We start from the raw sequence: 50,551 nt of genomic DNA on the forward strand, positions 1-50,551 counted from the left end.
TACTAGGCTGGCAGCTTCCTGCTTAAATTCAGGCGAAAAAGTACGTCGTTTCTTGGTCATCAGACACCTCGTTTATGGTGGCAATATTACCACCTACGTTGGTGTCCGGTTTTATTGAACCACTACATCTCCAATTGCTGTCCTGAACCATAACAAGCCAGCTGCATACCTTATACCTGCAGATACTTATGAAGCTATTATGGAAATGATTGAGGATTACGAACTGGGTAAGCTGGTCGAAGAGCGCCGTGATGAGCGCACTGAAGCGGTCACGGTGTCGCTGGATGACTTATAAGCTTAAATTTGTACCCTCAGCACTGAAGGAATGGAAGAAGCTGAGCGCTCCAATAAAAAGTCAGTTTAAGAAGAAGCTTGAGGAGCGCCTTATTAATCCAAGAGTGCCTTCGGCAAAGCTTGGGGGCTACAGCTCTGTGTACAAAATCAAACTACGATCAGCTGGATACCGTTTGGTTTACGAAGTGGTAGATGAAGAGGTAGTCATCTATGTCCTTGTTGTTGGTAAACGAGAGAAAGGGAAGGTCTACCGGACGTTGAAAGAGCGGAAATGAGGCCAGCATCACGCCATAACCAAGCGCAGCAATTCGCTCCGGCCGTCGGCCTCCGTCGGACACTTACTTCGTTCGCGCCGTTGTGCGTGGCGTTGAGCCTGTAGAGAAAAAACACTGACGGCTCAGTTTTGGTAGGATCAAGGAAACAGACGAGGAGTGGTCAGCATGCCGCGCTTCAAGGCTTATAACTACATCAGAACGCTATGGTGGTGATCAACTACCAAGATCGGCTCCAGCCAGGCATCTTTGAACACGCCGTACACTACCTGATTGAGCACACGCTCGCCTTGTCCGTTTCCCATCCCAAGCACCGTAGCGATGCGACCGGTCGGCTGGCCTATGGTCCGGCTACCTTGTTGAAAATTATCCTGTTTGCTTACTCAGAGGCCTGATTCGGCATCACCTACTGGAGCACTACGTGGGTGATGAAGCCGAAACGGAAGCCGATCTAGATCGGGATATCCAACGGGCCAAGACGATTCAAGGCTATAACGGCATAGCCACGGTGGATAAAAAAACACCAGATCGTAATTGATGCCCAGGCTTTTGGCGAAGCCCAGGAACGCCACGCAGCAGGATAAGTTGCTTGTAAGAGCAAAATACCGTTACCGTCTTCAACTAGCTTTAGCTGGGCGCTCAAGTGGCTGAATGCCGATAATTAGGAGTACTCATCCAGATGACTGGCGGAGTAAATAAATTAGGACGACAGGCGGTGGTGATGACTCGAAATCGGGTTTTTCTACAGCCTTGTTAGGAACCAAAAGGAGATCTCCAATTTGACTGTCCGTAAAGCTAGGAAAGCCGATCTGAAAGCCATCTGCCAGCTTTCTAATGAGATTAATGAAGACCACCACTTACATATGCCACATGATTTCGTCAAGCCAGACGGAAGCAATCGTGATGAGCCATATTGGCTAGGTTTCATGAGCATGGATGATTCCACGGTATTTGTGACAGAGGACAATGGTGTATTAACAGGCGCAGTGGCGGTATCGGTATCAACATCGGCACCATACCCGTTTCTCACTTCTAGATCCCGTGGACACGTAGCCACAATAGTAGTGGCCGAAAGCTATCGTGGTAGGGGCCTAGGCCGAGAGCTTATGTCTGCTGCCGAGGCTTATGCAAAAGAGAAAGGTGCTGAGGATATCAAGCTAGAGGTAATGGCGTTCAATTCTGACGCTTTAGATTTTTATAGAGAACTGGGCTATGGGAACTTTTCGTTCCGACTTTTTAAGTCGTTGTCCTAATAAGGCCAGTCACTGCGACGTCTACTACTACATTGCGGCCTCGCCTCCATTCCGTAGCCGCGTATGCTGAACGGCGCTGGGTTTAGAAGAACGAGGAGTGCGGCAATGAACACATTAAATTTCCGCCAGGCAAAGTCCGATGATCTTGTGGCTCTGGTCGAGATGCTTGCTGACGATGATCTCGGTCAAGCTCGCGAGTCACCGGGCACGCCTCTTGAAAACGGCTACGCGTCAGCATTTGCGGCTATAGAAAACGACCCAAACAATGAGCTCATAGTCTGCGAATCGGAAGGCGAGCTGCTGGGTATGCTTCAAATAACCTTCATACCCTACTTAACCTATATTGGAAGCTGGAGAGCTTTGATTGAAGGCGTTCGCGTCTCCTCATCCCAAAGAGGCGCTGGCATTGGTGGGAAACTTTTTGAATGGGCTATCGAAAGAGCTAAAGAAAAAGGGTGTGTAATCGTCCAACTCACGAGCGATAAAAAACGTCCGGACGCAATCCGCTTCTATGAAAAGCTCGGCTTCAAAGCGTCGCATGAAGGAATGAAACTTTGGCTCAATTAAGAAAGCTCAACATGTCGCTGCAGTTGACTGCCCAAAGCGTTAGCGCGCTTCGGGTACCCTCTATGGCCTTCGGCCGATCCGGAGGCAACTGAGCTTAGGCGTTATGTGCTCAACTAGCTGACAGAAGGAACGAACAAGTAAATGAGAAGCGAACTCAGATCCAAGATAGTCGAAGTCTGCAACAAAAAAATAGCTTCAAAAGGTGATTCAGTAGGCGTCTCTTTTTATGCATTCTTCGCCAACAAAAATGATAACCCCAAACTGCTAATGGAGGCCGCGACTTGGTGGATTCAGACACACGAACTCGATCATTTTGAAAAGGCGCATAAGGTTAAAGGGATGGTAGAAAGTGGGCTCTGATTATAGGTATTAAACATATAACCAAGCACAGCGACAGCTTTTACGTTCCGGCTTCGGCTACACTATAAAGCTGCGCATGTTGGCGGCGTTACGTGTTTCGAAGCGCCAGCTTGCTACCCTTTACATACAGCCTGGTTTTCAAAATGTGCTCTCAGTAGCGGACGGTAGTAACCATCAATTTAGAAGGAAGAAAATCCATGTCATTAACGAAGCTACTCGTCCCAACCTATACGCAAATGCTCAGAGCGCTCTCAGGTTGGTTGAAAAAGGCACAGGAACAAATGCCGAAAGGAGATGCGGAAGCGCTGTTATCCGCGCGTCTCGCACCAGATATGTTTCCCCTATCGACTCAGGTTCGGTTTGCCTGCGTGCAGGCTCAAGAGGCAATATTCCGACTTAAAGGAGAGACTTTCCCAAAATCTATCGATGAGCTGCTTGAAGAAGGGCGAAATGCAGGCGAGCGACCCGGTTCGCTCGCGGATGCTCAAACTCGGATTGATGAAACTATCGTGTTACTAGACGGCCTAGCTTCCAGCGCGCTGGATGCAAACGCGGATAAACCCGTTGTGCACGAACTTCCGAACGGTATGATTCTTGATCTGACCGCTGAGCAATATGCCCGTGATTGGGCACTAGCCCAATTTTACTTCCACCTCATGACCGCTTATTCAATATTGCGCAGCGAGAAGATCGAACTTGGAAAAGCTGACTACGTAGCCCACATGCTCCCATATATTCGCCCTGAAACGATACCTAAAGGTTAACAACTTGGTTATGACCCATAGCACCCTTATTCCAGTGCGATTTTCAGTTTATTGTGGGAATTCCAAGCAGTTCGCTAAGAATATCAGCAACGTGCCGAATAACAGGATCCTTCTCATGGCGCAGATGCCATGCCAAGTGCAGGGTAAAGCCGGGTACCTGCACTGGGGGTGGAAGAGATACTAGGGTTGTGAAGTCAGCTACGACCCGGGAAGGCAGCATGGCGATCATATCGGATCCCTGCAGCAGCGCTGGCACCATCTGGAAGTTCGGTACCACCGCACCGACGCGGCGTGATCGACCTAGCTTGGCAAATTCAGTATCCAGCGATGTCCGTGTCTCTCCGCGCCCGGAGACGATGATGTGCGGATATTCCAGCCAGGTATTCAGATTGAAATCGGCGGCGGCAGGATGCCCGGCGCGCATGGCGACGACATAGTGTTCGACGAACACTTCTTCACGATGCAACTTTTCCTCGGCAGATGAGAAAACAGAGATGGCAAGGTCGGTCGCCCCGTCGATGAGTGCCTGACGGGCGGCCTCGGCGCCATGCCAGGGCTGGATCACTATATCGACGCCAGGAGCTGAGCGCTGCAGTTCCTGCTGCAAGGGCGCGGTCACGAACACCGCCGGATAGTCTGCCATGGCGATCCGCACCGTTTTACGGATTTCAGCGAGTGGCACCCTGGGCGGATCCACTATATCCACCACATCCGCAAGCAGTGATTTCAGCGGTGCACGCAGCGCCTCGGCCTTTGGCGTTAGTCGCATCGTGCCGCGGCCGCGCTCCAGCAACTCATCACGGAACAGATAACGGCAGCGTTGCAAGGCGGCGGAGGCGGCAGGCTGTGACATACCCAGCTTATCGGCAGCATGACTGACATGCCCCTCATCCAGAAGCGCATCAAGGACAACTAGTAGGTTTAGGTCGAGAGAGCGAAGATTCATGAAACAAATAATAGAACATATTATTAATCGATTGGAGTAATTTTGGTCGTGGGTGCATCGTTTCCGTGCAGTTACCTAAAGGAGGCGAAACCCCCATGACTAAGACGCTCATTCTTCTGTTCCACCCCGATCCTGCGCACTCGAAGGCCAACGTCGTGCTGGCTGCGGCAGCGGCCAAGCTACCCGACGTGGAGGTCGTCAATATGCAAGCCATCTACCCCGATGGCATCGATCTATCCAAAGACGGCGAGCGCGAGGCCCTGCGGCTGCTTGAATGCGACCGTATCGTGCTGCAGTTTCCCATCCAGTGGTATTCCACTCCGTCGCTGCTTAAAGCCTGGCAGGATGCCGTGCTGACGCGGATGTTCTACATCACTTACGAGACGGAAGGGCGTATTTTCGAAGGCACACCGCTAATGGTGGCCGCAACGGCTGGCAACGTACCAGACGCCTACCGGTCTGGCGGGCGCAACATGTTCACAATGAATGCACTTCTCGCCCCGTTGCAGGCCACCGCGCATCGCTGTGGTCTGCCGTGGACCGAGCCTTTTGTTCTCTATCGGGCCGACAAGCTGTCAGCGGAAGCACTTGATGCCGCTGCTGTCGAGTACGCAGCCGCACTCAAGCGCTGGATCGCAGGCAGTACAGCGCTCTGTGTGCAGGAGCCTGAGCTCAGGAGAGCAGCCCAATGAATTACACCAGACGCGATATCCTGCGTATGGCAAGCGGCCTTGCCGCAAGCACATTCGCAACCTCCATCCTGAGCTTCGAAGCGTTCGCCAAGAGTAGTGGTGCACGCAGCCCCGGCCCCGTCCCGAACTTTCTAGACGGGCATTTCCGGCCAGTTAACAAGGAGACGACGGCTTTTGACCTGCCGGTGCGCGGTGCCATCCCGCCCACTTTATCAGGGCACTATTTCCGCAATGGCCATAACCCGAAGGATGGCATCAATCCAGGCGCCTGGTTCTATGGTTCAGGCATGATCCACGGGTTACGTATTTCGGGAGGACGCGCTGAGTGGTACCGCAATCGGTGGGTCAAAACCCCGGCGCTGGAAGGGGCGCCGCTGTTTATCGATCATGAGACGATCGACCTTCATGCGAGTGCGGCCGGTACCAGCGTGATCGCCCATGCGGGTCGCATTTTGGCTCTCCAAGAGGTCAACTTACCCTTTGAGATCACTCCCGAACTGGAAACGATCGGTGCCTACGATTTTGGCGGTGCTTTAAAGACAATGATGACGGCCCATCCCAAGATCTGCTCCCGCACAGGCGAGATGCTTTTCTTCGGCAATTCGCCTCTCCCACCGTATTTGACCTACCACGTGGCGGATGCCTCGGGGCGGCTGGTGCATAGTGAGGTGATCGAAGGGCCAAACGGTTCTGTCATTCATGACTTCGCCATCACTGAAAACTATGTGGTTTGGTTCGATCCCAACGTAGCGCTTGATCTGTATTCCGAGCTTGCCTTTCCCTATACGTGGCAAAGGGAGTATCGCGGCAGGATCGGCGTCATGCCCCGTAACCGCAGCAAGGGTGGTGTGCAGTGGATCGACGTTGATCCCTACTACATGCTGCACTTCTCCAATGCCTGGGAAGACGCAGATGGTCACCTTGTGGTCGAGGGGCCGTTCTTTGACGAAGCCGCTTGGGAGAAAGCCTCAGCCTTTATCAATGGCACCTCACCGCAGGGAGCAGCCCCTGTCAGTGGGGCCAAGCGAAGCCGATGGATAATCGATCCGCAACAAGGGACAGCGCGTGTCAGGCTGCTCGATGACCTTACGACCGAGTTCCCTATGATCCACCCCGACTTCACCGGGCGGCAAAACCGCTTTGCCTATGCAGTGGTTTTCCCCGACGCGACGCGCGCCGGTTACGGGATCGTCAAATATGACATGGAGTCCGATCGGCGCTGGATGCTTGATCTTCCTATAGGCGTCTATGCGGGCGAGCCCTGCTTCGTTCCCGACCCACAGGGCCGCGGCGAAGATGACGGGTGGTTATTAACCTATGTCACTGACCTGCGTAGTAACGTGGCGGAGCTGCGGATCCTAGACGCAACACAGGTCGGTGCCCGCCCAGTCGCTGCAATCGAACTGCCTGCCTGGGTGCCTGCCGGTGTGCACGGAACGTGGATTGGCGATAATGAGGTCTAACAGAACGGGGGCGCTGGGCGGCCTACGCCGCATCGCCTCAAAAGCATCCTTCTGGCCGGGGGGGCAATGTTGCCGCAACCTATTTGAGTATGCTCGGCGCTTACAGCCGTCCTCACCCCGGTAAGCGCTCGGCGGTGCCGTTATGAAGCGCTATGGTGAGAATTCTACTGGTCGAGGACGAACTTCAGCTGGCTGAAAGGCCAGGTCGGCCTAGTCATCTGCTAAGACATTCAAGTGATGCCTGTAAAATGGGTAAGACTTTAGTTGTAAGATATATCTTACAAACTCTGTGGTTGATCTCTTACATTATTAAGCTAGGGTTACTGCTACATTGAGGTGGTGACGCCAGGAACGCCGGTATCAAGCATGTCGGAAGCGTCACCCAAGGAAGATGCGAGAGCATTGAAGGGAATCGGGATTGCCAAGGATGGCATACCCTCCTAATTAATTAGGAGGTTAATTCTGCTACGGCTCGGGTACAAGCCTGTCCATCGTTTTAAGCAGTTATTCCCTACTTTAAGCTTAAATTAAAATGTATTTTATTAATTTTTATCTTAAAGGCATGTGTTACTTGTAAAGATTTTCTAGCTTATTTATAGAGAAGAGATAGGGCGGTTTTTCGAAATCATTAAATATTATGCTAAGAGCGCACCAAAAAATAGATTAGCAAAAAATTATCTCTTAACAGGTGCTCTTCTTTACTGTACGGTTGTTTTATTCTAATCTATGCCATCTGTTTCATCTCTCGATAAGTTTGTTAAGCGTATCTAGTATTGTTCAGTTAGTCCTGGCACGTGAAGTTACAATGTCGCATTGGCTTCATTCTTGCTAAATTTGGAGCCACACATGACCAATTTACTTTATACGCCTAATCAACTCTTGATCCGTAAGCTGGAAACTATCTTTGACCTCACAGACGAGGAAAAAAAGGCGCTTATGGCTTTGCGAATTCAAACCAGCGAGATTAAGAAGAAGCGAGACATCGTGTCCATTGGTGATAGCCCATTCCAATGCTGCTTGATTCTTGAAGGTTTTGCTTGCGTCTACAAGTTGACGATTGATGGTAAACGTCAGATATTGGCTTTACAGCTTCCTGGTGATATACCTGATCTGCAAAGCCTACACTTGAACATGTTAGATATTAATATTGCCTCAATCACCCCTTGTAAACTAGGTTTCATTCAGCACGAGGATCTACATACCTTATGTGAACGCTATCCTCGACTTATCGCCGCCTTTTGGCGAGAAACGTTAGTGCAAGCATCGATCTTTCGCGAGTGGCTTTTGAATAACGGTCAGCGCGATTCCTATACGCGTATCGCCCACCTTATCTGTGAGATCATGGTGCGCCTAAATGTGGTTGGACTGGTGCACAACAGCAGCTTTGATATGCCGGCTACCCAGGATGAATTGGCAGATGCGACCGGAATGACGCCGGTTCATATGAACAGGGTGCTCCAGGCACTGCGTGCCAACGGTTTGATCAGTAATCATAAAAACAAGGTAACTGTTCCTAATTGGGACAAGTTAAAAGAAACGGGTCAATTCGAATCCCTCTATCTTCATCTTTTGAATAAACCAATTTCGTGATTTTGCCTGGGGCAGAATACTCTACGTCTTGGTGACTGCTAGCTCCTCCCACTTCGTTGTATACCGCGGTGTTCGGTACTCGCAACGCAATTCCCATGCGTTGGCCTTACGCACCATACCCAGCCGTACCGTATATTTTTCCCATGTTCCCGGTTCAACTTATCCAGCGTGGCCATCAGCTTTTCATTTTTGACACGCTTTCCATCATCCACCGGCTCAGCCAGCAGCCCTGTTTCAAGGTAGTCATCCGCCGGGCTGGTAAAGCCGGCGCGTACCTCGCCAGCAGCGAGCGGCAATTTAAGGGGAGGGGAGGTGGTATCCACGCGTCCTAGAACCGAGAGATGCATACTTATGCCATGCTCTCCTCGGGATTCCATGTGATACGTATATGCTTAGCGTCGTCGTTCATGGGTGTTAGCGTAACGTTCTCGACGGTGCCCAGGTCAGCAATCATTTGTGCCCAATCCTCATGGCTCTCATCGTCTCGGCGCTGGATCTCGACACAGTGTTTTGACTGCGCACCCGGGCTGCCGATCTCTTTCTGCACCCGCTTGACTAGTTGCTCATAGGATTTTGACATGAGCGCCTCCTTAAATAACTGGTTGTGTGTACAGTATTTGGGGGCGAGTATAGACAAGGGGTTTTGTGAAAGCGAGAGGGAAATTGGTAGCAGGAAGGATAAAAAATGTTGACCAAAAAGCTGACCACGCTATGCCTAAACAGGCCCTTTTCAGCCCACAGACACAAAAAAAGCACCCGTAGGTGCTTGATTTGTATAGTAAGGTGGTGGAGGCGGCGTCCCGTTTAAAGTATGTTTAACCTTATGTTTTTATTGTAAATAAATTTATACAGTTTTAAAAGTGCCCCCAATTATGCCCCCTATTTTATGTCGCTACTCACCTTAACCCGTGCTTTGAACTCGGGTAGAGATATGGGGGTAATTAAATTTGCAGCGGGCTATCCAACAAGTGCCGTTTATTAAACCCTGTTTGGCAATAAAGCGGCGGTGGTGCTTTGGGCTTTGAGGTGGACGGCTGCCCACAAGCCGCCGCGGCTTTAGTGCCCGGTCTGTTACCGCTTCGCTTCATGGGGCTTCGCCCCATCCCCCAGGTAGTGAAGTGCACCAGCAGCCTAATTGCCTGCATTAAATCGTGACAAAATCACAGCAACGCCAGCAGCGCACCGGGCATGGCCAAAGTGCGCCGCTTGGTTGCGTTGGGTTGTTGTATCGCGTGCCTATGGCCGGGGCGGTTTAGTGGCCACCTTAGCGGATGGCGGGCACCTTTTTGGCTTCGCTCCATCCTGACCAAAGGCCATCAAAAACAGCGCATTGGCTCATAAGTGGCTTATATCGGCTCAAAAGTAGCGAGGTGTTCACGGTATACCGGGCATGGTGCCAGCGGCGGCTTGATGGCGTGATAACAAAACAACAACCAATCCCGTAAATTTGCCGTGCATAGGCGAATTCCGGGACTGTTTGCCCCCGTAATGCCGGGGTGGGTGGGGGAGTACCTTTTTATTTTTTCGGCATGTAAGAGCGCCAGCGCTGGCCACAAAAAAGCCGCGAAGCTGGTTACCCTTCGCGGCTTAAGTAAGCGGCCTACTGGTTAGAATTCAAGCCGCTCAGGTGCATCCATCATGTAGAAAGTTGAAAGCCTTAGTTCAATGTGAGCGCTGTTGTAGCCAGTGCCCTCAGGGGCGTAGAAGCTCGCTTCATCGCGGGCGGCATTAATCGCGGCCACACGATCTTGCAGCCCTGCCACCTCGATAGCTTCCAGCAGTTCGCGCTCTGCTTTCGCTATGGCGGCTTTACCGACCTCATAGCCTACGCCACGTTGCAGGCTTTCCAGCTCGGTAAGCTCGGCTTGCAGGTCGTCACGGATTCTTTCTAGCCCCCGGCGTCCACTGGCTTGCTTCTCTGCCTGTTCGGCTGCTTTTTCGGCAGCCTTCCGGGCCTTCGCTAGTGTGGTGGTGGCTTGCCCCTTGGCGGTTTCGTCAACTTCGCCCATCAGCGCGCTAGCTTCTAGCCGATCCACCTCTTCAGCAGCGCGGCGGGCTTGATCTTCCAGGTCGGCAATTATGCTTTTGCTGTCTTTCATCGCCGTGATAGTGACGTTGATTTTGTCAATGTGCTGCTGGTGTGCATCCATTGCCTGAGTCACCGCCTCCAACGCCTGCGGTGTAGCCTCTGGCCGATCCTTAACGATAGCAGTTAATGCTTTTTCAGCCTGTGATTGTTCGTCGCTTAGCTCAACATGAGTGGCATGGGCTTCATCGTAGCGACCCCGTGCTTTTTGGAGATCACTAAGCGCTTTCTGTAATTCTAATCGGCTAGGATCATGCTTGTGTGTGGCGCTGCGTTCTAGCTTAGCAGTAAGGGCTCCCGTTACCTTTTGCACCTGTTCAGGCGTTGCAGGTTGGCTAATCTGCAAGCCATGCGGGCTCTCTCTATGGGTTAAAGACGTAAGGTGTAGTTCAGCCATTTCCATTTGATGCCGTGCTTCTGACGCTTTGACAGTGGCGGCACTTACCACTTTTTGAGCTTGTTGGTGCTGTTCAAGCCATGCTTTCCAGGTGTTTAGATTGTCGTTCATTGGGTTGCCTCGCTTTTGGGTTGTTTCATTTCAGATAACAGCAGTAGCCAGCCAGCGGCGTTAACGTCGCCAGCGCTGGCCATTTCATTGAGCATTCGCGCCAGCTCTGCGCGCCGCTGTTGAGTTGGGTAAATCTGGGAACCGCGTTTCTTCATTTTCGTACCACTTTTATTTGCCGTTAATCTGGCCTTATTGGGCCTTTTCTTTAGCGTTGGGCTATTACATGGCGTCACCTCCCGGCGGCGCTAAGCGCTGGCCGTGGCTGGTGAGTGGTGCCGCTTTGAGGTGTGCATTTCGCTGGGGGGCACCTGTACATGCTTTGCCTGAGTAAGCTGGGGACGGTGTACAGGTCGCACAGGTGATAGGCCGCATCGCTACGCGGATACTGCCCACCTGCGGTGGTACACGCTGGGTGGCCCAAAATTTCCCGGAATCCGGGACTGTCTGCCCCCGTGGCTCTGGGTGTTGAGCGCCAGAAGAACCTAGGTTTTTTCCGGGCGCTGCCGTGTGGCCTGATAACCTGCAACGGGATATTAGTAAGCGGGAGCGCCAGCAGGCGACCACTAAGCCACCATACATGCGATGCCTGGTTAACCCGGTTGGTAGCGCCCTCATTGCTCAAGCTGCCGTTTTAGCCAACGGTTAGCCGCTTGACGGCCTGCGTTGTTCTTTACGTGGGCGCGCTGTTCCTGCATGGCTGCCTGTTCCCAGGCGGCGCTATACCCTTCGGCTAGTCGCATGGCTTCGCTGTGTTGTTGTGTGGCCAGCCGTAGGCGAATAAAGCGACGATCCTCAGCCAGCAGGCCGCACCGTTTCTCTATCAGCGCCAGCCACGGTTCAATGCGGGTGGTCACGGTTGCACGACGCGTGCGTTGCTTGGCTCGGGCACCGGGCTGGCCTTGCGACCGGGCAGCGCCAGCGGTGGCTTGCAGTTGGGCAATGCGGGCAAGTAAGGCGTCACCGTTCATGCAAATACCCCAGGTGGAATATCGGCGGGCGACAGCTCCCCACGCGCCAGCCAGCCAATAATCAGTTCACGGCCTTCCTCGATAGTGGCCCGCAAGCGCTCACGCTCTTCATGCTCAAGGCGGCGCTTAGCTGACATAACGCGGTATTGGCGGGCGTCTATCTTGGCTTGCTGTTGAATGTTTCTAATACGCCTCTGCCTTTCATTTCGCAGGTGCCTATCATGTTCGCCAAACGACCCGGTTACCTGTTGTTCCCACTCATCTAACGGCGTAACTGCCTCGCCGTCCGTACAGTTAATGACACGAGTCCAAGGCGCTGCGGCTTCGCCTTCGCGCTGAAAATCCACACCCGCCAAGCTCAGCGGCGTGGCCGTGTCAGTGACGCGCTTAAAGTCCACGGCGGCAGCTTCACCCTTGCGTTCAAACGTCCAGCGGTAGTACCGGGTTAGGTATTCCGTTTCGCCTAGCTGACTGCTAACCACTAAGCCCCAGGTGCCCGCCATCGGTTCGCCATAGCGCCCTAGCGTGTCGCTTGACCACTCCCCGGTAATCCGGTCGCAGTTCGCTATCTCGGTCGTTTGACGTACTACTCGCCAGGGTCGAATGGGGGCAACGTCGCGGGGCTGCATAGGGCCACCCATCAAGTGAAGGTACTTATCCCAAGCGCCAGCATTGGCCGCTTGGCGTAACCCTTCTAGGATCGCGGCGGCTTCCGGTTCTGGCCGTGTGGCTGCTTCCCAATCGGCTAAGCGCTGTTCATCTTTGAGGCGGCGCAGTTCACGCCACACGGTGACGGAAGGCAGGCCCACAAACTGAAACTGACGAATACCCCAGCAGGCCGCCCATGCTTCAATGCGCGGTGCGCTGGTTTCTAATGGCTGGCCGTAGTGGTCGAGGTTATCGCCCGGTACGCCTTGGCGGCTGTGTTGCTTGCCGTTGATGTTTTTAGCCACGTACTTGGCCACATACCCGGCAGCACTTCCTTTGCTTCGATCAATGGCCACAGGCTTGAATCTAACGGTAGTGTTGCGCTTAACCTCTCCCGGTGAATCTTCTAGCGAGTAGCGGCGCAATATGCTGGTTACCTTGGGTTCATCTTCCGGGCGCATCCATATCAACAAATGCCAGTGAGGTGTCCCATCGTGGTGGGGCTCAGCAACACGGATACCGTAAATACCTAGACCGTCCCGCTTGAATTTAGCGCGGGCTTTCGCCCATAGGTTTTGCAAGTAGGCCTGTGCTTCACGCGGGTTAGCGCCAGCATATTTATGGTTGATGCTGGCGTTCTGCCGTACCGGGTGAAAACGGCTAGGGGTGGTGATGGTGTAAAACATACCCCGGTGCCCTGCCCGGTCGGCTTCGCGCTCAGTGTCGGCAATACGCAGCATTAGCTCTGCCCGCCGAAACTCAGGGTTTGCTAAACCTAGCTCTGCCAATTCTGCAAGGGTGTACTGGTCGCCGTCCTGGTTGGTGGCCGTGATAGCTTCAAGTAAGCGGGCGTTGCGTGTGGTTTGGTCAATGCGGCGGCGGTAACCTTCATTACTAACGTAAATGCCTGCTCGTTTCTGTGTGCGGCCTAAGATGCGTTGCCGCTGCTCACGGCGGCGGCTGGTAAGACGGCGAAGCTGCCGACGCCACCACAGCGGACAAGCAAGGCGCGATAGCGTGCCGCTAACCGTGAAGCCGCTAGGTGGATCCATGTGGTGTTCATTCACACGGCGGCGGGCGCGTTGTAGCGCGTAAACTGGATCGCCTAGGCTGGCGGCTTCCAGTTCAATGGTGCGGGCTTGGGCGGTAGCGTGGTCGATTAATGCCTGGTCATCGTTTATGCAGTGCCACGGCCCGCATTTCAGTAGCGAATCAGCAAGGGCTTGTCGATCAATAAAGGCGGCGTGGCTGGTCATACAGCCCCCTTGCCGCTTACCGGGCGTGGCTTCTCAGCGCCAGCAATGGCCACTAGCAGTTGCGCACGATCCACACGGCATAGGCGCGCCCCATACCGTGTGCTATTCTCAGGTTTAGCGTTTGCTTTGGTAGGCGGCGCGGAGAAGGCCCAGCCATTGCGCTGGGCTTTTTCATGGGTGCTAGTCAGCATCGCGGCCCCCTTCCTGCTCATCGTCGTTACCTTCGATACTTTGCTCAATCAGGTCTTGGGCTATATCAGCGGCCCGTTTACCCATGCAGCGGAACGCTACCGACCAAGCCTCTGCCTGCTGTTCCGTAGTGCCTTGCCCCATGTAATTAATATCCCCCATGATTTCGGCTAGGCGCTCTTGGCCTTGGGCAATGTCGCGGATCTCAGCCAGTTGTTTTTGAAACTCTGCGCTTAGGTGTTTCATGACACGGTTCTCCACTCATTGATGCTGAGAATTTCCAGGGACATATCTACAAGGGGGATCGCGGTGGGAACAGCAAACCACTGCTTAGGGTCGCCACCTCGCTTGCGGGCTGCGGCTTCCAGTTTCCGGCGGTCAATGCGTGACAGGCCCACTTGATTGCAAACTTCGCGCCATGTCAGCAGGCGGCTATCGTCGGCAGGCAAGGCAAAGCGGATACAGCCGAATAGGTCGCGGTATTCCCAGAATTTGAGGTTTACCAGGGCGTTTTCAGTACGGCAGGGCTTAGTAGCGGTAGGCTCCCAAAAGGGATGTGCTGAAAACATCACCAGAGGCATTTCAAGGTGGATACCCGCATAGGGCAGCAGGTGGCCGCTGTTCAGCATTTGGGGGAACCGCGTTAAGGCTGAGTAGTGGTAAGCGCGACTCATGCAGCAACCACCCCAGGAAGCAGCGCTTCCAGATCGCGGGCAATGGCTTGTAGCTGTTCAAGCGAGTCATGCGGAGCGCGTTGGCAAGGGGGCAAGTACACGCTGTAGGTCTTAGAAACAGCGGTGGGGTTGTGTAGGTCACTACGACGACCAATGCTTACATTCAGTTGAAGTAGCATTCCCGAAAAGCCTACGTTTACCCAATGACCGCCTTGGGGGCTGACTTGGGTGCTGATAGATCGCGCCAGCGCTTGAATATGGTCGCTGACGTCCCGGTGGTCTTGGGGTATTTGGCAGTGGCTCATGACTGCACCTCACTACGCACGCGGCTTAGTGCCTGCTCAATGGTGGGCTTGGTGATGGGGTCGGTGCGGAAAGGCGCTAGCAGTTCAATTAGGCGCTTTAGCTGTGGGGTGGTTAATTTCATGACACTACCCCTACGCTGCGCTTGGCAGTCTCAAGGGCGCGGGCTTCTAGCTGTTGGGCTTTTTCAATGTGGTGGTTGTAACGCTTAAGGCGGGTGCGCGTGCTGGAATCGGCAAATAAAGCGGCCTTGGCCATTGCTCGATGGGCTGCTGCACGGCTGGATAAACTGCGGGTAATCAGGTTGGACAGGCGTAGTGATGCCATGGGTGTGACTCCTATTTGATCGGAGTCCGCCAGATCACTTGCACATGATGGGTGGCGGACTGTACGCAGGTGTGCAAGACCGGACAAATAGGAATCCGGCAGGCCGAAGCCTCCCACGCACAGTCCACCATAATTGACGGGCATAAAAAAACGCCGTCATGGTGGGCGCTGTTGCGCCTATTTGAATTCGAGCTTGCACACCCGGCTGACGATTTTGCGCCAGCCCTTGGAGCATAGCTGGGAGTAGGGTAGCGGTCAAACATTATGCGGCCCCTTCTTGGCGGCTCGCTTCAATGCGCTGTTGGATCCACTCATCTACTTCCGACTCCACCCAGGCCACGGCGCGTGGCCCAATGCGAACGGGTTTCGGGAAGTCGCCGCGCTCCATGCCGCGATACACACCGGTTGTACTCATTCCGGTTTTTTCACGGACGATAGGGAATCTGATTAGGTTGGACGTTGGTTTGGTAGGGGTAGCCATGCCTTTAGCTCCTTTGGTTGCTTATGGGGCATGGCTTGAAGGATGGCGGTAGCGGGCGCTCCAATCGCCCTAGATTTTTGACCTTTAAATGGCTATTTTTTAACTTTCTTTTTTGCCTTTAATGTGCTAATTGGAACTCCCCAGGCTTTTAAATCCTCCCATATTGAGTCTTTGGAATCTTCAACGGCCTTCTTAATTGTAGATCCCGCCATATATATACCTTGCTTTGCTAGCTCTTCTTTTGCCTCTGCATAACCGTTCTCCGTTTTAGTGAAGTTTGGATTGGTTTGATATAAGTTAAATACTAGGTTGGCTGCCTTGGTCTTTTCATCCTTTATTGCTTTTTTTTTCACTTCTTGAGCTACTTTTTTTACTTCTTTTTTATCGTTTGGTTGTAACGCTCTTTCACCAAAGTAAGTGGTTTTTAGTTTGCAAAAATTTCTAAAGCTATCTTCAATAATGTCAGCGCTTGAAGATGATAGCGGGAAACCATTTAAGCGTGAGCAGCCGTTCTCCCATAGCGCCAGTCTTAGCGGCTCATCTGGATATTCAACCGGGTAAAAAGCACGGGCGTTTTTAATAGCGTCCCGGTGTACTTCCCAGGCAGTAGCGGCCCCTAGCAAGTCGCGACTACCCTTTACCATCATTCGGTGTAGCATTGCTAACCCAACTTTTGGAAAGCCTTCATGCTTCCAGTTCCCGGCTAGTTCAGGCAATGCGTTATCCGGATCGTTGTTGATGCCGGGCTTTAGTTCTTCAGCTCGCCTTTCTAAGGCTTTTAAAGCATCTAACACTTGCTCAACTAAAGCATTGTCTCTTGCTTCCTCCTCTTCGCTATATACCTCCCTTAAACGGTCTTTAGTTGGGGCTTCCACTTGGGTAAGTACACTGTTGCCCCTCACATAGCGCCCACCGTTCATTTTTGTCATGCTCTGGCCCCTTGATAGATCGGCACCACGTTGCTTGCGCCATCGCGTAAGGCGTCTAGGTAGTCTGCCCAGCTTTGCAGCATTTCCCGGCGCTGTTCTAGGTGAGTGGTGCGGTTATAGGCGCGACCGTTACTGTCTTTCACCTTGTGGGCTAGCTGCTGTTCGATGTACTGCTCTGGGTAGCCAAGGCGCTCAGCCAATATAGTGCGGGCCATGGCCCGGAAGCCGTGGGCGGTCATTTCCCCTTTGAATCCCATACGATCCAGCGCGGCCTTGATCGTGGCGTTACTCATTGGGCGTTTGCTACTGCGGGCACCAGGGAACACGTATTCACCCCGGCCCGTTAGGCGGTGAAGCTCTGCAAGCATGACAACCGCTTGGCGGGGGAGGGGCACTATCAGCGGATCGGCGTTTTTACTTGGTTTAAACGCCCATTCCCCATGCTCTAAATCGAAGTCTGCCCACTTGGCTTGACGTAACTCACCAGGGCGAACGAATACCAGTGGGGAGAGCTTGAGCGCGACGATGGTAACGGGCATGCCGCCGTAACCGTCGATAGCATGCAGCAGTGGGGGCAGCTCTGCCGGGTCGGTGATGGCTGCATGGTGGTTTGTTTTAGGGGTACGCAGCGCGCCTTTCAGATCGGGGGTTAGGTCACGCTCAGCGCGGCCCGTAGAAATAGCGTAGCGGAATACTTGCCCGCACAGCGTTTTTACCCGGTGGGCGGTTTCCAGGTGGCCGCGCTTCTCAATTTTGCGTAGGCATTCCAGCAGTTCAGGCGGCGTTATATCGGTAATCGGTCGATGGCCCAACGCCGGGAAGGCGTCACGGGTTAAGCGTGACTTGTTGCGCTTGTAGTGGTCGGGCACCACTTCATGGCGGTGGATATGCTCAAGCCATTCTGTGGCCACGGCCTTAAAGGTATTTCCCGCCGATGTTTTGCCAAGCTCTTTGGTAACGCGCTTTGTAGTGCTGGGGTCTAAACCTTGCGCCAACAGCTTGCGGGCTTGTTCGCGTGCCTCTCTGGCAGCAGCAAGGCTGATTTCGGGGTAAACGCCAATGGCTAAGCGCTTTTCCTTGCCGTGGAAACGGTACTTCATGCGCCAGTAGGTGCCCCCAGTTGGGGTAACTTCCAAGTACATGCCCCCACCATCGGTAAGGCGGTAGGTTTTCTCTTGGGGTTTGGCGCTGCGCACGGCGGTAGCTGAAAGCTTATTGCTAACGTGGGCCATATTGGGGGCACCTCATCGGTGAAGGCTCATAGTGCCCCCAGATATGCCCCCTATGATGGGGGCATGTCAAGGTATCGGGTGAAAACTCCTGACAACAAAAAAGCGCCCGAAGGCGCTTCATTGCTGGTTTCCTGGGAGGTCTTGAGAACTCTTGAAACCTTTATGTGGTGGAGGCGGCGGGAATTGAACCCGCGTCCGCCAGCACGCGCCTATTGGCTCTACATGCTTAGATTTCGTCATTTGTTTTAACGCGACTGACTCCGACGATCAGGATTCAGTCACGCGAGTCTTCTAAAGTTTAACGCTTGGCGAGAAGACACCACCAAACGCGATCCTATCAGCTTTAGCTCGTATCCCCTCAGTGATGAATAGGCACATCACCTTGGGGCCAGACAAGAAGCTAACAGTGTTTAAGCTGCTAGCGCGCCTTGAGCGTAGTTTTCGTCATTTGCGACTATTTTTCGTGATGTGGGATTTACGAGATACATCACGCTCTCGGCATGCACCGCAAGGGTTGTTACCGGCGTCGAAACCATGTCGCCCCCTTATTTCAGGTGAACATTCTAACGTGCTAACAGCTGATTGACCAGTTATGCCTTGTTATGTTCCCGCATAATTCGACCTTTTTGGCGACTCCAGTCGCGATCTTTTTCTGTCGCGCGTTTGTCATGCAGCTGTTTACCGGTCACGAGCGCCAGCTCGCACTTCACTTTATTGCGCTTCCAGTAAAGCTTAAGGGGCACACAGGTGTGGCCTTTGTCCTGGGTGATCGAAAAGATTTTGGCGATCTCTTTGCGATGCAGCAGCAGTTTGCGGGTGCGCGTCGGGTCTGCAATCTCGTGGGTGCTCGCGGTATTCAGCGGCATGATATGACTACCCAGCAGAAACGCTTCGCCGTTACGCACCAGAATATAGGTATCGGTGAGCTGAGCTTTGCCGGCGCGCAGGCTCTTCACTTCCCAGCCAGCGAGTGCTAGCCCTGCCTCGAAGGTCTCATCGATATGGTACTCAAACCGTGCCTTCTTGTTTTGGGCAATAACGCTGCTGCCGGGGCCCTTGCTGTTACCTTTCTTAGTGGCCATGGAACCTCATAATTAATCTGTCAGTGGCTTCCCCTTCGTTATTTGGGGAGGCGTGATACCATTTAGAGTCTGAAAAATATTTCCCATGATACGCTTTGGGCACTGTGAAGTCAGCGGAGAGGTCAATGCCAACCGTCAATCGTTCCGCCTTAGTGCGGCACACCCCCCAGAAAATGTTCGATCTGGTTAACGACTTCGAACGCTACCCCGAGTTTTTGCCAGGCTGCCGTCAGGCGCGTCTGCTTGAGCATGATGATGTGCATCTGATTGGCGAAATGACCCTGGGTCGCGCCGGCGTCGAACAAACCATTACCACTCGCAACGAACTTTTTGCGCCTGAGCGTATTGAGCTGTCGCTGGTAAAGGGGCCGTTCAAACGGCTTAAAGGTCGCTGGCTATTTATCCCTATGGGGGAGGATGCCTGCAAAGTTAGCCTGGAGATGGAGTTTGAGTTCGCCAATCGCCTGCTCAGCATGGCGTTCGGAAAACTCTTTCAGCAAATCGCCGGCCAGTTAGTCGATGCCTTCACCAAGCGCGCTAACGAGCTGTATGGGCGCTGAAACGCTGGCCATAGAGGTAGCCTTTGCGTTGCCGACTAAGCAGCGCATAGTGGCTCTGCGGGTGCCTGAGGGCACTACTGCACGCCAAGCCGTCGCCTTGGCTGATTTACCCGCACTCTTTCCCGATGTGCCTGGCGATACGTTTGCCGAGGCACCGCTGGGTATCTTCGGTAAGGCGCTACGCAACCCCGACACCCAGCCGTTACGCGATGGGGATCGGGTCGAAGTCTACCGGCCGTTGGCGATCGACCCCAAGGCCGCTCGATTAGAGCGCGCTAAGCGCCAAGCGAGCGACCCGAGGCGGTAACGCTTTTAAGGCTGTTGAACAGGCTGTGTGCCTTCGGGTGGACGCGTCTGGGTGCTCTCTTCAGGGAGTGCATCCATTGGGTCAACGCCTTCCGTTGCCGGGCCCATGCTGCTCTTACCTTCAAGCGGCAGCGGTTTGGATAAATCACCCTCTTGCTCAATATTGACCAAGCGCCCTTGTGGGTCAAAAGTGAGGGTGACGCGACGCTGCTCCACATCGCCATAGGCTTTGTCTAAACGGAACACATAATCCCACTGGCTGGCGTCAAAGGGCGCTTCCAGCAGCGGTCTGCCCATCACATAAGTCACCTGCTCCTGGGTCATTCCAGGCTGAAGCTGGCTGACCATCTCCTGAGTAACCAGGTTGCCTTGGGGAATATCGCGCTTGTACACGCCTACGTAACTACAGCCGCTAATGACGGTAAGGGCAACGGAGAGCGTGATGATTTGAGTCAATTTTTGCATTTGGGCCTATTCTTCACTATCGTGGTTTCGGTTGATCATACCCGACCTAACCTGTTACTGCGAAGAGCGACCATGGCCGATCAGAACCATGAATTGCGCAAAGCCGGTCTAAAAGTGACCCTGCCGCGCGTCAAGATACTTCAAATTCTCGAAAATGTTTCGGGTCAGCACCACCTTAGCGCGGAAGAAGTGTACAAAACACTGATCGATGCGGGCGAAGATGTTGGCTTGGCAACCGTATACCGTGTATTGACTCAGTTCGAGTCAGCGGGGTTGGTCATTCGTCATAATTTCGACGGAGGGCATGCGGTATTCGAGATGACCCAAGAGGATCACCATGACCATATGGTGTGCCTTGAAAGCGGTGAGATCATTGAATTTGTTGATGAGATCATCGAGCGTCGTCAGCAGGAAATTGCTGAAGAGCACGGCTACGAACTAGTGGATCATGCGCTGGTGCTTTATGTGCGCCCGCGTGGTTCCGACGTAACGCGCCAGGACAGCGGGCCGACGAACAAGAAATAATGTTCTCAGGTCGCCGTTAGTCGAAAGCCGCTAGTCGCTGTTCTAAATGTGAGCGCCCCTAATCTACTGGGCCGAATTCGTTAAGTGAATTCGCCCAGTGGATCAGGGGCGTTCGTGTTTATTCAGTCAGCGGGTGTGTCTGTGTTGTTAGTGGGGCGGTCGCTGGCTAGCGTGGAGCATCTCCCGCGCGTGGGCGAGGGTTTGGTCTGAAAGTTTCACACCGCCCAGCATACGCGCCAGTTCGCTGATGCGGCCCTGTTCGTCGAGGAGCGCCATTTGGGTCAGCGTTGTGTCGCGCTTGGCCTGTTTCTCGATATGCAGGTGCTGGTGCGCCTGTGCCGCCACCTGGGGGAGGTGGGTCACGGTCATTACCTGGCCGTTTTCGCCCAGTTTGCGCAGCAGCTGGCCAACGATCTCTGCGGTGGCGCCGGAGATACCCACATCCACTTCGTCAAATACCAGGCTGGGCACTGTTGAGTGTGTCGCCGCGACGACTTGAATGGCCAGACTAATCCGCGACAATTCACCGCCGGAGGCAACCTTGGTTAATGGTCGCGCAGGCTGGCCTGGGTTGGCGCTGATCAAAAATTGCACGCGATCCAAGCCTTCCGGAGAGGGCGCGTCTTTGGCGGTGACTTCCACTTCAAAGCGCGCCTTGCCCATGGCCAAAAAGCCCAACTGCTGTTGCACCTCTTTGCCCAAACGAAGCGCGGCTTTTTGACGGCTCTCGGTGAGTTTCTTCGCCTTTTGGCGATACTCTTCGCGTAGCTCGACTACCCGTGCGCTGAGTGCCTCCAGGTCATTGCCACCCTCTTCGAGCTGAGCGACCTCCCGCTGTAAATCAGCATGCAGGGCGCAAAGCTCTTCAGGGGCAACGTGGTGCTTGCGAGCAATGCGATGGACATCGGCCATGCGCTCTTCTACCCAGGCGAGCCGCTCGGGATCTAGTTCGGTGGTGCTGGCGAGGCGGTTGAGTTCGCTGGAGGCCTCTTCCACTTGAATGCGCGCATCGCTCAGCATGGCCAGCGTGTTGGCCAGGGTGCCTTTGTCACTCCCCGGCAGCGCGCTTAAGTGAGCGAATGCCTGGTTGAGTAAAGACAGCGCGCCGCCCTCGTCGCTGGCGCAGCAGTCGGCAGCAAACTGGGTTTCGCGTAGGGTCTCCTCCGCGTGAGCCAGGGTGTGCTGCTCTTCCTCTAAAGTGGCTAATTCTCCCTCCGCTAAAGCGAGCTGATCCAGCTCCTCTACCTGGTAGCGCAGCAGCTGCCGTTTGGCTTCAACTTCGCTGCCTTCTTCACTGAGCTTCTTCAACTGTCGACGCGTATTGCGCCACTCGCGGAAGGTGTCGGCTAATCGAGCGGTGGCATCGTTTAGGCCAGCGTAATCGTCCAGCAAGGCAAGGTGGGTCTCTTCGCGCATTAAAGCGTGGTGAGCATGCTGGCCATGAATCTGAATCAGCTGCTCGCCGAGGGACTTTAAATCGGAGATGGTCGCGGGCTGGCCGTTGATCCACGCTTTGGAGCGGCCGTTGGCGGTGACCACGCGGCGCAGCAAACACTCTTCTGCCGGGAGCTCCCGGGCCGTCAGCCACTCGACGGCGGCGGGCAGGTGCTGAATATCGAACCGCGCGGAGAGGTCGGTGCGCTCGCGGCCATGGCGCACGCTACCCGCGTCGGCACGCTCGCCCAGGCAAAGCCCAAGGGCGCCTAGCAAAATCGACTTACCCGCCCCGGTTTCCCCGGTAATCGCGGTCATGCCGCCGGATAAGTCGAGCTCTAAGTGATCGACGATGGCGAAATCTTGAATAGCTAGCTGAGTAAGCATGGCGCCTCCCGAGGCGGTTCAGCACAGAAGCTGGATACTTATCCAATAGTTGTTGATTTATACAGTAGTTAATAACTCACTTCAATGCACCTCTTGAGATGGAATTTATGGCCCCCATATAGCCTGCATCGTTAGTTAAAGCTAGCTAGTTAAAGCGAGTGATTTACAGGCTTACTTTTTTGCGCGCTGCCCGCGTGGCTGCGCCCTACTTTATAGGAGCACAACATGGCGAAAGAACCGCAAACACCAATGGATGATGAGTTGGCCCGCCACGAGCAAGAAGCCGATGGCGCCGAGCAAGCGGCAGAGAAGGTCGCTGAAGAGCGCTTGATGGAGGGCGAGCTTGAAGGGTTGATCAATGACGAAGAGCCTCTAGAAGGCAGTTCCGACAACCCTGAAGCGGAAATGCTGGCAGCCCAGGTAGGCGAGTTAGAGCAAAGCCTGGCTGACGCCAAGGATCAAGCCCTGCGCGCCGCAGCAGAAGCGCAAAACGTGCGCCGCCGTGCTGAGCAGGAAGCCGAGAAAGCGCGCAAGTTTGCCTTGGAAAAGTTCGTTAAAGAGCTGTTGCCAGTGGTGGATAGCCTTGAGAAAGCGCTTGAGACCATGGAAGAGGGGGCCTCCGAGGTTCACCGTGAAGGCGTCTCCATGACCTTGAAAATGCAGTTGGATGTGCTCAACAAATTTGGCGTTGAAAGCATTGAGCCCCATGGCGAGCCCTTCGACCCCCAGGTGCACGAAGCCATGACCATGGTGCCAAACCCGGACATTGATCCGAACACCGTGATGGACGTTATGCAGAAAGGCTATTTGCTCAATGGACGCCTGGTGCGCCCGGCCATGGTCGTAGTGAGTAAAAAAGCCGATTAAGCCACCGGCGGCCCAGAGTGTGAAACAAGAGCGTGAAATAAGAGTGTGAAAAAAAGCCCTTGAAATGTCAGCGGCGGCCCCCAAATAAAGGGCAACCCCGCGGGGAAACCCGCAGACACGTTTTAAAAGACTAAATTTTCAGTTTTGTAACAACCGAATTCGAGGTATTGCTATGGGACGTATAATTGGTATTGACCTGGGCACCACTAACTCTTGTGTGGCCGTGCTTGATGGTGACAGCGCTAAAGTAATTGAAAACGCCGAAGGCGGCCGCACGACGCCTTCTATCATCGCTTATACCGATGATGGCGAAACGCTGGTCGGTCAGGCCGCTAAACGCCAAGCCGTGACTAACCCAGAAAACACTCTGTACGCCATCAAGCGTCTGATTGGCCGTCGTTTTAAAGATGACGTTGTCCAAAAAGACATCAAAATGGTGCCGTACAAAATCACCGAAGCCGACAATGGTGATGCCTGGGTTGAAGTAAAAGGCAAAAAAATGGCGCCGCCGCAGGTAAGCGCGGAAGTGCTGAAGAAAATGAAGAAGACCGCCGAAGACTACCTGGGCGAAGCGGTCACCGAAGCGGTCATTACCGTACCGGCCTACTTCAACGACAGCCAGCGTCAGGCAACCAAAGACGCCGGCCGCATTGCGGGTCTGGACGTTAAGCGCATCATCAACGAGCCGACCGCTGCTGCTCTGGCCTACGGTATGGACAAAACCCGTGGCGACAAAACCATCGCGGTTTACGACCTGGGTGGCGGTACTTTCGATATTTCGATCATCGAAATTGCTGACGTTGACGGCGAAACCCAGTTTGAAGTGTTAGCCACCAACGGCGACACCTTCCTGGGCGGCGAAGACTTTGACCTGGCGCTGATCAACTACCTGGTCGACCAGTTCAAGTCTGACAGCGGCATTAATCTTTCCGGTGACAACCTGGCTATGCAGCGCCTCAAAGAAGCTGCCGAGAAAGCCAAAATTGAGCTTTCTAGCGCCCAGCAGACGGATGTGAACCTGCCGTACATCACCGCCGACAACACTGGCCCGAAACACCTTAACGTTAAGGTGACCCGTGCCAAGCTGGAGGCGTTGGTAGACGATCTGGTTCAGCGCTCGCTCGAGCCGTGCAAAATGGCGCTGAAAGACGCTGGCCTGTCCGCGTCTGAAATCGACGAAGTGATCCTGGTCGGCGGCCAGACACGTATGCCGATGGTGCAGAAGAAAGCGGCTGACTTCTTTGGTAAAGAAGCCCGTAAAGACGTTAACCCGGACGAAGCCGTGGCCGTGGGTGCCGCGATTCAGGGTGGCGTACTCGGTGGCGACGTTAAAGACGTGCTGTTGCTCGACGTTACCCCGCTCACCCTGGGTATCGAAACCCTGGGTGGCGTGATGACGCCGCTGATCGACAAGAACACCACCATCCCGACCAAGAAGACCCAAACCTTCTCTACGGCGGATGACAATCAGACGGCGGTGACCATCCACGCCGTTCAGGGCGAGCGCAAGCAAGTGTCGCAGAACAAATCGCTGGGTCGTTTTGACCTTGCCGATATTCCGCCTGCACCGCGCGGTGTGCCGCAGATCGAAGTCGCTTTCGATCTAGACGCCAACGGTATCCTGCACGTCTCGGCAAAAGATAAGGCCACTGGTAAAGAGCAGTCGATCGTCATCAAGGCGTCTAGCGGCCTGTCCGAGGAAGAGGTTGAGCAGATGGTGCGCGATGCCGAAGCCCACGCGGAAGAGGACAAAAAGTTCGAAGCGTTGGTACAGCTGCGTAACCAGGCTGATGGCATGATTCACGCCACGCGCAAAACGTTGGAAGAGGCTGGTGATAAAGCCACTGACGACGAAAAGCAGGCGATTGAAACCGCGATCAGCGAGCTGGAAGAGGCCGTTAAAACAGACGACCAGGACGACATCCAGAAGAAACTGGATGCATTGACCGAAGCCTCTGGCAAGCTTGCCCAGAAAATGTACGCCGAGCAGGCTGAAGCGGCGCAGCAAGAGGGCGGTGAAGGTGCCGAGAACGCGGGCACCAAGCCGGAAGAAGACGTGGTTGACGCCGAGTACGAAGAAGTCAACGACGATCAGAAAAAGCAGTAACATCCTCTTTCTGTCAAGGAAAGCGGTGACGCGGGAGCTTACTCCCGCGTTGCTGTTTCCGGGGCTAAAACGCACATAGTTAAGTATCACCGTAGTTAAGTATTACCGTAGTTAAGTATTACCGTAGTTAAGTATTACCGTAGTTAAGTATTACCGTAGTTAAGTATCACGTATTTAAGTACCACGTACTTAAGTAACAGTTGAATACATGGCTAAATGTGCAGTTGAGTGCGTAGCTAACCAGGAGGCGTAGGGCCTATGTCCAAACGCGATTATTACGAAGTCCTGGGTGTCGAAAAAGGGGCCGATCAGAAAGAGATCAAGAAGGCCTATCGCCGTCTGGCGCAAAAATTCCACCCTGATCGAAACCCGGACGATAAAACCTCTGCGGAAAAATTCCGCGAAGTGTCCGAAGCGTATGAAGTGCTCAGCGACGGCGAAAAGCGCGCTGCCTATGACCAGTTCGGCCATGCGGGCGTTGATGGCCAAGGTGGCGGTGGTGGTTTCGGCGGCGCAGGTGCTGGCGATTTCAGCGACATTTTCGGCGATGTATTTGGCGATATTTTTGGCGGAGGCGGTGGCCGGCGTCGTGGGCCCAATGCCCCGGCACGCGGCTCCGACCTGCGCTATAACCTAGAGCTGGATCTGGAGAACGCCGTTGCAGGCACAACAGTCGATATTCGCGTTCCGCGGCATATCGAGTGTGACCGCTGCGATGGTGGTGGCGCCGAACCAGGCTCCTCGAAAGAGACCTGCCCGACCTGTCACGGTCACGGTCAAGTGCGTATGCAGCAAGGCTTCTTTGCCGTGCAGCAGACCTGCCCCACCTGTCATGGCTCTGGCCAGCACATTAAAGTGCCGTGCCATAAGTGTAATGGCGAAGGGCGCGTACGCGAGACCCGCACGCTGTCCGTCAAAATTCCGCCCGGCGTGGATACCGGCGACCGTATCCGCTTGAATGGCGAAGGCGAAAGCGGCGTTAACGGTGGTCCGCCTGGGGATCTGTACGTGCAGGTGGCGATCAAGCCGCACCATATCTTCCAGCGTGACGGTAAGCACCTGCAGTGCGATGTGCCGATTAATTTCGTCGACGCAGCGCTAGGTGGCGAGCTTGAAGTGCCCACGCTTGACGGTCGCGTGAAGTTGAAGATTCCGCCGGAAACCCAAACCGGCAAGCTGTTCCGCCTGCGCGGTAAAGGCGTGAAACCTGTACGCGGTGGTATGCCCGGCGACCTGCTGTGCAAAGTGGTCGTGGAAACCCCTGTCAAGCTTAACGATGAGCAGCGAGACCTACTGCGCCAGCTCCAGAAAAGCTTCGACGACAGCAACAGCCACAACCACTCACCGAAGAAAACCGGTTTCTTCGACAGCGTGAAGAGCTTCTTTGAAGATATGAAGCCGTAAAACTGTAATAATGGTTAGCAGTTAGTTGTTTGGTTCAAAAACCCTCGGTTCGCCGGGGGTTTTTGCTGTTTAGGGGATGCTGCGCGCAATGGATAACCTTCAGGATAAACCCATAAAGGGAATTTTGCTCCGGGTGCTATCAGGTGCCCTATTCACCGGCATGCTGGTATGCATCAAGGCAGTCAGTGACGAAGTGCCTGTGGGGCAATCGATATTTTTTCGCTCGCTGTTTGCGCTGTTCCCGATCGTTATCTTTTTAATGATCCGCCGTGAGTTTCCCAAAGCGTTGGTCACCCGCCGACCGCTGGGTCATTTATTGCGCTCTGGGTTGGGCGCGGCGGCGATGTTCTTCTCGTTTTCCTCCGTGGCGTTCTTGCCAGTGGCCGAGGCGACGCTGTTGATTCAACTGGCGCCGGTGTTTATGGCGATAGGTGGCGTGCTGCTGCTCGGTGAAAAGTTCTCCTTTTATCGCGCAGGCGCTGTTGTGCTGGCTCTTGCGGGTATGGCTGTGCTGGTGCTTCCTGGGCTTAACGCAAGCGAAGGCGATGGGCGGCTGCTGGGTTATGTGCTGGGTACGCTGGGGGCGCTATTGACCGCCGGGGCGCTGCTTACCGTTCGGCGCATCTCGCGCACCGAAACCGCCGGCTCCATTGCCTTCTACTTCATTGTGGTGGCAGCGCTAGCCGGGCTGGCGACGCTGCCGCTGGGGTGGGCCTCACTTAGCCACACTCAGTTTGGCCTTTTGGTGCTCTCAGGGTTGTTTGGCGGGGCGGGGCACATCGCCATGACGCTGGCGTTTCGCTATGCTGAAGTCTCGCGGTTGGCTCCCTTTGAGTATGTGGCGCTGGTGTGGCCTGTGATTGCCGATTGGGTGCTGTTTGGTATACCGGTCTCTAGTGGCTTCCTGCTCGCGCTACCGCTGATGTTATCCGGGGTAGCGCTTGCGGCGATGGAGGGGCGACGGATTAAATGGCTATTTCGACGATAAGCTGGAGTTGGCCTTTCGAGCAACGACTATCAAAGCGCTGCGCGGAAACATGCCGTTCCAGTGTATTGTCATTCGCTGCTTGGTGCTGGTCACTGCGGGCATTACGCTAGTAGGTATTTTATTGATGCTTTTATGGAGGAGTCATCATGCCTTTATCTCGTGTTGAAATTGCCACGCCTTCCGCCGAGCGTTTAATCAATCGTCTGTGCAAACACTGGGCGCATAAGCTGGAGGTCGAGCAGAGCGATCAGCAAGCCACCATCACCTTTGCCACTGGTACCTGCTTAATGCTCGCGGAGCCCGATAAATTAGTGGTGGCTCTCGAAACTCTCGAAGAGGAGCATTTGGATGAGCTTGAAGGTGTGGTCGAGCGCCATCTGATCCGAATGGCAGGCGATGAAGAGCTGGCGATCGTATGGGAGAACTGAGTTGCCCTTGGCTAGGTTAGTCGTTGTGGGAGGGAGCTTCAGCTCGCGAATGTCGAACGCCGAATGCGCCGGCGCCTCTGCTATAATCGCGACAAATTTTGATCTCGCTATTTTTCGCACGCAACTGAAACCCAGAGCGCAGGAGTTCGCATGACCCGAATTGCCATTGTAGGCGTGGCTGGCCGCATGGGCCGGACGTTAGTAAATGCTGTAGAGCAAGAGGCTAAGGCGACGCTAGCCGGTGGAATCGTGGAGCCAGGCAGCTCTTTGGCGGGCGCTGACATTGGCGAGCTTGCCGGGATGGGGAAGCGTGGCGTTGCCGCGGTAGACTCTCTGGACTCGATTGTCGATGACTTTGATGTGCTGATCGACTTCACCGCACCACAGGTCACCTTGGCCAACCTGGCATTCTGCGCCGAGCACGGTAAACGTATCGTGATTGGCACTACCGGTATGAGCGATGATGAACTGGCCCAGCTCGATAGCTACCGCGAAAAGGTCGCTATGGTGTTCGCACCCAATATGAGCGTTGGGGTTAATTTGACCCTAAAGCTGCTTGAAACCGCTGCCAAAGCGCTGGGCGATGAAGGCTACGACATTGAAGTGATCGAGTCCCACCATCGCCATAAGGTCGATGCGCCTTCCGGCACCGCGATCAATATGGGCGAAGTGATTGCCGACAGCCTGGGGCGTAACCTGAAAGAACACGGCGTGTTCGAGCGGGTTGGTCAGTGCGGCCCGCGCAGCGATAAAGAGATCGGCTTTGCCACCGTGCGCGCGGGGGATATCGTCGGTGAGCACACGGTGATGTTTGCCACCGAAGGCGAGCGCATCGAAATCACCCATAAAGCCTCCAGCAGGATGACCTTTGCCAAAGGCGCGGTGCGTGCGGCGCGCTGGGTCGCCGATAAAGAGAGCGGTCGTTACGATATGCAGGATGTGTTAGCGCTGAGCTAGCAGAGCGATTGATAGCACCCTTATTGGTCGTTAGCGAGCGAGAAGGGGGAAGCTCCCTTCTCTCCTTAACAAACGGCGGGGTTTGTTTAAAACAGGCTGGGTTGCTGTGTCTTCTGCTGCCGCTCGAAGGCGTGGCGCCACTCGTAATGAGAGGTTTCCCGGTAGCGTGAGAATTTAAAATCCTCAGGCGGCGCCGTTGCGCTGTTTGCGAGCAGGTCTTTTACCAGCTTGCCGACCGCATAGCCTAAGCTGGCGGGTACCGCGTTGCCCACCTGTTTATATTGCTGTAGTAACGGCCCCGCCAATTGCCAGCTATCGGGAAATTCCTGAATTCTTTTGTACTCTTCTATGGATAAGGGGCGATCTTCCTCTGGGTGTGCCAGGTCGGTAGCGGGCATAGCGGGATGGGTCACCAGAGTAGGCGAGGGCTTATCCCAGCTTAGTCGCCTCAAAAAGCCGGTTTTTCCACCGCCGGAAAAATAGGACTTACCCAATGCTTCTTGCTGCAAAGCGGGGGGTAAGGCGCGCCAATTCTGCCCGGCCTTTAGCTGGCGATAATACTTCAAGCGCTTTTCTGGAAAATTAAGATGGGTGTGGCTCTGTAGGCCAGCGACGGCCTCTTTGAAGGTTTTCCACTTAGGGAGCCCATGACTGCCGTGCTCGGAGTGGGTTGGCTGTAAAAAGGGTGCTGCGCTCCCATCACGAGAGCAAATAATGATGACCCTTTCACGGGTTTGTGGGGTACCAAAATTTGCCGAGTTATACAGATTGAAAGTGCATGAGTAACCGGCTTTCTGCAGTAGGCAGAGCACGAAATTAAGCGCTCCGCCTTTCATCTCGTCTAGCGAGAGATCAGGGAAGCCGGGGCCACGCTGGCTATGGGGCCGGTGATCCATCGGGCAGGAAAGCAGTCCGCGCACATTCTCAATGACCAGAAAGCGTGGCTGTATCTCGATAGCCAGCTCGATAAACTTTAGAAAGGCGTTGCCGCGATCATCGTTGAAGGCTTTTCGTTTGCCCGCGGTGCTAAACGCCTGGCAGGGCGGGCCGCCTACCATCAGATCAACACTCTCTGCTTCAAGCTTCGCCGCTGCTAAAATTTGTGCGGCTGAGCATTCATTGATGTCGCCGAGTAAGGCTGTATTGGGGCGATTGAGCAGAATTGTTTGGCGGCAGTATTTGTCGAATTCGCAGGCCAGGCGAATATCAAACCCCGCAGCTTCAATGCCCAAATCCAACCCCATGGCGCCGGAAAAAAAGCTCAAAGCGACTGGCTTATCCGTATCGCCGGAGGCATCAAAGTAGGCGGGGTGGTCTTGTGCGCTGCGCTGCGCTGTTTCTTGCTGATACTGTTGGACGCTCTCAGCATCGACCACCCAGGTGCTGCCAATTCTTTCTGCCCTTAGCACCTGTTTTCGGCACAGGGATCTAGCGTGCTGGGGGCTTACGCCAAGCATTAACGCGGCATCTTCAATGCTGATATGGGTACTCACTCTTGTTTCCCTTGCGAAACCTTAGGCAGGTACCTATGGTCGGCGTCTGGCCAGTTTGTGTCAACGTGCGCTTTAGGGGGTAGTCTTGGGGCAATAATTCCTGTAACATTTCAAAAATTTTGGCCGGGTGGCCTGGAAATCCTAGACGGCGCGCTTGTTGCGTTGGCCAGCCCAAAGCCTGCCCGAGCCCGTTAGCAGTTTTGATGATTAGCGAGCGGCTCAGAAGGGCATCGAACAACAAGCGGGATGAAACCGATTCTTTTTATCGGCTTCGTCCCGCTTTTTTACGACCCCAGTTTTACTAGTGATAGATGTTATTGGCGATAGTTTTACGTCGTGGATAATCAAGAAATTGCTGAGCCTGCGCCCCACAGGCTCCCACCAGCATGGGAGGATCTTGTTTTGAATAACCCCACATTGAGCAAACCCGCAATATTGGCCCTGGAAGATGGCAGCGTGTTCCACGGTATCGCCATTGGCGCGGACGGATTAACCAGCGGTGAGGTGGTGTTCAATACGGCCATGACCGGCTATCAAGAAATCCTCACCGACCCCTCCTACACCCGCCAAATCGTCACTCTCACCTATCCCCATATCGGCAATACCGGCATTAACGCTGAAGACGTTGAGTCCGCTTCTATTGCCGCCGCAGGCCTGGTGATTCGCGATCTGCCACTCATGGCCAGCAGCTTCCGCTCTGAGCAGTCGCTGTCGGACTACCTGAAAAGCCAGAACGTGCTGGGCATTGCCGATATCGATACCCGCCGCCTGACGCGCATTTTACGCGATAAGGGCGCTCAGAACGGGGCGATTTTGGCGGGTGCTGAGGCTGAGGGCGATGATGCGGTGGCGCGAGCACTGGAAGCTGCCAAGGCATTCCCAGGCCTGAAAGGGATGGATCTGGCCAAAGAAGTGTCGTGTAAAGAAGCCTACGAGTGGTCGGAAGGTGAGTGGACGTTGGGTGAAGGCTATGCCGATGCGTCTAAAAGCGAGCGCCCCTACCATGTAGTGGCGTACGACTACGGGGTGAAGTTCAATATTCTGCGCATGCTGGCCGCGCGCGGCTGCCGCTTGACGGTGGTGCCTGCGCAAACGCCTGCCGCTGAGGTGCTGGCGATGAACCCGGATGGCGTTTTCCTGGCCAACGGCCCTGGTGACCCGGAGCCCTGCGACTACGCTATTAAAGCGATCCAGGACGTGCTGGAAACCGATATTCCAGTGTTTGGTATCTGCCTGGGCCACCAGCTACTGGCGCTGGCCGCTGGTGCGAAGACAGTCAAGATGAGCCACGGCCACCACGGTGCCAATCATCCGGTGCAGGATCTGGATAGTGGCACGGTGATGATCACCAGCCAGAACCACGGCTTTGCGGCAGACGAAGCGACCCTGCCCGCCAACGTGCGCGCAACCCACCGGTCGCTGTTCGATGGCACCTTGCAGGGGATTGAGCTTACCGACCGACCGGCGTTCAGCTTTCAAGGCCACCCGGAAGCGAGCCCCGGCCCGCGTGATGTAGCGCCGCTGTTTGATCGCTTTGTCGCCATGATGCAGGCGCGTCGCTAACGCGGGCTGCCACATCGCCGTCTTTTTCGCTCATCGTCACCATTTTTTGCGGGAACCGTTATGCCTAAGCGTACCGACATAAACTCTATCTTGATCATTGGCGCTGGCCCGATTGTGATCGGCCAGGCCTGCGAATTCGACTACTCCGGCGCCCAAGCGTGTAAAGCGCTGCGCGAGGAGGGTTACCGGGTTATTTTGGTTAACTCCAACCCGGCCACCATCATGACCGACCCGGCCATGGCCGATGCCACCTATATCGAACCGATTACCTGGCAGGCGGTAGAGAAAATCATCGAAGCCGAGCGCCCGGATGCGATTCTGCCCACCATGGGCGGTCAGACAGCACTGAACTGCGCCCTGGAGCTAGAGAAGCACGGCGTGCTGGAGAAGTTCGGTGTGGAGATGATCGGTGCCAACGCCGATGCCATTAACATGGCCGAAGACCGCGATCTGTTCGATCAGGCCATGAAGCGCATTGGCTTGGAGTGCCCGAAAGCGAAAGTCGCCCACACCATGGATGAAGCCTGGGAAATTCAGGCTGAGCTTGGCTTCCCGACCATTATTCGTCCTTCCTACACCATGGGCGGCTCCGGCGGCGGCGTGGCGTACAACAAGGAGGAGTTCGAGGAAATCTGTACCCGCGGTTTCGAGCTCTCCAACAACCACGAGTTGCTCATCGATGAGTCACTGCTGGGCTGGAAAGAGTACGAGATGGAAGTTGTGCGTGATAAGAACGACAACTGCATCATCGTCTGCGCGATTGAGAACTTCGACCCCATGGGCGTGCATACCGGTGACTCCATTACCGTGGCCCCGGCGCAAACGCTGACCGATAAAGAGTATCAGATCATGCGTGACGCCAGCCTCGCGGTACTGCGCGAGATTGGTGTAGAGACCGGCGGCTCCAACGTCCAGTTTGGTATGGATCCCAAGACTGGACGCTTAGTCGTTATTGAGATGAACCCGCGGGTGTCGCGCTCTTCAGCATTGGCCTCCAAGGCAACCGGCTTTCCGATTGCTAAAATCGCCGCCAAGCTGGCAGTGGGCTATACCCTGGATGAGCTGCAGAACGATATCACCGGTGGGCGTACCCCGGCATCGTTTGAGCCGTCCATCGACTACGTGGTTACCAAGATTCCGCGCTTCACCTTTGAGAAATTCCCCCAGGCCAATGATCGCCTGACGACGCAGATGAAGTCGGTGGGCGAGGTGATGGCGATTGGGCGTACCTTCCAGGAGTCGCTGCAGAAAGCCCTGCGCGGCCTGGAAACCGGCAACGACGGCCTTGATCCGATCATTACCGACTTTACCCCAGACAACATGGCGATTATCCAAGGCGAGCTGCAGGCCGCCGGTGCCGAGCGTATTTTCTATGTGGCAGATGCCATGCGCTCAGGTATGAGCGTCAAGGACGTATTTGCGCTGACCAATATCGACCCCTGGTTCCTGGTGCAGTTGGAAGATCTGGTGCTGACTGAAAACGCCGTCGCCAAGCGCACGCTGGGCGATTTCTCTGCCCGGGAGCTCTATCAGCTCAAGCGCAAAGGCTTCGGCGATGCGCGCCTGGCCAAGCTGCTTAACGTCACTGAAAAAGAGTTCCGTCAGACCCGCCAGGCCGCAGGTATTCGCCCGGTCTATAAGCGCGTTGATACCTGTGCGGCGGAATTCGCCTCTGATACCGCCTACATGTACTCCACCTACGAAGAAGAGTGCGAGGCGGATGTTTCTGACCGCCAGAAGATTATGGTGCTGGGCGGTGGCCCTAACCGTATCGGCCAGGGCATTGAGTTTGACTACTGCTGCGTTCACGCCGCCTTCGCTATGCGCGACGACGGCTATGAAACCATTATGGTCAACTGCAACCCGGAAACCGTCTCTACCGACTACGACACCTCTGATCGCCTCTACTTTGAGCCAGTAACCTTGGAAGACGTGCTCGAAATCGCCGATAAAGAGAAGCCGGTGGGCGTGATCGTGCAGTTCGGTGGCCAAACGCCGCTGAAACTGGCCCGCGCGCTAGAGGCCGCTGGTGTGCCGATTATCGGCACCACGCCGGACGCCATCGACCGCGCTGAAGACCGCGAGCGCTTCCAGGTGATGATCGACAAGCTGGGTCTCAAGCAGCCGCCCAACGCCACCGCGCGCAGCTTTTCCGAAGCGTTTGATAAAGCCGAAGCGATTGGCTACCCGTTGGTGGTACGCCCGAGCTACGTATTGGGTGGTCGGGCCATGGAGATCGTCTACGACGCCTCCGAGCTTGAAAACTACATGACCCACGCGGTGAAAGTCTCCAACGACTCACCGGTGCTGCTGGATCACTTCCTGAGTGCGGCGATCGAGATCGATATTGATGCAGTGTCAGACGGTCAGCAGGTGGTGATTGGCGGCATCATGCAGCACGTAGAGCAAGCGGGTGTTCACTCCGGCGACTCCGCCTGTGCGCTACCGCCTTACTCGCTGCCTGCGGATGTACAGGACGAGATGCGCCATCAGGTGAAACAGATGGCCGTTGAGCTGGGTGTGAAAGGCTTAATGAACGTGCAGCTCGCCTGGCAGGATGGCGAAATCTACGTGATTGAGGTCAATCCTCGCGCCTCTCGTACGGTGCCTTTTGTCTCCAAGTGCATTGGCACCTCGCTGGCGCAGATTGCCGCGCGCTGCATGGCCGGTAAAACCCTGGCTGAGCAGGGCTTTGAGCGCGAAATCGTGCCGCACTTCTATAGTGTTAAAGAGGCGGTCTTCCCATTCAATAAATTCCCCGGTGTCGATCCGATTCTCTCACCAGAGATGAAGTCTACCGGTGAAGTGATGGGTTCTGGCGACACCTTTGCCGAGGCCTTCTTCAAAGCCCAGCTGGGGGCCGGCGAGGCGATTCCTGCACTGACCGGAGAGCGTAAAGCGTTCCTCTCGGTGCGCGAACCTGACAAGGCGGGGATTATCGAAGTGGGTCGTTCTCTGTTAGCATTAGGCTTTACGCTATGTGCAACACAGGGGACAGCAGCTGCTTTGGAAGCTGCTGGGCTTGCCGTGGAGCACGTCAATAAAGTCTACGAAGGTCGTCCCCATATCGTCGATCTGCTTAAGAACGACGAAATCGCCTACATTGTGAACACTACTGAAGGTCGTCAGGCTATTAACGACTCTTCGGTCATTCGCCGTACTGCTCTCGCGCGCAAGGTGCCCTATGCGACCACCTTGGCGGGCGCTAATGCTGTTTGCATGGCGCTTGAGTACGGTAGGGAGATTACGGTGCGGCGCCTTCAGGATCTGCATGCAGGAGCAAGTCAATGAACAAGGTCCCGATGACGGTTGCGGGAGAAAGAAGTCTTCGCGAAGAGCTGAATCATCTCAAAGGCGAAGCGCGTCCGCAGGTGATCGCGGCCATCGCCGAAGCGCGTGAGCACGGCGATCTAAAAGAGAACGCCGAATACCACGCCGCGCGCGAGCAGCAGGGGTTTATCGAAGGGCGTATTCAGGAGATCGAAGGCAAGCTCTCCGTCGCGCAGGTGATTGATGTCACCAAACTGCCGAAAACCGGCAAAGTGATTTTTGGTGTCACTGTATCGCTGATAAATCTGGAGACCGATGCAGAGGTTACTTATCGCATCGTCGGTGAAGACGAAGCGGATATTAAAGCTGGCCGTATCTCGGTTACCTCGCCAATAGCCCGCGCTTTAATCGGCAAGGAAGAGGGTGATGTCGTGGTGGTGAAAACACCCGGTGGTGACGTGGAGTATGAAATAGGTAGCGTCGAACACCTGTGATAAAAAAACGCCCCTTCAATTGGCCTGCATTAGGTCGGTTGAAGGGGCGTTTAGTGCAGCGGCGTTTAAAGTGAGTTCAAGCTAGCAGTTAATGCCGTCCGTGGTGGTTCTCGAAGCGGGTAACGTTAGAGAGCTTCGGGTTCACCTGCGGGTTTCTGCGATAGAGCAGTGCCATTTTGCCAATGGTTTGCACCAGATCGGCACGGCTGTTGGCGATCAATTCGGCTATAATGGCCGCACGATCGTCACGCTCAGGAAGGGCGAGTTTCACTTTGATCAGTTCGTGATCGGTGAGCGCGCGGTTGAGTTCTGCGAGCAAATTTTCGGAGACGCCGTTCTCAGAAACGGTGACCACTGGGTTAAGATGGTGGCCAATGCTACGAAATGCTTTCTTTTGTGCCTGTGACAAGCTCATGGTATCTTGCGGTATCCCGGTTAGCGCTTAACGCTCCATCTTACGGTGAAATGCCACCGAGTGAAAGCGATCGCGTGAATGCGCCCATCTCTTATTCCAGTGTTAGATTCCCACATGCAGCAAAAGCCCCCGAACCGAAAACATTCTGTCAGCAAGACCAGCAATAACTGGAAGAAGGAGCATTTTGACGACCAGTATGTGAAGCAGAGCTGGCAAGATGGTTACCGCTCCCGTGCCAGCTATAAGCTGATTGAGCTGGATGAAAAGGATAAACTATTGCGTCCCGGTATGACGGTGATTGATCTGGGGGCTGCCCCCGGCGGGTGGAGCCAAATTGCTGCGGAGAGGGTCGGGCCTGAAGGTGTGGTGATTGCCTCTGATATCCTGGAGATGGATGCGCTAGCAGGTGTGGACTTTATTCAGGGTGATTTTACTGAAGAGGCGGTGCTAGAGGCGATACTAAAACGCCTGGATAATCGCCGGGTAGACCTTGTGATGTCGGATATGGCCCCCAATATGAGTGGCATGGCGGCGATTGATCAGCCTCAGGCGATGTACTTAGTGGAGCTAGCGTTAGAACTCGCGCGCGAAACGTTGTCACCTGGTGGTCGGTTTTTAGCTAAAGTATTCCAGGGGGAAGGGTTTGACGCCTACTTGAAGGAGCTGCGCGGCAGCTTTAGCAAAGTGGTGACCCGTAAGCCGGATGCCTCCCGGGCACGCTCCCGTGAAGTCTATTTTCTGGCCGAAGGGTTTCGCGGGTAACTGGTTAGGTTGGTTCGGCAGTTGCTGGCGTGGCTCATAGCCAAGATTTATCAGCGCGATTGCCAGACAGGCATGCGCAAGGTGTGTCACATTAGTCGCCATAAGTGCGCGTGACGCAGATGGCCCGAGGCATAAGACGCTTTGGCAATGGTTGAACGCTTGATGTTGATGTACTGTCTTATTACTAAGCTTATGAGTAGAAGACTTTATGACGCATCAGCGTTTAACTGACAGATTCTTGTAATGAGGGTAGCCCCTTGAACGATATGGCGAAGAACCTGATTCTGTGGTTGGTCATCGCGGCCGTCCTACTGACAGTGTTCAACAATTTCAGTACGGAAAGCGCACCGCAAAACACAAACTACTCTCAGTTTGTGCAGCAGGTGCAAAATCAGCAGGTACGTAGCGTGACCATTGATGGCTATACCATCCGTGGTGAGCGCACGGACGGCTCTCAGTTCCAGACAATCCGCCCGGCGGCGGAAGATCCGAAGCTGATGGACGACCTGTTGAGCAATAATGTGACGGTAGTGGGCAAAGAGCCAGAACAGCAAAGTATCTGGACGCGGCTGCTTATCGCCAGCTTCCCGATTCTGCTGATTTTGGGCATTTTTATGTTCTTTATGCGCCAAATGCAGGGCGGTGCCGGTGGTGGTAAAGGCGGCCCGATGAGCTTTGGTAAATCGAAGGCCAAGCTACTCTCTCAAGACCAGATCAAAACCACCTTTGCCGACGTGGCGGGTTGTGATGAAGCCAAGGAAGAAGTCGAAGAGCTGGTCGACTTCCTGCGTGACCCGACCAAGTTTCAGCGTCTGGGCGGTACGATTCCCCGCGGCGTCTTGATGGTGGGCCCTCCGGGTACTGGTAAAACGCTGCTGGCAAAATCCATTGCCGGTGAAGCGAAAGTGCCGTTTTTCTCTATTTCGGGTTCTGACTTCGTTGAAATGTTTGTCGGTGTTGGTGCATCCCGTGTGCGCGACATGTTCGAGCAGGCCAAGAAGCAGGCGCCGTGCATTATCTTTATCGACGAAATCGATGCGGTAGGTCGCTCACGCGGTGCTGGCATGGGTGGCGGTAACGACGAGCGCGAGCAGACGTTGAACCAACTGCTGGTCGAGATGGATGGTTTTGAAGCCAACGAAGGCGTTATTGTTATCGCCGCGACCAACCGTCCAGACGTGCTCGACCCTGCGCTGATGCGTCCAGGCCGCTTTGACCGTCAGGTCACGGTTGGCTTGCCGGACATTCGTGGTCGTGAGCATATTTTGGGCGTTCACCTGCGTAAAGTGCCGCTGGGTGATGACGTAAAACCGCAGCTGATTGCACGTGGTACGCCGGGATTCTCCGGCGCGGATTTGGCCAACCTGGTTAACGAAGCCGCCCTGTTTGCCGCACGCCGTAATAAGCGTCTGGTGAGCATGGAGGAGCTTGAGCTCGCCAAGGACAAGATCATGATGGGCGCTGAGCGCAAATCAATGGTCATGACCGACAAAGAGAAGCTCAATACGGCTTACCATGAGTCGGGCCACGCCATTATCGGTCTGGTTGTGCCTTCCCATGACCCGGTCTATAAAGTAACGATTATTCCCCGCGGACGTGCCTTGGGCGTGACCATGTTCCTGCCGGAAGAGGATCGCTACAGCCTTTCCCGTCAGCAAATCCTGGGGCAAATCTGCTCGCTATTCGGTGGCCGTATTGCCGAAGAGATGACGCTAGGCCCGAACGGTGTGACGACAGGGGCTTCCAACGACATTAAGCGTGCTACTGAGCTGGCTCACAACATGGTCGCCAAGTGGGGCTTGTCGGAGGAAATGGGTCCGATCATGTACGACGAGGATGAGTCGCATCAGTTCCTCGGTGGCCCAGGCCAGGGTGGCGGCAAGATGAAGTCGGGCGATACCACGACGCGTCTTGATAAGGAAGTGCGCAAAATCATCGACGATTGCTACGAGCAGGCGCGCCAGATCCTGACCGACAATCGCGATAAGCTCGATGCCATGGCTGAAGCGCTGATGAAGTATGAGACCATTGATGCCGCGCAGTTGAAGGACATCATGGAAGGTCGCGAGCCGCGCCCGCCGGAAGGCTGGGACGACGGTGACTCATCCGGTGGCGGCACGCCTATCAATGATGATAAGCAGAAGACAAAGGCCGAAGACGACGCCTCCAGCACTTCAGGAAGCGATGCTTCTGGAGGCGGTGATGGCGAAGAGGACGACGACGAGCCACGTCGCCGCCCCTCAGACCCGCTAGGCGGCCCTGCTGGCCCATAACAGCCATGAGTCCCCTATGAGCAAAAGGCGCCCCGTCAAGGGGCGCCTTTTTTGGTATGCTGTGTACACATCACTGCAATGTTTCTTTTCTTGATCAGGCTGCAGCATGAAATCAATTCTGGACACGTCCTCGACACGAAGCGCAGAAAGCGCGCTCCAACTGCGTTGCGGACGCCATCTGCTGGATCTCTCCTTCCCTCGTGTGATGGGCATTCTCAATGTAACCCCGGACTCCTTTTCCGATGGTGGGCAGCACGTGGCATTGGATGATGCTCTGCGCCACGCTGAGCGGATGCTGGCTGAAGGGGCGGCAATGATAGACGTGGGCGGCGAGTCGACTCGTCCTGGGGCTACCCCGGTTAGCTCCCAGGAGGAGTTGGATCGGGTGGCGCCGGTGGTGGAAGTCCTGGTTCGCGAGCTGGATGCGTTGGTGTCGGTGGACACCAGCTGCCCGGCGGTTATACGCGAGGCAAGCGGGTTGGGCGCGGGAATGATTAACGATGTGCGCGCATTAGAGCGCGAAGGCGCCCTGCTGGCCGCAGTGGGGAGCGGCTTGCCCGTCTGCTTGATGCATCGTCAAGGCGAGCCGCAGGATATGCAGCAGGCACCCGCTTATCAGCGCCCGATCGAGGATGAGGTGGCGGATTATTTGGCCCGTCGGGTTGCCGAGTGCGAGGCGGCTGGCTTGCGCCGCAGTCGGCTATTGGTTGACCCTGGATTTGGCTTCGGCAAAACCGTCGAACACAATCTACGCTTACTCAAATACATGGAGTCTCTACGGTCACTGGAGCTTCCATTGTTAGTGGGCATGTCACGCAAAAGCATGATTGGCAAAGTGTTGGGCCGCCCGGTAGAGGAGCGTCTCTCCGGTGGTTTAGCGCTTGCTGCCATGGCGGTGGAGCGTGGGGCAAATATTTTGCGCGTGCATGATGTGGCTGCAACGGTCGATGCAGTCAATATGGCGTGGGCGGTACTACAAGAAGGCTGCGAGCCGCCGCTAAACAAGGAGTTTGACGCATGACAAGGCGCTATTTTGGGACGGATGGCATCCGCGGGACGGTGGGGAAATCGCCGATTACCGCCGACTTTATGCTCAAATTGGGTTGGGCGGCGGGACAGGTGCTGCGCCGGGATAAAGGTCGAACGCGAGTGCTGATTGGTAAGGATACGCGGATCTCCGGCTATATGTTCGAATCCGCCCTAGAGGCAGGGCTCTCCGCGGCGGGTGTCGATGTATCACTGTTGGGGCCAATGCCCACGCCGGGTATCGCCTATTTGACGCGCACATTTCGCGCTGACGCAGGCATTGTCATTTCAGCGTCCCACAACCCATTTGACGATAACGGCATCAAGTTCTTCTCGGCAGAGGGTAAGAAGCTACCGGATGACACGGAAGATCATATCGAAGCGATGCTGGAGACGCCGCTGACCACGGCTGAGGCCGCCCAGCTGGGTAAGGCAACCCGCATTGACGACGCCGCAGGCCGTTATATCGAGTTTTGCAAATCGACACTGCCTGATCGGCTTAGCCTGCACGGCCTCAAAATCGTCCTGGATTGTGCCCATGGCGCCACTTACCATATCGCCCCTAATGTGTTTCGCGAGCTGGGCGCAGACGTGACCACCATTGGCTCGGCGCCTGACGGGTTAAACATTAACCAGCAGGTGGGCTCTACCCATCCTGCCGCATTGAGGGCTGCCGTGATTCAGCAAAATGCTGATTTGGGCATCGCCTTTGATGGCGATGGCGACCGCGTGCTGCTGGTAGACGGCGACGGGCGAGAAGTGGACGGTGACGATATCCTCTACCTGATTGCCCGCGATCGCCACGAGCGGGGTTTGCTCCAAGGCGGCGTCGTGGGCACGCTGATGTCTAATTTTGGCTTGGCGATGGCGCTTGATAAGCTGGGGATTCCCTTTGAGCGAGCTAAAGTCGGTGACCGCTTTGTAATGGAACGCATGGCCGCCAATGGTTGGGAGTTAGGCGGTGAGTCGTCAGGGCATATTGTCTGTGGTCATGTGCAGACCACCGGGGACGGGGTCGTCTCTGCGCTGCAGGTGCTGGCGCTGATGATGCGCGAGCAGAAGAGCCTGCCGACACTGTTAAAAGAGCTGGAGAAAGTACCCCAGGCGCTGGTTAATGTGCGTTTGCCCGCGGGCACCAGCGCCAAGGAAGTGATGGCGTCTGCGCCACTTCAACAGGCGGTGGCTGCGTTAGAACATGAGTTAGGCGATGAGGGCCGCGTGCTGCTGCGCCCGTCAGGTACTGAGCCGCTCATTCGTGTGATGGTGGAAGGTCGCGCCCATCTAGATGTCGACCAATTGGCGCGAACCCTGGCTGACCAGGTACAGGCACTGCTTAACTAGCTACGTCGCATCAATCAGCACAGAAAACCGGTTCCGTCAGCAGGTTTAGTAAATAGGTTCAGTAGACAGGTTGGGTAAACCCAACCTGTAAGCATAACAGCGGTTGTCTTGACAAGGCCGCTCCTATACCATTTCGCTCCACCTTGAGTGAGGAGAGTCGATGCGTACGCCTTTAATCGCCGGCAACTGGAAAATGAACGGTTCCGTGGCGTTGATCAATGAATTCGGCCAGGCCTTCTCCGCCGCCGTATCGCCAACGAACGTGGATGTGGTTATTATTCCGCCGTTTCCCTATTTGGATGCGGCGCGCCATGCGTTTGAAGGTACGGTGCTGTCGTTAGGCGCGCAAACATTGAACCCCATTCACTCTGGGGCGCATACCGGTGAAGTCAGTGGCCGCATGCTAAAAGAGTTCGCGGTCTCTTATGTGTTGGTGGGGCACTCCGAGCGACGCCAGCTCTATAAAGAGAGCGATGAACAAATTTTAGCGCGCCTTTTGGCAGCCTTAAGCGTTGATCTCACGCCGATCCTTTGTGTAGGTGAATCGCTAGAGGAGCGCGACGCAGGGCGCACGATGGATGTGGTGCTTCGCCAAGTGGGGTATGTAATGTCTCGCCTGGAGCCCGATCAGCGCAAGCAGGTCGTGATTGCCTACGAGCCCGTTTGGGCAATTGGCACTGGGCGTACGGCGAGCCCTGAGCAGGCCCAGGAAGTGATGGCGGGCATCCGTGCCTACCAGGCGGGTTTCGATAAGGGGCTCGCTGAGCAACTGCGCTTGCTTTACGGTGGCAGCATGAACGCAAGCAATGCGGCTGAGCTGCTCACTCAGCCAGATATCGACGGCGGTCTAGTGGGCGGAGCCTCACTCAAGATCGATGATTTTTATGCCATTTGTCAGTCAGCAGGATAACGCCATGCAAGTTGCAATTCTTATGATCCATGTGGTGATTGCGGTCGCCCTGGTGGTACTCATTCTGCTTCAGCAGGGTAAAGGTGCCGAAGCGGGTGCTGCCTTCGGGGGCGGCGCGTCACAAACGGTATTTGGTTCGCGGGGCAGCGGTAACTTTTTGTCGCGCACGACGGCGGTGTTGGCGGCGGGCTTTTTCGTCACCTCGATGGCGTTGGCTTATTTTGCTACCCAAGCAGGCCAGGCGCCGGAAGCCGGTATTCCAGACTCGCGTCTGATCGAGCAGCAGCAAAGCGTTCCAACGCTTGACGACAGGCCTGCAGACGTGGATAATGCCGCGCCAGTGCTAGAGGAAAGCAGCGAGTAAGTAGCTGTCTGTTTTTTTAGCCTCCCCTGATGCCGAAGTGGTGGAATTGGTAGACACGCTATCTTGAGGGGGTAGTGACCGTATGGTCGTGCGGGTTCAAGTCCCGCCTTCGGCACCATCTGTTTTGCTGGCACGCCAGCTTCCCAGAACGTTTCTTTTGTTATCAGAATGCCAATTTCGGCACCTGAGGCGAAAAAGACAGCTTGACGTAAGAAGTTCTTGACGTAAATAGCTTTAGTGTCTATTATCGTCGACCTAGATTGATGCGGGGTGGAGCAGTCTGGTAGCTCGTCGGGCTCATAACCCGAAGGTCATCGGTTCAAATCCGGTCCCCGCTACCATTTTCTAGTAGCATGTTCTAGATTGTTATTCTTAAAGTATATCGGAAAAGGTATATTGAAAATAACAGTCATCTCAGGTATAGCCTGTTACATGTTGCTAAGACGGTACTGGAAGTAGTACTTGAGAAATGGTACACAAGGTTTCTTTCAAAAAGCCCCTTCCAGTGAAGGGGCTTTTTGTTAGCAGCTTTTGGCTGGCAAGCGCGCTTGTGCGCTGTTTTATTGGCGCCCGCCTTGTTAGCAAGAATATCGTTAGCACGAATAACTTAATAGCGGATGTCGTCCAGAAAACCGGAGACACATTCCCGAGTAACGCCAATCAGCCACCTAGCTTATCTAATAACTCCTGGCCAGGTGCCTGATGCAACGGCTATAGGAGCTTTGTCTGTGGCCACTAAACACGCTGCGCTTCACGCGCTGATCGAACCTGTTGTTGCTGCCATGGGCTTTGAGCTATGGGGCATCGACCATCTTTCCCAGGGCAAAAATTCGCGGCTGGTGATCTATATCGAGCGCGAGAGTGGTGTCAGCGTGGAAGACTGCGCAGATATTAGCCGCCAAGTCAGTGCCGTTATGGATGTAGAAGACCCCATTGCCGGTGAGTATCGGTTGGAAGTCTCCTCACCAGGCATGGCACGTCCCTTGTATTCCCTGGATCAGTTTACCCGCTTTCAAGGTCACCACGTCGCGCTGAAACTGCGCACTGCCTTTGACGGGCGGCGCAAGTATCAAGGGCTCTTGGTCGGTGTTGAGGGGGATGAAGTGCTCCTACAACTGGATGGCGAAGAGTACTGCTTTCCAATTGAGAGTATTGATTCTGCTCACATTGTACCGCAGTTCGACGATTGACCGGGTGGCGGCGCTGCCGGCAGGCTGCCGGGGTGATGCACATAAGGATAGGTTTTCTGGCGAGGCATACGCATGAGTAAAGAAATATTAATGGTCGTTGACGCGATCTCCAATGAGAAGGGCGTCCCGCGTGATGTCATCTTCGAAGCGGTAGAAGCCGCTCTTGCGAGCGCGTCACGCAAGCGTTTTGAAAGAGAAGAAGCCAATGTGCGCGTGCATATTGACCGTCGCACTGGCGAATACGAGACCTTCCGCACCTGGACGGTTGTGGAAGATGACGAATTCGAAACGCCAGATTACGAAATTAAACAGAGTATTGCTGAGCAGCGCGATCCACCGCTGAAATTAGGCGATGTGGTGGAAAAAAGCATCGAAAATGCTTCGTTTGGCCGTATCGCGGCACAAACCGCCAAACAGGTGATCGTACAGAAGGTACGTGAAGCTGAGCGGGCCGAAGTGGTGCGCCAATATGCAGATCGCGAAGGCGAGCTGGTGGCGGGCATTGTTAAAAAGACCACCCGTGACGGCCTGATCATTGACTTGGGCGAAAATGCTGAAGCGTTTTTACCGCGCAATGAAATGATCCACGGCGAGCGTTACCGCATGAACGAGCGGGTGCGCGCGCTGTTGGTCAAGGTGGATCCAGACGCACGTGGTGCACAGCTTCAGCTATCGCGGACGTGCCCCGAGCTGATCATTGAGCTGTTCAAGATTGAAGTGCCCGAGATCGCCGAGCAGTTGATTGAGATCAAAGGCGCTGCTCGCGACCCCGGTTCACGGGCTAAAATTGCGGTAAAAACCAATGATCGCCGCATTGATCCTGTGGGTGCCTGTGTGGGTATGCGCGGTTCGCGCGTTCAAGCGGTCTCTTCCGAGCTGCAAAACGAACGCGTTGATATCGTGCTGTGGGACGATAATCCTGCCCAATTGGTGATTAATGCCATGGCGCCCGCCGATGTTGGGTCTATCCTAGTGGACGAAGACGCCCACGCGATGGATGTGGCAGTGGCGCAAGACAACCTTGCTCAGGCGATTGGCCGCAGTGGTCAGAACGTGCGTCTGGCCTCTGAACTCACCGGCTGGCGGATTAACGTCATGACCGAAGAAGAGGCGGAGTCCAAGCGCGATCAAGAGATTGATAGCTTGGTGGACTCTTTTATCCAGCACCTTGAAGTGGATGAAGATGTCGCGCGCCTGTTGGTGGAAGAAGGGTTCACTACCCTGGAAGAAGTCGCCTACGTGCCGATGGAAGAGATGCTCGAAATCGAAGAGTTCGATGAAGATTTGGTAGAGCAGCTTCGCGCACGGGCGAAAGACGAGCTGCTGACGATGGCCATTGCCTCGGAAGAAGCGCTAGACGGTGCCCAGCCAGCAGCTGATCTGCTGGAGATGGAAGGCATGGAGCGCCACCTGGCCTTCATTCTCGCCAGTCGCGGTATTGTCACTATGGAAGATCTCGCCGAGCAGTCTGTCGACGATCTGGTCGATATCGAGGAGTTAGACGAAGCGCGCGCAGCGGCACTGATCATGACTGCCCGTGCGCCCTGGTTTGAAGTCGATGACGCATCGGATTCGAACACACAGTAAAAGGTCACGGGCTGAGGAGGGTCAATATGTCAGATATGACAGTTAAAGATTTCGCAGGAAAGGTGGGCCGTGATGTGCCTCGCCTACTAGAGCAAATGAAAGAAGCGGGTTTAAAGCACGCTTCAGAAAGCGATGCGGTGTCTGAAGAAGACAAGCAGAAGCTGCTGAGTTTCTTGAAGAAGAGCCACGGCGGTAGTGACACCGCTGAGCCGGGCAAAAACCGCATCACGCTAACGCGCAAAACCCGTAGCCGTATCAATACCGGCGAGCGTGGCAAAACCATCGAAGTGCAGGTACGTAAGAAAAAAACCTACGTCAAAAGCGCTGAAGATGAAAAGCCGAAAGCGCCGGAGCCTAGCTACACCGGCCCGCGCCAGCTAGTGGGCGATATGGCAGAAGCCGAAGCCGAGCGCAAGGTTTCTGATGCGCGTGAAGCAGAGGAAAAAGCCGCTGCACAGAAAGCCCGTGCTGCACAGGTAGCTGAAGCGACCGCGCGTAGTAATAAAGAAGCTGAAGCAGCGCGTAGTAAGAAAGAGGCTGAGTCAACGCCAAGAGCAGCCAAAGCGCCTGCAACGCCAGATATCTCCGTGCCCGATCTTGAGATCGACGACACGCCGTCCGGTGACGATATGCCGCCAGCGCCGCCCAAAGAGGGCCGCTCTGACCGTCGTACTGCGCCGCCTAAGAAGGCTGCTGCGGCGAAGGCCAAGGGCCGTCGTGACGATGACGATCGTGGTGATCGCGAAGAGCGCAAACGCGGCAGCGGTAAGAAGGTAAAACGTGCCGAGCAGCGTCGCGGTGGTCGCCGTGGTGGCAACCAGACCGGCAATGGCAAGCACGCTTTCCAGAAGCCGACTCAGCCGATCGTACGTGAAGTATCGATCCCTGAATCGATCAGCGTGGCGGAATTGGCCGACAAGATGTCGATCAAGGCCAACGAAGTGATCAAGGCCATGTTTAACATGGGCGCGGCGGTCACCATCAACCAAACCATCGATCAGGATACGGCTGCGATCGTGGTGGAAGAGATGGGCCATACGGCGAAGCTGGTTAAAGATGACGCGCTGGAAACGGAAATGCTCGAAGGCATCTCCTATGAAGGCGAAGAGATCACCCGCTCACCCGTTGTCACGGTAATGGGTCACGTTGACCACGGTAAAACATCGCTGCTCGATTACATCCGTAAAGCCAAGGTGGCCACCGGCGAAGCGGGCGGTATTACCCAGCATATCGGTGCCTACCACGTAGAAGATAACCACGGTGGCGTTACCTTCCTGGATACCCCTGGTCACGCGGCGTTTACCGCTATGCGTGCCCGCGGTGCCAAGGCGACAGACGTGGTTATCCTGGTCGTCGCTGCGGATGACGGCGTTATGCCGCAAACCATCGAGGCGATTGAGCACTCTAAAGCTGCCGAAGTGCCCTTGGTCGTGGCGGTCAATAAAATCGATAAAGATGGTATCGATCTTGATCGCATCAAGAATGAGCTTTCCCAGCACGGCGTGATCTCAGAAGAGTGGGGCGGTGATACCCAGTTTGTTCACGTGTCTGCTAAGACCGGTGAAGGTATGGAAGAGCTGCTGGAAGCGATTCAGCTGGCCTCCGAAGTGCTTGAGCTGAAAGCCGTGCCTTCCGCGCCCGGTAAAGGTGTTGTGGTTGAGTCACGCCTTGATAAAGGTCGTGGCCCGGTCGCTACCGTACTGGTTCAGAACGGTACGCTGAGAAAGGGCGATATCGTCCTGGCTGGTCTGCACTACGGCCGCGTGCGTGCGCTGACCAACGAACTTGCCCAGCAAGTCGACGAGGTTGGCCCGGCCATGCCGGTAGAGATTCAAGGCTTGGGCGGTACGCCGGATGCTGGCGACGACTTTATGGTCGTGGCCGACGAGAAGAAAGCCCGCGAAGTGGCCAACTTCCGTCAAGGCAAATATCGCGAAGTGCGCCTGGCGCGTCAGCAGAAGGCCAAGCTGGAGAACATGTTCAGCCAGATGGGCCAAGACGAAGTGGCCAAGGTCAACGTCGTCCTCAAAGCCGATGTGCAAGGCTCGCTGGAAGCGATCAAAGGCGCTCTGGAAGAGCTCTCCACCGATGAAGTCGAAGTGGCTGTGGTTTCCTCCGGTGTCGGTGGTATCACCGGTACCGATGCCAACCTGGCGCTTGCTTCTGAAGCCATCGTGGTCGGCTTTAACGTCCGTGCTGACGCCGCTGCCCGTGAGATTATCGAACGTGAAGGCCTGGATCTGCGCTACTACAGCGTTATTTACCAGCTGATCGACGAGGTCAAACAGGCGATGAGCGGTATGCTCGCACCTGAGTGGAAAGAAGAGATTGTCGGTATTGCCGAAGTGCGCGATGTGTTCCGGGCACCGAAGATTGGCGCCATCGCTGGCTGTATGGTCATTGAAGGCAACGTGCATCGTAATAAGAAGATCCGCGTGTTGCGCGATGACGTGGTGATCTACGAAGGCGAGCTCGAATCGCTACGCCGCTTCAAAGACGATGTGCAGGAAGTGCGCAACGGCATGGAGTGTGGCATCGGCGTGAAGAACTACAACGATGTCCAAGTCGGCGATAAGATCGAAGTCTTCGACCAAGTGAAGGTCGAACGTAGCCTGTAAGGCTGCGAGGAGCTAAACATGCGCGAATTTAAGCGTACCGACCGGGTGGCCGACCAGCTCCAAAAGGAGCTGGCGGTGTTGATCCAACGAGAAGTGAAAGACCCGCGTTTGGGCATGGTTACAGTTAGCGGTGTCACCGTTAGCCGTGACCTTGGCTACTCCGATGTCTACGTCACTTTGTTGGGTGAGCAGGATCCCGAGCGTATTAAAGAGAACCTGCAGGTACTCAAGCGCGCTGCCGGTTTTCTAAGAAGCCAGATCGCTAAGCGCATCAAGTTACGCCACGTGCCGGAACTGCGTTTTCATTTCGATGAAAGCGTGGTGCGCGGTCAGCAACTCTCTTCACTGATTGATGAAGCGGTGACGACGGATCGAGCGCGTCATCAGGATGAAGAGGACGATGCCGAGCAGGGCGAGGAAACTCGCTAGTGGCGCGTCAACGTCGCGGTTTACCGGTCAATGGCGTACTGCTGCTGGATAAGCCCAAAGGGCTTTCCAGCAACCATGCGCTGCAGCGTGTTCGTCGGCTGTTCCAGGCCCAAAAAGCCGGGCACACCGGCACGCTAGACCCGATGGCAACTGGTTTATTGCCGATTTGCCTCGGCGAAGCGACCAAGTTCTCATCGCACTTGCTGGAAGCCGACAAGGTGTATCGCACCCGGATAGAACTGGGGGTGATCACCGATACGGGCGATGCGGAAGGCACGATTATTGAGCAGCATGCGGTTCCCAGCTTAAGCGTCGATGACGTGGAAGCTGTGCTCACTCGCTTTCGCGGTGAGATTGACCAAGTGCCGCCGATGTACTCGGCCTTAAAGCATCAGGGTAAAAAACTTTACGAGCTGGCCCGGGAAGGCAAGCACGTAGAGCGTGCAGCCCGGCGAGTAAGCGTGTATGATGCGCGCCTGCTATCGTTTGAAGGCACTGCTTTTGAGCTGGAAGTAAGCTGCAGTAAAGGCACTTACATCCGCACGTTAGCTGAAGATATTGGTCGAGCGCTTGGCTGTGGCGCGCACATCAGTCAACTAAGAAGGCTCAAAACGGGGCCCTTTTTAGCTGACGCGATGTGGACGCTAGAGGCCTTGGAAGCATTGGCCGACCAAGCGGCACTGGAAGCTGAGCTAATGCCAGCGGACGTGTTGGTAGATCACTTACCGTCGTTGACGGTAGACGATGCTGCCCACAACCGTTTGGCCCATGGTCAGTCTGCCAATCTGACGACCGGCACGTTAGCGCCGGATGCGTTAGCCCGACTTTATTACGCCGAGACGTTTATCGGCCTTGGCGTAGTGAAAGGTGCCCAGGAAGTGGCGCCTAAGCGACTGTTAAGTACCGTCGCTATCTCGTGAGATACGTTGCAAGGATGCAGCCGTCTGCGTGAAGCTAGCTGGTGGAAAGAAACTAGCTAGTAGAAAATAGTAGCCTGAGACTGCAAATATGCGTGGTCTCAACCATTCATTTTTAGGCATATTGCTTACTGGAGATACAGATGGCTTTAACCGCTGAGAAGAAGGCCGAGATCGTCACCGAATACGGCCGCGGCGATAACGATACCGGTTCCCCTGAAGTGCAAGTTGCACTGCTGAGCGCCAACATTAATGGCCTGCAGGATCACTTCAAGACCAACAAACAGGATCACCACTCTCGTCGTGGTCTGATCCGCATGGTTAACCAGCGTCGTAAGCTGCTGGACTACCTAAAGCGTAAGGATTTCGAACGCTATCAGTCCCTGATTCAGCGTTTAGGTCTGCGTCGTTAAGCGTTAACGGCAACGATTCGAAACGGGCAGCTCCTTGTGAGCTGCCCGTTTTTTTATGGTGCGCCAGGCATGGCGCGCAGCGCCTTGACTGGCGCTGTTCCTGGGGGTGGTGCCTCAGGATGACTTGGGGGTGAAAGTCCCCTGCACGCCCGGCAAGGGGAAGTGCTAGCCGAC

At 55.0% G+C, this 50,551-nt stretch carries 52 protein-coding genes, 2 tRNA genes, 1 other RNA gene and 2 pseudogenes; 35 read left to right on the forward strand and 22 right to left on the reverse strand.

Annotated features, from left to right (window positions below; translation table 11 throughout):
- Window positions 1-127: 127 nt before the first annotated feature.
- From QT231_RS19910 to QT231_RS19935, 6 genes and pseudogenes are all read left to right on the forward strand, one after another.
- A pseudogene (locus QT231_RS19910) lies at window positions 128-295 on the forward strand (type II toxin-antitoxin system Phd/YefM family antitoxin); the annotation flags it as partial.
- Complete coding sequence (locus QT231_RS19915) at window positions 285-569, forward strand: type II toxin-antitoxin system RelE/ParE family toxin (protein WP_308338558.1); 285 nt, start codon at window positions 285-287, stop codon at window positions 567-569. The pseudogene QT231_RS19910 and the gene QT231_RS19915, both read left to right, overlap by 11 nt.
- Window positions 570-1,345: 776 nt before the next feature.
- Entirely contained in the window at window positions 1,346-1,819 is a 474-nt protein-coding gene (locus QT231_RS19920) for a GNAT family N-acetyltransferase (protein WP_308338559.1), read from the forward strand.
- A gap of 105 nt (window positions 1,820-1,924) precedes the next feature.
- The gene (locus tag QT231_RS19925; protein WP_308338560.1) at window positions 1,925-2,386 is read left to right on the forward strand and encodes a GNAT family N-acetyltransferase; all 462 of its coding nucleotides are present in this window, start codon (window positions 1,925-1,927) and stop codon (window positions 2,384-2,386) included.
- 141 nt (window positions 2,387-2,527) lie between these two features.
- On the forward strand, window positions 2,528-2,746 hold the full coding sequence (locus tag QT231_RS19930) for a DUF6500 family protein (RefSeq protein ID WP_308338561.1): 219 nt from the start codon (window positions 2,528-2,530) through the stop codon (window positions 2,744-2,746).
- Between the two features lie 197 nt (window positions 2,747-2,943).
- Entirely contained in the window at window positions 2,944-3,510 is a 567-nt protein-coding gene (locus QT231_RS19935; protein WP_308338562.1) for a DUF1993 domain-containing protein, read from the forward strand.
- A 43-nt stretch (window positions 3,511-3,553) separates the two neighbouring features.
- Here the strand turns inward: QT231_RS19935 and QT231_RS19940 are convergent, their stop codons facing one another.
- On the reverse strand, window positions 3,554-4,456 hold the full coding sequence (locus tag QT231_RS19940) for a LysR family transcriptional regulator (RefSeq protein WP_308338563.1): 903 nt from the start codon (window positions 4,454-4,456) through the stop codon (window positions 3,554-3,556).
- A gap of 95 nt (window positions 4,457-4,551) precedes the next feature.
- On the opposite strand from QT231_RS19940, the gene QT231_RS19945 reads away from it, so the two are divergent.
- From QT231_RS19945 to QT231_RS19955, 3 genes are all read left to right on the forward strand, one after another.
- On the forward strand, window positions 4,552-5,148 hold the full coding sequence (locus tag QT231_RS19945; protein ID WP_308338564.1) for an NAD(P)H-dependent oxidoreductase: 597 nt from the start codon (window positions 4,552-4,554) through the stop codon (window positions 5,146-5,148).
- Window positions 5,145-6,611, forward strand: coding sequence for a carotenoid oxygenase family protein (locus tag QT231_RS19950; RefSeq protein ID WP_308338565.1), 1,467 nt, complete (start codon window positions 5,145-5,147; stop codon window positions 6,609-6,611). Before QT231_RS19945 ends, QT231_RS19950 begins: the two co-directional genes overlap by 4 nt.
- Window positions 6,612-7,457: 846 nt before the next feature.
- The gene (locus QT231_RS19955; protein ID WP_308338566.1) at window positions 7,458-8,201 is read left to right on the forward strand and encodes a Crp/Fnr family transcriptional regulator; all 744 of its coding nucleotides are present in this window, start codon (window positions 7,458-7,460) and stop codon (window positions 8,199-8,201) included.
- Between the two features lie 21 nt (window positions 8,202-8,222).
- Here the strand turns inward: QT231_RS19955 and QT231_RS24335 are convergent.
- The 17 genes and pseudogenes from QT231_RS24335 to smpB form a co-directional block, all read right to left on the reverse strand.
- Window positions 8,223-8,327 (reverse strand): annotated as a pseudogene (locus QT231_RS24335) (DUF4113 domain-containing protein); the annotation flags it as partial.
- Window positions 8,328-8,550: 223 nt separating this feature from the next.
- The gene (locus QT231_RS19960; RefSeq protein WP_308338567.1) at window positions 8,551-8,781 is read right to left on the reverse strand and encodes a DUF1654 domain-containing protein; all 231 of its coding nucleotides are present in this window, start codon (window positions 8,779-8,781) and stop codon (window positions 8,551-8,553) included.
- 1,027 nt (window positions 8,782-9,808) lie between these two features.
- Window positions 9,809-10,795, reverse strand: a complete 987-nt coding sequence (locus tag QT231_RS19965) for a hypothetical protein (RefSeq protein ID WP_308321895.1) — start codon at window positions 10,793-10,795, stop codon at window positions 9,809-9,811.
- Window positions 10,792-10,950: a hypothetical protein gene (locus QT231_RS19970; protein ID WP_233973670.1), complete on the reverse strand. Its 159-nt coding sequence runs from the start codon at window positions 10,948-10,950 to the stop codon at window positions 10,792-10,794. The genes QT231_RS19965 and QT231_RS19970 overlap by 4 nt, the downstream gene beginning before the upstream one ends.
- Before the next feature lie 456 nt (window positions 10,951-11,406).
- Window positions 11,407-11,763: a hypothetical protein gene (locus QT231_RS19975; protein WP_308338568.1), complete on the reverse strand. Its 357-nt coding sequence runs from the start codon at window positions 11,761-11,763 to the stop codon at window positions 11,407-11,409.
- On the reverse strand, window positions 11,760-13,667 hold the full coding sequence (locus tag QT231_RS19980) for a replication endonuclease (RefSeq protein ID WP_308338569.1): 1,908 nt from the start codon (window positions 13,665-13,667) through the stop codon (window positions 11,760-11,762). Before QT231_RS19980 ends, QT231_RS19975 begins: the two co-directional genes overlap by 4 nt.
- Complete coding sequence (locus tag QT231_RS19985; protein WP_308338570.1) at window positions 13,664-13,858, reverse strand: hypothetical protein; 195 nt, start codon at window positions 13,856-13,858, stop codon at window positions 13,664-13,666. The genes QT231_RS19980 and QT231_RS19985 overlap by 4 nt, the downstream gene beginning before the upstream one ends.
- Window positions 13,848-14,102: a hypothetical protein gene (locus QT231_RS19990; RefSeq protein ID WP_308338571.1), complete on the reverse strand. Its 255-nt coding sequence runs from the start codon at window positions 14,100-14,102 to the stop codon at window positions 13,848-13,850. Before QT231_RS19990 ends, QT231_RS19985 begins: the two co-directional genes overlap by 11 nt.
- Window positions 14,099-14,530, reverse strand: coding sequence for a hypothetical protein (locus QT231_RS19995; protein WP_308338572.1), 432 nt, complete (start codon window positions 14,528-14,530; stop codon window positions 14,099-14,101). Before QT231_RS19995 ends, QT231_RS19990 begins: the two co-directional genes overlap by 4 nt.
- Window positions 14,527-14,835 carry a hypothetical protein gene (locus QT231_RS20000; protein ID WP_308338573.1) on the reverse strand — a complete coding sequence of 103 codons (309 nt, stop codon included), beginning with the start codon at window positions 14,833-14,835 and terminating at the stop codon, window positions 14,527-14,529. The genes QT231_RS19995 and QT231_RS20000 overlap by 4 nt, the downstream gene beginning before the upstream one ends.
- Complete coding sequence (locus tag QT231_RS20005; protein ID WP_308338574.1) at window positions 14,832-14,957, reverse strand: hypothetical protein; 126 nt, start codon at window positions 14,955-14,957, stop codon at window positions 14,832-14,834. The genes QT231_RS20000 and QT231_RS20005 overlap by 4 nt, the downstream gene beginning before the upstream one ends.
- Window positions 14,954-15,160: a hypothetical protein gene (locus QT231_RS20010; protein WP_308338575.1), complete on the reverse strand. Its 207-nt coding sequence runs from the start codon at window positions 15,158-15,160 to the stop codon at window positions 14,954-14,956. Before QT231_RS20010 ends, QT231_RS20005 begins: the two co-directional genes overlap by 4 nt.
- Before the next feature lie 262 nt (window positions 15,161-15,422).
- Window positions 15,423-15,641, reverse strand: coding sequence for an AlpA family transcriptional regulator (locus QT231_RS20015; RefSeq protein ID WP_308338576.1), 219 nt, complete (start codon window positions 15,639-15,641; stop codon window positions 15,423-15,425).
- Window positions 15,642-15,733: 92 nt separating this feature from the next.
- Entirely contained in the window at window positions 15,734-16,570 is an 837-nt protein-coding gene (locus tag QT231_RS20020) for a hypothetical protein (RefSeq protein ID WP_308338577.1), read from the reverse strand.
- On the reverse strand, window positions 16,567-17,802 hold the full coding sequence (locus QT231_RS20025) for an integrase arm-type DNA-binding domain-containing protein (protein WP_308338578.1): 1,236 nt from the start codon (window positions 17,800-17,802) through the stop codon (window positions 16,567-16,569). Before QT231_RS20025 ends, QT231_RS20020 begins: the two co-directional genes overlap by 4 nt.
- Window positions 17,803-17,967: 165 nt before the next feature.
- Window positions 17,968-18,347, reverse strand: a transfer-messenger RNA (tmRNA) gene (gene ssrA / locus QT231_RS20030).
- A gap of 45 nt (window positions 18,348-18,392) precedes the next feature.
- Window positions 18,393-18,884: an SsrA-binding protein SmpB gene (smpB, locus tag QT231_RS20035; RefSeq protein WP_087108742.1), complete on the reverse strand. Its 492-nt coding sequence runs from the start codon at window positions 18,882-18,884 to the stop codon at window positions 18,393-18,395.
- A 125-nt stretch (window positions 18,885-19,009) separates the two neighbouring features.
- On the opposite strand from smpB, the gene QT231_RS20040 reads away from it, so the two are divergent.
- Window positions 19,010-19,444 (forward strand): type II toxin-antitoxin system RatA family toxin, encoded by a 435-nt coding sequence (locus tag QT231_RS20040; protein ID WP_022520728.1) that lies wholly within the window; start codon window positions 19,010-19,012, stop codon window positions 19,442-19,444.
- Entirely contained in the window at window positions 19,434-19,751 is a 318-nt protein-coding gene (locus tag QT231_RS20045) for an RnfH family protein (protein WP_308338579.1), read from the forward strand. The genes QT231_RS20040 and QT231_RS20045 overlap by 11 nt, the downstream gene beginning before the upstream one ends.
- 5 nt (window positions 19,752-19,756) lie before the next feature.
- On the opposite strand, the gene bamE is transcribed toward QT231_RS20045, so the two are convergent.
- Window positions 19,757-20,215, reverse strand: coding sequence for an outer membrane protein assembly factor BamE (gene bamE, locus QT231_RS20050; protein ID WP_308338580.1), 459 nt, complete (start codon window positions 20,213-20,215; stop codon window positions 19,757-19,759).
- A gap of 72 nt (window positions 20,216-20,287) precedes the next feature.
- Here bamE and fur point away from each other — a divergent pair, with 72 nt between their 5' ends.
- Window positions 20,288-20,740 (forward strand): ferric iron uptake transcriptional regulator, encoded by a 453-nt coding sequence (gene fur, locus QT231_RS20055; RefSeq protein WP_007111850.1) that lies wholly within the window; start codon window positions 20,288-20,290, stop codon window positions 20,738-20,740.
- Between the two features lie 147 nt (window positions 20,741-20,887).
- Here fur and recN read toward each other — a convergent pair whose 3' ends face one another.
- Window positions 20,888-22,561 (reverse strand): DNA repair protein RecN, encoded by a 1,674-nt coding sequence (recN, locus tag QT231_RS20060; protein WP_308338581.1) that lies wholly within the window; start codon window positions 22,559-22,561, stop codon window positions 20,888-20,890.
- Between the two features lie 225 nt (window positions 22,562-22,786).
- Here recN and grpE point away from each other — a divergent pair, with 225 nt between their 5' ends.
- From grpE to dapB, 6 genes are all read left to right on the forward strand, one after another.
- Complete coding sequence (grpE, locus tag QT231_RS20065; RefSeq protein ID WP_308338582.1) at window positions 22,787-23,428, forward strand: nucleotide exchange factor GrpE; 642 nt, start codon at window positions 22,787-22,789, stop codon at window positions 23,426-23,428.
- A 172-nt stretch (window positions 23,429-23,600) separates the two neighbouring features.
- Entirely contained in the window at window positions 23,601-25,535 is a 1,935-nt protein-coding gene (gene dnaK / locus QT231_RS20070; protein ID WP_308338583.1) for a molecular chaperone DnaK, read from the forward strand.
- A 258-nt stretch (window positions 25,536-25,793) separates the two neighbouring features.
- Window positions 25,794-26,939 (forward strand): molecular chaperone DnaJ, encoded by a 1,146-nt coding sequence (dnaJ, locus tag QT231_RS20075; protein ID WP_007111846.1) that lies wholly within the window; start codon window positions 25,794-25,796, stop codon window positions 26,937-26,939.
- An 88-nt stretch (window positions 26,940-27,027) separates the two neighbouring features.
- Window positions 27,028-27,927 (forward strand): DMT family transporter, encoded by a 900-nt coding sequence (locus QT231_RS20080; RefSeq protein ID WP_308338584.1) that lies wholly within the window; start codon window positions 27,028-27,030, stop codon window positions 27,925-27,927.
- Between the two features lie 146 nt (window positions 27,928-28,073).
- Window positions 28,074-28,355, forward strand: coding sequence for a DUF2218 domain-containing protein (locus tag QT231_RS20085; RefSeq protein ID WP_308338585.1), 282 nt, complete (start codon window positions 28,074-28,076; stop codon window positions 28,353-28,355).
- A gap of 150 nt (window positions 28,356-28,505) precedes the next feature.
- Window positions 28,506-29,312 (forward strand): 4-hydroxy-tetrahydrodipicolinate reductase, encoded by an 807-nt coding sequence (gene dapB, locus QT231_RS20090; RefSeq protein ID WP_308338586.1) that lies wholly within the window; start codon window positions 28,506-28,508, stop codon window positions 29,310-29,312.
- A gap of 86 nt (window positions 29,313-29,398) precedes the next feature.
- Here dapB and QT231_RS20095 read toward each other — a convergent pair whose 3' ends face one another.
- A complete protein-coding gene (locus tag QT231_RS20095) occupies window positions 29,399-30,805 on the reverse strand; it encodes a DNA cytosine methyltransferase (protein WP_308338587.1) in 1,407 nt (468 codons plus the stop codon).
- A gap of 417 nt (window positions 30,806-31,222) precedes the next feature.
- Here QT231_RS20095 and carA point away from each other — a divergent pair, with 417 nt between their 5' ends.
- From carA to greA, 3 genes are read left to right on the forward strand one after another with little or no spacing between them, the layout of a single operon-like run.
- Complete coding sequence (carA, locus tag QT231_RS20100; protein WP_308338599.1) at window positions 31,223-32,368, forward strand: glutamine-hydrolyzing carbamoyl-phosphate synthase small subunit; 1,146 nt, start codon at window positions 31,223-31,225, stop codon at window positions 32,366-32,368.
- A gap of 60 nt (window positions 32,369-32,428) precedes the next feature.
- On the forward strand, window positions 32,429-35,659 hold the full coding sequence (carB, locus tag QT231_RS20105) for a carbamoyl-phosphate synthase large subunit (RefSeq protein ID WP_308338588.1): 3,231 nt from the start codon (window positions 32,429-32,431) through the stop codon (window positions 35,657-35,659).
- Entirely contained in the window at window positions 35,656-36,132 is a 477-nt protein-coding gene (greA, locus tag QT231_RS20110) for a transcription elongation factor GreA (protein WP_308338589.1), read from the forward strand. The genes carB and greA overlap by 4 nt, the downstream gene beginning before the upstream one ends.
- Before the next feature lie 88 nt (window positions 36,133-36,220).
- Here greA and yhbY read toward each other — a convergent pair whose 3' ends face one another.
- Window positions 36,221-36,547 carry a ribosome assembly RNA-binding protein YhbY gene (gene yhbY, locus QT231_RS20115; protein ID WP_308338590.1) on the reverse strand — a complete coding sequence of 109 codons (327 nt, stop codon included), beginning with the start codon at window positions 36,545-36,547 and terminating at the stop codon, window positions 36,221-36,223.
- Between the two features lie 114 nt (window positions 36,548-36,661).
- Between yhbY and rlmE the strand changes: the two genes are divergently transcribed.
- From rlmE to rpsO, 14 genes are all read left to right on the forward strand, one after another.
- Entirely contained in the window at window positions 36,662-37,309 is a 648-nt protein-coding gene (gene rlmE, locus QT231_RS20120; RefSeq protein WP_035582941.1) for a 23S rRNA (uridine(2552)-2'-O)-methyltransferase RlmE, read from the forward strand.
- A 257-nt stretch (window positions 37,310-37,566) separates the two neighbouring features.
- Entirely contained in the window at window positions 37,567-39,582 is a 2,016-nt protein-coding gene (gene ftsH / locus QT231_RS20125) for an ATP-dependent zinc metalloprotease FtsH (protein WP_308338591.1), read from the forward strand.
- 106 nt (window positions 39,583-39,688) lie between these two features.
- Window positions 39,689-40,603, forward strand: a complete 915-nt coding sequence (gene folP / locus QT231_RS20130) for a dihydropteroate synthase (protein WP_308338592.1) — start codon at window positions 39,689-39,691, stop codon at window positions 40,601-40,603.
- Complete coding sequence (glmM, locus tag QT231_RS20135; protein ID WP_308338593.1) at window positions 40,600-41,949, forward strand: phosphoglucosamine mutase; 1,350 nt, start codon at window positions 40,600-40,602, stop codon at window positions 41,947-41,949. Before folP ends, glmM begins: the two co-directional genes overlap by 4 nt.
- Before the next feature lie 160 nt (window positions 41,950-42,109).
- Window positions 42,110-42,859, forward strand: a complete 750-nt coding sequence (gene tpiA, locus QT231_RS20140; RefSeq protein ID WP_308338594.1) for a triose-phosphate isomerase — start codon at window positions 42,110-42,112, stop codon at window positions 42,857-42,859.
- Between the two features lie 4 nt (window positions 42,860-42,863).
- Window positions 42,864-43,223, forward strand: coding sequence for a preprotein translocase subunit SecG (gene secG, locus QT231_RS20145; protein ID WP_226250340.1), 360 nt, complete (start codon window positions 42,864-42,866; stop codon window positions 43,221-43,223).
- Between the two features lie 31 nt (window positions 43,224-43,254).
- Window positions 43,255-43,341, forward strand: a tRNA-Leu gene (locus QT231_RS20150).
- A 146-nt stretch (window positions 43,342-43,487) separates the two neighbouring features.
- A tRNA-Met gene (locus QT231_RS20155) sits at window positions 43,488-43,564 on the forward strand.
- A 387-nt stretch (window positions 43,565-43,951) separates the two neighbouring features.
- On the forward strand, window positions 43,952-44,413 hold the full coding sequence (gene rimP / locus QT231_RS20160; RefSeq protein ID WP_007111828.1) for a ribosome maturation factor RimP: 462 nt from the start codon (window positions 43,952-43,954) through the stop codon (window positions 44,411-44,413).
- Between the two features lie 72 nt (window positions 44,414-44,485).
- The gene (nusA, locus tag QT231_RS20165; RefSeq protein WP_308338595.1) at window positions 44,486-46,000 is read left to right on the forward strand and encodes a transcription termination factor NusA; all 1,515 of its coding nucleotides are present in this window, start codon (window positions 44,486-44,488) and stop codon (window positions 45,998-46,000) included.
- A gap of 26 nt (window positions 46,001-46,026) precedes the next feature.
- Window positions 46,027-48,618, forward strand: a complete 2,592-nt coding sequence (gene infB, locus QT231_RS20170; protein ID WP_308338596.1) for a translation initiation factor IF-2 — start codon at window positions 46,027-46,029, stop codon at window positions 48,616-48,618.
- 18 nt (window positions 48,619-48,636) lie between these two features.
- On the forward strand, window positions 48,637-49,047 hold the full coding sequence (gene rbfA, locus QT231_RS20175) for a 30S ribosome-binding factor RbfA (protein WP_308338597.1): 411 nt from the start codon (window positions 48,637-48,639) through the stop codon (window positions 49,045-49,047).
- Window positions 49,047-49,967, forward strand: a complete 921-nt coding sequence (gene truB / locus QT231_RS20180; protein WP_308338598.1) for a tRNA pseudouridine(55) synthase TruB — start codon at window positions 49,047-49,049, stop codon at window positions 49,965-49,967. The genes rbfA and truB overlap by 1 nt, the downstream gene beginning before the upstream one ends.
- Before the next feature lie 140 nt (window positions 49,968-50,107).
- Window positions 50,108-50,377 carry a 30S ribosomal protein S15 gene (rpsO, locus tag QT231_RS20185; protein ID WP_007111823.1) on the forward strand — a complete coding sequence of 90 codons (270 nt, stop codon included), beginning with the start codon at window positions 50,108-50,110 and terminating at the stop codon, window positions 50,375-50,377.
- The last annotated feature ends 174 nt before the right edge of the window (window positions 50,378-50,551 follow it).

The sequence above is a fragment of the Halomonas sp. SpR1 genome, assembly GCF_031010175.1.
Classification (GTDB): Bacteria; Pseudomonadota; Gammaproteobacteria; order Pseudomonadales; family Halomonadaceae; genus Vreelandella.

Bases quoted from the DNA above. Each gene is read 5' to 3' on its own strand.
- QT231_RS19915 (WP_308338558.1), top strand. From the start codon at position 285: ATGACTTATAAGCTTAAATTTGTACCCTCAGCACTGAAGGAATGGAAG.
- QT231_RS19925 (WP_308338560.1), top strand. From the start codon at position 1,925: ATGAACACATTAAATTTCCGCCAGGCAAAGTCCGATGATCTTGTGGCT.
- QT231_RS19930 (WP_308338561.1), top strand. From the start codon at position 2,528: ATGAGAAGCGAACTCAGATCCAAGATAGTCGAAGTCTGCAACAAAAAA.
- QT231_RS19935 (WP_308338562.1), top strand. From the start codon at position 2,944: ATGTCATTAACGAAGCTACTCGTCCCAACCTATACGCAAATGCTCAGA.
- QT231_RS19940 (WP_308338563.1), bottom strand. From the start codon at position 4,456: ATGAATCTTCGCTCTCTCGACCTAAACCTACTAGTTGTCCTTGATGCG.
- QT231_RS19945 (WP_308338564.1), top strand. From the start codon at position 4,552: ATGACTAAGACGCTCATTCTTCTGTTCCACCCCGATCCTGCGCACTCG.
- QT231_RS19950 (WP_308338565.1), top strand. From the start codon at position 5,145: ATGAATTACACCAGACGCGATATCCTGCGTATGGCAAGCGGCCTTGCC.
- QT231_RS19955 (WP_308338566.1), top strand. From the start codon at position 7,458: ATGACCAATTTACTTTATACGCCTAATCAACTCTTGATCCGTAAGCTG.
- QT231_RS19960 (WP_308338567.1), bottom strand. From the start codon at position 8,781: ATGTCAAAATCCTATGAGCAACTAGTCAAGCGGGTGCAGAAAGAGATC.
- QT231_RS19965 (WP_308321895.1), bottom strand. From the start codon at position 10,795: ATGAACGACAATCTAAACACCTGGAAAGCATGGCTTGAACAGCACCAA.
- QT231_RS19970 (WP_233973670.1), bottom strand. From the start codon at position 10,950: ATGAAGAAACGCGGTTCCCAGATTTACCCAACTCAACAGCGGCGCGCA.
- QT231_RS19975 (WP_308338568.1), bottom strand. From the start codon at position 11,763: ATGAACGGTGACGCCTTACTTGCCCGCATTGCCCAACTGCAAGCCACC.
- QT231_RS19980 (WP_308338569.1), bottom strand. From the start codon at position 13,667: ATGACCAGCCACGCCGCCTTTATTGATCGACAAGCCCTTGCTGATTCG.
- QT231_RS19985 (WP_308338570.1), bottom strand. From the start codon at position 13,858: ATGCTGACTAGCACCCATGAAAAAGCCCAGCGCAATGGCTGGGCCTTC.
- QT231_RS19990 (WP_308338571.1), bottom strand. From the start codon at position 14,102: ATGAAACACCTAAGCGCAGAGTTTCAAAAACAACTGGCTGAGATCCGC.
- QT231_RS19995 (WP_308338572.1), bottom strand. From the start codon at position 14,530: ATGAGTCGCGCTTACCACTACTCAGCCTTAACGCGGTTCCCCCAAATG.
- QT231_RS20000 (WP_308338573.1), bottom strand. From the start codon at position 14,835: ATGAGCCACTGCCAAATACCCCAAGACCACCGGGACGTCAGCGACCAT.
- QT231_RS20005 (WP_308338574.1), bottom strand. From the start codon at position 14,957: ATGAAATTAACCACCCCACAGCTAAAGCGCCTAATTGAACTGCTAGCG.
- QT231_RS20010 (WP_308338575.1), bottom strand. From the start codon at position 15,160: ATGGCATCACTACGCCTGTCCAACCTGATTACCCGCAGTTTATCCAGC.
- QT231_RS20015 (WP_308338576.1), bottom strand. From the start codon at position 15,641: ATGGCTACCCCTACCAAACCAACGTCCAACCTAATCAGATTCCCTATC.
- QT231_RS20020 (WP_308338577.1), bottom strand. From the start codon at position 16,570: ATGACAAAAATGAACGGTGGGCGCTATGTGAGGGGCAACAGTGTACTT.
- QT231_RS20025 (WP_308338578.1), bottom strand. From the start codon at position 17,802: ATGGCCCACGTTAGCAATAAGCTTTCAGCTACCGCCGTGCGCAGCGCC.
- smpB (WP_087108742.1), bottom strand. From the start codon at position 18,884: ATGGCCACTAAGAAAGGTAACAGCAAGGGCCCCGGCAGCAGCGTTATT.
- QT231_RS20040 (WP_022520728.1), top strand. From the start codon at position 19,010: ATGCCAACCGTCAATCGTTCCGCCTTAGTGCGGCACACCCCCCAGAAA.
- QT231_RS20045 (WP_308338579.1), top strand. From the start codon at position 19,434: ATGGGCGCTGAAACGCTGGCCATAGAGGTAGCCTTTGCGTTGCCGACT.
- bamE (WP_308338580.1), bottom strand. From the start codon at position 20,215: ATGCAAAAATTGACTCAAATCATCACGCTCTCCGTTGCCCTTACCGTC.
- fur (WP_007111850.1), top strand. From the start codon at position 20,288: ATGGCCGATCAGAACCATGAATTGCGCAAAGCCGGTCTAAAAGTGACC.
- recN (WP_308338581.1), bottom strand. From the start codon at position 22,561: ATGCTTACTCAGCTAGCTATTCAAGATTTCGCCATCGTCGATCACTTA.
- grpE (WP_308338582.1), top strand. From the start codon at position 22,787: ATGGCGAAAGAACCGCAAACACCAATGGATGATGAGTTGGCCCGCCAC.
- dnaK (WP_308338583.1), top strand. From the start codon at position 23,601: ATGGGACGTATAATTGGTATTGACCTGGGCACCACTAACTCTTGTGTG.
- dnaJ (WP_007111846.1), top strand. From the start codon at position 25,794: ATGTCCAAACGCGATTATTACGAAGTCCTGGGTGTCGAAAAAGGGGCC.
- QT231_RS20080 (WP_308338584.1), top strand. From the start codon at position 27,028: ATGGATAACCTTCAGGATAAACCCATAAAGGGAATTTTGCTCCGGGTG.
- QT231_RS20085 (WP_308338585.1), top strand. From the start codon at position 28,074: ATGCCTTTATCTCGTGTTGAAATTGCCACGCCTTCCGCCGAGCGTTTA.
- dapB (WP_308338586.1), top strand. From the start codon at position 28,506: ATGACCCGAATTGCCATTGTAGGCGTGGCTGGCCGCATGGGCCGGACG.
- carB (WP_308338588.1), top strand. From the start codon at position 32,429: ATGCCTAAGCGTACCGACATAAACTCTATCTTGATCATTGGCGCTGGC.
- greA (WP_308338589.1), top strand. From the start codon at position 35,656: ATGAACAAGGTCCCGATGACGGTTGCGGGAGAAAGAAGTCTTCGCGAA.
- yhbY (WP_308338590.1), bottom strand. From the start codon at position 36,547: ATGAGCTTGTCACAGGCACAAAAGAAAGCATTTCGTAGCATTGGCCAC.
- rlmE (WP_035582941.1), top strand. From the start codon at position 36,662: ATGCAGCAAAAGCCCCCGAACCGAAAACATTCTGTCAGCAAGACCAGC.
- folP (WP_308338592.1), top strand. From the start codon at position 39,689: ATGAAATCAATTCTGGACACGTCCTCGACACGAAGCGCAGAAAGCGCG.
- glmM (WP_308338593.1), top strand. From the start codon at position 40,600: ATGACAAGGCGCTATTTTGGGACGGATGGCATCCGCGGGACGGTGGGG.
- tpiA (WP_308338594.1), top strand. From the start codon at position 42,110: ATGCGTACGCCTTTAATCGCCGGCAACTGGAAAATGAACGGTTCCGTG.
- secG (WP_226250340.1), top strand. From the start codon at position 42,864: ATGCAAGTTGCAATTCTTATGATCCATGTGGTGATTGCGGTCGCCCTG.
- nusA (WP_308338595.1), top strand. From the start codon at position 44,486: ATGAGTAAAGAAATATTAATGGTCGTTGACGCGATCTCCAATGAGAAG.
- infB (WP_308338596.1), top strand. From the start codon at position 46,027: ATGTCAGATATGACAGTTAAAGATTTCGCAGGAAAGGTGGGCCGTGAT.
- rbfA (WP_308338597.1), top strand. From the start codon at position 48,637: ATGCGCGAATTTAAGCGTACCGACCGGGTGGCCGACCAGCTCCAAAAG.
- rpsO (WP_007111823.1), top strand. From the start codon at position 50,108: ATGGCTTTAACCGCTGAGAAGAAGGCCGAGATCGTCACCGAATACGGC.